Here is a 57501-nt window from a genome sequence, read left to right as displayed (position 1 = left end):
GGTGGCCCGTGCCGTCGCCGAAGAGGCCCGCGAGGAGGACGCGCTGGGCCACGGACGTGTCCTGGTACTCGTCGAGCAGGACCACGCGGAACTCGTCCCGGAGGATGCGGCCCACCTCCGGGAGGCCGGCGAGGCGCGCGGAGAGGGCGATCTGGTCGCCGAAGTCCAGCAGGTCGCGTTCGCGCTTGGCCGCCCTGTACCGGTCGACGAGGGCGGCGAGCTCGCGGCGGGCGACGGCCGTCTCGGGGACCTTGCGCAGGTCGGCGTTGGTGAGCTTGGCGCCCTCCAGGGTGCGCAGCAGTGCGGTGTCGTACGCGCGCAGCTCATGGGGCTGGACGAGGTGTTCGGCGAGCTCGGAGTCGAGGGCGAGGAGGTCGCTGACGAGGTCGGGGAAGGAGCGGGTGAGCGCCGGGTAGGGGCCGGGGGCCTCCCGGAGCACGCGCGCGGCGAGCTGGTAGCGGGTGGCGTCGGCGAGGAGGCGGGAGGTGGGTTCGAGTCCGATGCGCAGGCCGTGGTCGGTCAGCAGGCGGCCCGCGAAGGCGTGGTAGGTGGAGATGACGGGCTCGCCCGGCGGGTTGTCGGGGTCGATGGCGTCCGGGTCGGTGACACCCGCCTTGACGAGGGCCCTGCGGACGCGTTCGGCGAGTTCGCCGGCCGCCTTGTTGGTGAACGTCAGTCCGAGCACCTGTTCGGGGGTGACCTGGCCGGTGCCGACCAGCCACACCACGCGCGCGGCCATCACCGTGGTCTTGCCGGAGCCGGCTCCGGCCACGATCACCTGCGGGGCGGGCGGCGCGATGATGCAGGCCGTCTGCTCCGGTGTGAACGGGATGCCGAGGAGCTCCTTGAGCTGTTCGGGATCGGTGAGGCGAGCGGACACCCCAGGAAGGCTAGCGGCGGTGACTGACAGTGGGTGCCGGATCGTCGTCCGGGCCGGGAGAAGCGCAGGTCAGCACGGGTGGTGTTCTCGGTCACGGAGGTTACGGAGGCCCCGGACCGGTCCCTTGCGGAGGGCGGCGCGACGGTCCGTGACGGGCGTCACTCGACCACGTGGCGGCCCTCGGGGCGGGCGCTGCAGGACGCCCGGAAGGCGCAGTGCGCGCAGTGCTGGCCCGTGGTCGGGGAGAACCGTTCGTCGAGGACCTTGCCGGCGGCGGTGGCCAGCAGTTCCCCGACCCACTCCCCTTCCAGGGGCTCCTGTGCCTGCACCTTGGGCAGGGTGTCCCCGCCGTCCCGCTTGGCGGCTCCCTGCCGCAGCTGGACGAGCTCGGCGCCGCCCGGCTCGGGCCGGGCGCCGTCGAAGGCGTCGTCGACGGCGCCCTCGCGGACGGCGAGCTGGTACACGGCCAGCTGGGGGTGGCGGGTCACCTCGGCGGAGCTGGGCGCCTGCTTGCCCGTCTTGAAGTCGACCACGTAGGCGCGGCCCTCACCGTCCGCCTCGACGCGGTCCATGGAACCGCGGATGCGTACCTCGTACGCGCCCGCCGCCGCCAGCGTCACGTCGAACTCGTGCTCGCTGGCCACCGGCGTGCGCCCGGTGCGGTCCATGACGTGCCACTGCAGGAAGCGCTCGAGCGCCACGCGCGCGTGCTCCTTCTCCTGGTCCGACTTCCAGGGGGCGTCGAAGGCGAGCGCGTTCCACACGGAGTCGAGGCGTTCCATGAGGACGTCGAGGTCGGCGGGGGTGCGGCCGGAGGCGACCTCGTCGGCGAGGACGTGCACGACGTTCCCGAAGCCCTGGGCGGCGGTCGCGGGCGCGTCGGCCTTCACCTCGCGGCCGAGGAACCACTGCAGGGCGCAGGTGTTGGCGAGCTGGTCGAGGGCGCTGCCGGAGAGCACGACGGGCTGGTCGCGGTCCCTCAGGGGCACCTTGCTCTCGGTGGGCTCGAACATGCCCCACCAGCGGTAGGGGTGGGCCGCGGGCACCAGCGGGCGGCCGTCCTCGTCGCCGAGCGCGGCGAGCCGGGCCAGGCGGCGGGCGGCGGCCTGCCGGAGTGCGTCGGAGGCGCGCGGGTCGACGGTCGTGGCGCGCAGTTCGGCGACGAGCGCGGCGACGGCGAGCGGCCTGCGGGGGCGGCCGGTGACGTCCTGGGGCTCGACACCCAGTTCGGTGAGGAAGCGGGAGGGCTGGTCCCCGTCGTCGGCCGCGGCCTTGACCGCGGTGACGACGAGGCGGTCCCGCGCGCGCGTGGCGGCCACGTAGAACAGGCGCCGCTCCTCCGCGAGGAGGGCCTTGGGGGTGAGCGGTTCGGCGAGGCCGTCGCGGCCGATGCGGTCGGCCTCCAGCAGCGAGCCGCGGCGGCGCAGGTCCGGCCATAGGCCTTCCTGGACGCCCGCGACGACGACCAGGCGCCACTCCAGGCCCTTGGAGCGGTGGGCGGTCATGAGGCGGACGGCATCGGGGCGCACGGCGCGCCGGGTGAGCGTGTCGGCGGCGATGTCCTCGGCCTCGATCTCCTCCAGGAAGTTCAGCGCGCCCCGGCCGCCGGTGCGCTCCTCCGCGCGCGCGGCCGTCGCGAAGAGGGCGCACACGGCGTCGAGGTCACGGTCCGCGTTGCGGCCGGCCGCGCCGCCGCGCCGGGCCGCCCACGCCAGCCGCCCGGGCCAGGGCGTGCCGTTCCACAGCTCCCACAGCGCTTCCTCGGCCGTGCCGCCGTCCGCGAGGCGGGTGCGGGTCCTGCGCAGCAGCTCACCGAGGCGCTGGGCGCCGCGCGCGTAGGCCGGGTCGTGCGCGATCAGCCGCTCCGGTTCGGCCAGCGCGCGGGCCAGCAGTTCGTCCGAGGGCGGCGGTACGGGGTTGCCGGCGGCCCGTTCCTCCTCGCGCAGGGCGCGGCCGAGGCGGCGCAGATCGGCGGTGTCCATGCCCGCGAGGGGGGAGACGAGGAGGTCCAGCGCGGTCTCGGTGTCGAGCCACGAGGGCCGTGGCCGGGGTCCGTCCGCGGTGGCGTCCGCCGCCTCGGGCTCGTCCCGGTCGTGGGCGGTGCCGTCCTCCGGGCCGGTGCTCCCGCGGTCCCGGGCCGTGTCGTCCGTTCGGTCCCGGACCGTGTCCTCCGTCTCCTCCAGTTCGGCGCGTGCCACCGCCCGCAGTGCCGTCAGCAGGGGGGCGACCGCGGGTTCGTGCCGCAGTGGGAGGTCGTCGCCGTCGATCTCCAGGGGCACGCCGGCCGCGGTGAGCGTGCGCCGGACCGAGGGGATGGTGCGGGAACCCGCCCGCACCAGGACGGCCATGTCGCGCCACGGGACGCCGTCCTCCAGATGGGCCCGGCGCAGGATGTCGGCGATGTTGTCGAGTTCGGTGCCCGGGGTCGGGTACGTGTAGACCTCCACCTGCCCGCCGTCCCGTGCGGGTGACAGCTCACGGTGGGCCCGCACCTTCTCCGCCGGGAGACGGGTGAGCGGCATGCGCAGCGTCAGCGCGCGGGTGGCGTCGAGCAGGCCGGCGGCGGAGCGGCGGGACGTGCGCAGGACCTCCACGGGGGCCGGACGGCCGTCCGCGCGCGGGAACGCGTCCGGGAAGTCGAGGATGCCGTTCACGTCGGCGCCGCGGAAGGCGTAGATGGACTGGTCGGGGTCGCCGAAGGCGACGAGGGTGCGACCGCCTCCGGCCAGCGCCCGGAGCAGCCGGAGCTGGGCCGGGTCCGTGTCCTGGTACTCGTCCACGTACACCGCGTCGTACTGGGCGGCGAGGCCCTCGGCCACGCGGGGACGGTGGGCGAGGAGGACCGCGCGGTGGACGAGTTCGGCGTAGTCGAGCACGCCTTGCAGGTCGAGGACATCGAGGTACTCGGCGAGGAAGGCGGCGGCCGCCCGCCAGTCCGGGCGGCCGATGCGCCGGGCGAAGGCGTCCAGGGCGCCGGGGCCCAGTCCCAGTTCACGGCTGCGGGCCAGCACCGCGCGGACCTCGTCGGCGAACCCGCGCGTGGTGAGGCAGGCACGCAGTTCGTCGGGCCAGCGGACGTGGGCGAGCCCGAGGTCTTCCAGGCCGGGCTGGCCCGCCAGCAGCTCGCGGACCGCCACGTCCTGCTCGGGGCCGGAGAGCAGCCGCAGGGGCTCGACGAACAGGTCGCTGTCCTGGTGGGCGCGGACCAGGGCGTAGCAGAAGGAGTGGAAGGTGGTCGCCCGCGGAGCGCGTGCGGCGCCCATGCGCAGCGCCATGCGGTCCCTGAGCTCGACGGCCGCCTTGCGGCTGAAGGTGAGTACCAGGACGCGCTCCGGGTCCGCCCCGCGCGCGATGCGGGCCGCCACGGACTCGACGAGCGTGGTCGTCTTCCCGGTGCCGGGACCCGCGAGGACGAGCAACGGGCCGGCGTCGTGGTCAACCACGGCACGCTGCTCTGCGTCCAGACGAGGAGAGGCCGCCCGGGCCGGCGGGGTACGCACCAGTCGATAGGCGCCACGGGGCCCCTGCCGTACCGAGTGGTGCGGCAGGCGTCGGGTGGAGGAAGAGGAGCTCACGTGGTTCGCCGGTCCTGGTGGGTGTGCTGGTCGGCGGCCGGCCGCGGGTGGCGGGCGGTGGCCGCGGGATGAGAGGGACGCGCGCAGTCGACGCTACGCCTGCGGGCGGTACGGAAGCGGAGCTTCCTGTTGTTCCCTCCCGGCACGCGTGCCCCTCGCCCCTCGAACGTACGCCATGTCGCTGGCGTGCCTCGGGTCCCTCGTACGGGGCAGGGGCCGGGTCGGCCGGTTCCGGCACCGCGATCCGGGAGGACGTGCCGCCGTCGCCGCCCGCCCGGCGCGGGACGGGAGCGTCAGGTGGGGCGGCCGCCCCGTCCGGTCCCGTCCCACCGGGCCCGCTTCATGTCCACGCGTGGCAGGTGTCCCTCCGCGGCCCGGCCGGCCTCGCGCAGGGGTGTGCCCTCGGCCCGGTAGTGCCCGAGGAGGTCCTGCTCGTGCCCGGCGAGGAACACGCCGTCCGCGCGGACGACCCGCCACCACGGCACGGCTCCCCCGTAGAGCGCCATGACGCGCCCCACCTGCCGGGGGCCGCCCTCCCCCAGCCACTCGGCGACATCGCCGTACGTCATGACGCGCCCGGGCGGGATCAGCTCGGCGACGTCGAGGACCCGCTCCGCGTACTCCGGCAGGGCGTCCGCCGGAAGGCTTTCCTCGCTCATCCGACCCATCCTGCCCGACGTCACCGACAATGGGTCGTGGCAGCGGCTCCGCGCTTCCCTCGCCCTCCCGCGCCGCTTGGGGCAGACTGTGCGCCCCCGCATTGCACCCTGATGTCCGTGTGTGTCGGCGGGGCATGCCACCATCGTGCGGGCGGTGACTGGTGATACGAGACCACGAAGAGACGATGAGGCGGCAGGGCGTGCACCCGGAAGACAGTGCGGGCACCTCTGAGGCGTCGTCGCGCCCGGACACCGCGGACAAGGACGGGACGAACGGCGACCGGACCGGTCCGGACCCGGACGTCGTGCTCGAGGGACACGTCGGCGAGGTGGAGGGCGACGAACCACTGCTCCCCGCGCGCGTGCACCGACCCTCCGACCTCATGCGGCTCCTGGTGGGCGTGCTCGCGATCGTCGTGCTGCTGGGGATCGCCGCGTTCGCCCATGGCACCACATCCGGACTCGAACAGGACATCAACAAGGGCACCGGCCAGGCGCCCGACCTGCTGATCAAGATCGCCGGACTGGCGTCGAGCATCGCGATCCTGCTGGTCCCGGTCGCCTTCGCGATCGAGCGGCTGATCAAGCGGGACGGACTGCGCATCGCCGACGGGGTACTCGCGGCCGTCCTCGCGCACGGAGTGACGCTCGCCACCGATCTGTGGGTCGCGCGCGCCTCCCCTGACTCCATCCAGGACGCCCTGACCCAGCCCTCCCCCGGCGACATCCACGCCCTCACCGATCCGGTGCACGGCTACCTCGCCCCTGTCATCGCGTACATGACAGCCGTGGGCATGTCCCGCAGGCCGCGCTGGCGCGCGGTGCTGTGGATCGTGCTGCTCCTCGACGCGTTCTCGATGCTGGTCACCGGCTACACGACGCCGTTCTCGATCATCCTCACCGTGCTGATCGGCTGGACCGTCGCCTACGGGACGCTGTACGCGGTCGGCTCGCCCAATGTGCGCCCCACGGGACGGACACTGATGGCGGGCCTGCGCCGTGTCGGCTTCACGCCCGTGAGCGCCTCCCGCGTGGAGGCGCCGGACACCTCCGAGACCGGCGACCGGGGCCGGCGGTACTTCGTGACCCTGGAGGACGGCCCGCCCCTGGACGTCACGGTGGTCGACCGGGAGCAGCAGGCACAGGGCTTCTTCTACCGGGTGTGGCGCAACCTCGCCCTGCGCGGCTTCGCCACGCGCCGCAGCCTGCAGTCGCTGCGCCAGGCGCTGGAGCAGGAGGCGCTGCTGGCGTACGCGGCCATCGCGGCCGGCGCCAACGCGCCCAAGCTGATCGCCACCTCGGAACTGGGCCCGGACGCCGTGATGCTCGTCTACGAGCACGCCGGCGGCCGCACCCTCGACTCCCTGGCGGACGAGGAGATCACCGACGACCTGCTGCGGGAGACCTGGCACCAGGTGAAGGCCCTGCAGTCGCGGCGCATCGCGCACCGCCGGCTGGCCGGGGACGCGATCGTGGTGGATCGTTCCGGCACGGTGGTCCTCACCGATCTGCGCGGTGGTGAGATCGCCGCCGGTGACCTGCTGCTGCGGATGGACATCGCCCAACTGGTGACCACGCTCGGACTGCGCGTCGGTGCCGAACGTGCCGTGGCGTCCGCCGTCGGTGTCCTCGGCCCCGACGCGGTGGCGGACTGTCTGCCGATGCTGCAGCCCATCGCGCTCACCCGCTCCCACCGCGCGACACTGCGCAGACTGGCCCGGGAGCGGGCGGAACGCGAGCGCGAGGCGGTCCTGGAGGCCTCCCAGCTGGCCAAGCAGCTCCGCCTGCAGGAGTCCCAGGGCACCGACGCCGCGACCGACCTCACGAAACCCGGCAAGAAGGCCGTACGCGCCGAGCAGCGGGCCGAGAAGCGGGCGATCGACGAGGCCATAGAAGAGGCGCGTGAGGAGGACCTGCTCACCCAGATCCGCCACCAGGTGCTGCTGATCAGGCCCCAGGCACCGGTCGAACCCGCGCGCCTGGAACGGGTCAGGCCACGCACCCTGATCAGCTTCATCGCCGGCGCCATCGGCGCGTACTTCCTGCTGACGCAGCTCACGCACATCGAGTTCGGGCCGCTCGTCCAGAACGCCGAGTGGGGCTGGGTCGCCGCCGCCGTGCTCTTCGCGGCGCTCAGCTACGTCGCGGCCGCGATGAGCCTGCTGGGCTTCGTCCCGGAGCGGGTCCCCTTCCCCCGGACGGTGGCGGCACAGGTCGCCGGCTCGTTCGTGAAGATCGTGGCGCCCGCCGCAGTGGGCGGTGTCGCCCTCAACACCCGCTTCCTGCAGCGCGCGGGGGTGCGCCCAGGGCTCGCGGTGGCGAGCGTGGGCGCGTCACAGCTGTTCGGTCTCGGCTGCCACATCCTGATGCTGCTGGCGTTCGGCTACCTGACCGGCACCGAGAAGACCCCCTCCCTGTCGCCGTCCCGCACGGTCATCGCGGGCCTGCTGACGGTGGCGGTGCTGGTCCTCGTGGTGACGTCGGTGCCGTTCCTGCGCAAGTTCGTCGTCACGCGCGTGAGGTCACTGTTCGCGGGTGTCGTACCGCGCATGCTGGACGTGCTGCAACGGCCGCAGAAACTGATCACGGGCATCGGTGGCATGCTGCTGCTCACGTTCTGCTTCGTGATGTGCCTGGACGCCTCGATCCGGGCGTTCGGCCCGGAGGACATGCCCGCGCTGAGCCTCGCCAGTGTCGCGGTGGTCTTCCTCGCCGGCAACGCCCTCGGTTCCGCGGCCCCCACCCCCGGCGGCGTCGGCGCAGTCGAGGCCACCCTCACCGTCGGCCTGATCGCCGTCGGCCTCCCCAAGGAGGTCGCCGCCCCCGCGGTACTGCTCTACCGGCTCCTGACCCTGTGGCTGCCCGTCCTGCCGGGCTGGCTGGCGTTCAACCATCTGACACGCAAGGGCGCGTTGTAGGGCGGTGTGCCTCACCCGCACGGCCCACGCCCCGAGCGGGGCCACGGGGCCGGGCCCAGGATGGGGGCATGCCCAAGCCGCCCCGGCCGCGCGCTGCCGCCCTGACCACCACCGTCCTGTTGCTGTGCACACCGCTGGCGGGGTGTGGTGGCGACACCGAGGAGGACGGTGACCTCACGGCCCAGCGACTCGGCTGGAAGGACTGCCCGGCGCCGTCCACGGCCCAGGGCGCCGGCGAGGCACCATCCCCGCTGCCGGACGGCGGCACGTGGCAGTGCGCCACGCTGCGAGCGCCGCTCGACTGGGACGAGCCGGACGGCCGGACGATCGGCATCGCGCTGATCCGGGCCCGGTCGAGCGGTGCCGGCAACGAACGCATCGGTTCGCTCGTGTTCAACTTCGGTGGTCCCGGTGGCTCCGGCGTCACGGCCCTGCCCTCGTTCGCCGAGGACTACGAGAACCTGCGCGCCCGCTACGACCTGGTGAGCTTCGACCCCCGCGGAGTCGGCCGCAGCGCACCGGTGAGGTGCCAGGACGACGCCGCACTCGACACGTACTTCCAGCAGGACACGACGCCCGACAGCACGGCCGAGCAGAAGCGGCTCCTGGACGCCACGAAGGCGTTCAACTCCGCCTGCGAGAAGAACTCCGGCCGGACGTTGCCGCACGTCCGCACCACGGACACGGCCCGCGACATGGAACTGATGCGGCAGGTCCTCGGCGACGACGAGCTGCACTACTTCGGCATCTCCTACGGAACCGAACTGGGCGGCGTCTACGCCCACCTGTTCCCCGGGACGGTGGGCCGAGCCGTGTTCGACGCGGTCGTCGACCCGACGCAGACCGCCGAGCAGGGGTCGCTCGGTCAGGCCGAGGGCTTCCAGCTCGCGCTCGACAACTACGCGGAGGACTGCGTCGCGCAGGCGGACGGCTGCCCGGTGGGCGACGACGTGAAGGACGTCGAGGAGCGGATCGCCCGGCTGCTGAGGGACCTCGACAGCGAGCCGATACCCGGGACCTTCCCGCGTGAGCTCACCCAGACCGCCGCGACCGGCGGGATCGCCCAAGCCCTGTACTCCCAGGACTTCTGGAGCTACCTGACCGAGGGGCTGGAACAGGCCTACGACGGTGACGGCAGCGTGCTGATGCTGCTGTCCGACTCGATGAACGGACGCGACGAGAACGGCGAGTACAGCAACATGACCGCGGCGAACACCGCCGTCAACTGCGCCGACGACAGTGCGCGCTACTCCGTCGCGGACGTCCGGTCCCGGCTCCCCCGGTTCCGGGAAGCGTCTCCCCTTTTCGGCGAGTACCTGGCCTGGGGCATGGTCGGCTGCACCGACTGGGCCGTGCCCGGAGCAGCGGAACACCCCGACGTCAGCGCACCCGGCGCGGCACCGATCCTCGTGATCGGCAACACCGGCGACCCCGCCACGCCGTACGAGGGCGCGCGGAAGATGGCGAGCGCACTGGGCGAAGGAGTCGGAGTCGAGCTCACCTACAAGGGGCAGGGGCACGGCGCGTACGACAGCGGAAACACGTGCGTGCAAGGTGCCGTGAACGGTTATCTGCTGCGGGACGACGTACCCGCAGCAGGCACCGTGTGCTCGTGAAACGGAAGCCATGCGCCCGCAAAAGCACAGGTCAGATAGTTATCCACAGGTCGCATCGGCCCTCGGGACCGTGCGCATACGATGGCATGACCGTCCTCCGCGACCTTCGGTGGACGACGTGGCGAGGGGGGAAGTGCACATGGCGCGATTCGCACGGTGGACGGGACTGGCCGCCGCCGCGGTACTGCTGGTCGGCTGCGGCGGGGGCTCGTCCGCGGACAGCACGGACGACGACAAGGGGGAGGGGACCTCGTCGGCCACGCCCTCGTCCGACGGCACCCCGCTGCCCGCCTCGCTGACCTCGCAGAAGCTCGCGTGGAGCGAGTGCGAGGCCACCTCCGACGCCCCCGCACCCGGCGGCTCCTGGCGGTGCGCGACGCTGAAGGCGCCCCTGGACTGGAACAAGCCGGACGGGGAGACGCTCGACCTCGCGCTGATCCGGTCGAAGGCGAGTGGCAGCGGGGGCGAACGCATCGGCTCGCTGCTGTTCAACTTCGGCGGTCCGGGCGGCTCGGGCGTGTCCATGATGCCCTCGTACGCCGGCATCGCGGGGGACCTGCACGAGCGGTACGACCTGGTGAGCTGGGACCCGCGCGGGGTCGCCGCCAGTGAAGGGGTGCGCTGCCGCAGCGACAAGGACATCCAGGCCGCCGAGACCGTGGACGCCACGCCGGACGACGCGGCCGAGGAGGCGGCGTACCTCAAGGACGCTGCGGACTTCGGGGCGGGCTGCGAGAAGGCCGCGGGCAAACTCCTGGCCCATGTGTCGACGACCGACTCGGCACGCGACATGGACCTGATGCGGCAGGTCCTCGGCGACAACGAGATGCACTACTTCGGCATCTCGTACGGTACGGAACTCGGCGGCGTCTACGCCCACCTGTTCCCCGAGAAGGTGGGCCGGCTGGTATTGGACGCGGTCGTCGATCCGACCGCCGACACCGTGGGCCACGCCAAGAACCAGGCCCGCGGTTTCCAGCGCGCCCTCGACAACTACCTCAAGTCGACCGGACAGGACCCGAAGCAGGGCACGCGGAAGATCGCGAACCTGCTGGAGCGGATCGACGCCGACCCGCTGCCGACCTCGTCCGCGCGCGAGCTCACCCAGACGCTGGCGCTCACCGGGATCGTCCTGCCGCTCTACAGCGAGCAGAGCTGGCCCGTGCTGACCAGCGCGCTCGACGCCGCAGAGGAGGGGGACGGCTCGGAGCTGCTCGCCCTCGCCGACGGGTACAACGAGCGGAACGCCTCGGGACGGTACGGCACGCAGACGCATTCGCAACGGGTCATATCGTGCCTGGACGACAAGCAGCGGCTCACGCTGGAGGACACGAAGAAGGTGCTGCCGGAGTTCCGGAGGATCTCACCGGTGTTCGGGGAGTTCCTGGGCTGGGACACGGCGGGCTGGTGCCACGACTGGCCGGTGCCCGGTCAGTTCGACACGCCGGAGGTGAGCGCGCCGGGAGCGGAACCCGTGCTGGTGGTGGGCAACACCGGGGACCCGGCGACGCCGTACGAGGGCGCGCGGAAGATGGCGGACGAGCTGGGCGAGGGCGTCGGGGTCCTGCTGACCTTCGAGGGCGAGGGCCACGGGGCGTACGGGAGCGGGAGCGACTGCGTGGACTCCACGATCGACACCTACCTGCTGGACGGGAAGGCGCCGCAGGACGGCAAGGTCTGCTCGTAGCGGAGCCGCTGGGCGGACGGACCCTCCGTCGGCCGGCCCCGTCAGAGTCCCGCACGGCCCGGAGCCGCCCCGGCCGGCAGTTGTCCTGGACCGTGCGCACAGCGGGAAGGGGCCCGGCACCCACGGCGCCGAGCCCCTTCACGACCGACGAGCGGGGTCTAGTAGACCGGCTTGTCCGGCTCGATCTGGTTGACCCAGCCGATCACGCCGCCGCCGACGTGGACCGCGTCGGAGAAGCCCGCCGACTTCAGTACGGCGAGGACTTCCGCACTGCGGACACCCGTCTTGCAATGCAAGACGATCTTCTTGTCCTGCGGGAGGGTCTCCAGGGCGGTGCCCATGAGGAACTCGTTCTTCGGGATCAGCTTGGCGCCCGGGATCGAGACGATCTCGTACTCGTTGACCTCGCGGACATCGATGATCTCGATGTTCTCGCCGTCGTCGATCCACTCCTTGAGCTGCTTCGGAGTGATCGTGGAGCCGGCCGCCGCCTCCTGGGCCTCCTCGGAGACGACGCCGCAGAAGGCCTCGTAGTCGATGAGCTCGGTGACGGTCGGGTTCTCGCCGCAGACCGCGCAGTCGGGGTCCTTGCGGACCTTGACCTGGCGGTACTGCATCTCCAGCGCGTCGTAGATCATCAGCCGACCGACCAGCGGCTCACCGATGCCGGCCAGGAGCTTGATGGCCTCGTTGACCTGGATGGAGCCGATGGACGCGCACAGCACGCCCAGGACGCCGCCCTCGGCGCAGGAGGGGACCATGCCGGGCGGCGGGGGCTCCGGGTAGAGGCAGCGGTAGCAGGGACCGTGCTCGGACCAGAACACCGACGCCTGACCGTCGAAGCGGTAGATCGAGCCCCAGATGTAGGGCTTGTTCAGCAGAACACAGGCGTCGTTGACCAGGTAGCGGGTGGCGAAGTTGTCCGTGCCGTCGACGATCAGGTCGTACTGGCTGAAGATGTCCATCACGTTGTCGGCCTCGAGCCGCTCCTCGTGCAGGACCACGTTCACGTACGGGTTGATGCCCTTGACCGAGTCCCGTGCGGACTCGGCCTTGGAACGGCCGATGTCGGACTGACTGTGGATGATCTGGCGCTGCAGGTTCGACTCGTCCACCTCGTCGAACTCCACGATGCCGAGGGTGCCGACACCCGCGGCGGCCAGGTACATCAGAGCGGGCGACCCCAGGCCGCCGGCGCCCACGGCGAGCACCTTGGCGTTCTTCAGCCGCTTCTGCCCGTCCATGCCCACATCGGGAATGATCAGGTGGCGGGAGTACCGGCGGACCTCGTCTACGGTGAGCTCAGCAGCTGGCTCGACCAGGGGTGGCAGCGACACGGGGACTCCGTTGACTCGTCAATCAGTACAGTTGCTCTCCCGGTAACACTGCCACGCCCTTTTTCATTCCGAGACACCCGGTCCAGCAAGCGAGACGAGCCCGTCCCAGTGGCCGGGCAGGGGTGCGCGGGGGGTGGTGCGACCGCCCCGGTCGGGTCAGATACGGCACGCCGCCTCCATCCAGATGTCGGCCAGGGACTCCTCGAGGTTGATGCGGGGTCGCCAGCCGAGACGGTCCCGGGCGGTGCGTACGTCGGCCTGCTGCCAGCTGCCGCAGCCGTCCGGATAGGGATAGGCGAGCGGTGCCGCGTGGTCCGGGTCGTTGCGCGGGTGTCCGACGACGGGCCGGACGTGCCCGGGGGGTCCGTCGAGTTCGTGCAGGGCCCCGCCGTAGCCGGCGACCCGGGCGAGGACGGCGGCGGTGTCGCGCAGGCGCACGGCGCGGCCCGAGCCGATGTTGATCACTCCCTGGGCGGCGGAGAGCGAGGCGGCGTGCACGGCGCGGGCGACGTCGCGGACGTCGATGAAGTCGCGCTGGACGCCGAGGCCGCCGAGCTTGAGTTCGCCGTCGCCGGACTGCATGGCCCGGCGCATGGCCTCGGCGAGCCGGCCGAGGGGCGAGCCGGCCGGGGTGCCGGGACCGGCGGGCGAGAACACGCGCAGCACGACGGCGTCCAGCCCGGAGCCGAGGACCAACTCGGTGCCGGCCAGCTTGCTCACGCCGTACGGGCCGCCGGGGCGCGGCACGGCGTCCTCCGCGGTGGAGGAGCCGGGCTGGCTGGGCCCGTACTCGGCGGCACAGCCGATCTGCACCAGGCGCGCCCCGCAGCCGCTGCGGCGGAGGGCCTCGCAGACGGTGGCGACGGCGACGGTGTTGTGCCGGGTGAGTTCACGCGCGCCGCCCCGGGTGGCTCCGGCGCAGTTGACCACGACTCCGGGGTGGACCGCGTCGAGGAAACGGGTGAGCGCGCCGGGGCTTCCGGTGGCGAGGTCGAACCGTACGTCGGCGTCGTCACCCCGGCCCAGCGCGGTGAGCTGCACGGCCGGATCGGCGAGCAGCCGGTCGGCGACGAAACGGCCGAGATATCCGTTGGCTCCGATCAGCAGGACTCTCATCGGGCGGCTCCCGGGGCGGATTTTCCGGTTCGGGAGGTGATCATCTGGCGTTCTCCTTACAGGTGATGCCGGTGATGCCGTGCATCGGGAAAGGTCCGCGGCGTCGGCCCCGCGGGAGCGGTGCGTCCGGAACCCGTCGTCGGCGCCCGGGCGGTCGTGCCCCGGGTGGTCGAGCGTGACTCGGGTTCCCGAGGGCGTCCTGGGTCCGACCGGTCCAGGACGTGGTGGGGAGGGTGGCGCGCCGGGGGTCAAGGGGATCCGGCGGGCAGGACGTGGGCCGAGGCCCGGGTGAGGGTGCGGGTGGCGTGGACGAGGAGGACCGCAGCGGCCGCTCCGCAGGCGAGTCCCGGTACGGCGCCCGGTCCGTAGGCAGCGACGACGGTCTCCACGGGGACGGACAGGAACGAGCAGCCCGGCAGTCGGCCCGCGAAGACCGTGGCCAGCGCCGTGACCTCGGCCGCCCCCGCCGCACCGAGGAGGGTCGAGGAGAGCCGCGCGCCACCGTGCATCGTGAGGAGACGCGCGAGCAGCAACAGCGCTCCGAGCGGGCCCGCTGCGGCGTACGCGGCGGGCTCGTGCAGCACCGCTCCGCACAGGGCCAGCAACGCGGCCAGGGCACACACCCAGACGGTGATCAGGCCGAGGAGGAGGGGACGTACGGAGTCGGCGAACTCCGCCAGGTTCCGGCTCCCCGCCAGTCCGCGGCGGACGCGTACGGCGAGGAACGCGGCGCACCAGGCCGCGGGGGCGCAGGCCAGCGTGAGGGCCAGCACGGGTGCGGTGGCCAGCGGCCAGGGTTCGTCCGGCCCGCCGGTGAGGGCGGCCGCGAGCAGCCCGTCGCCGCAGAAGGCGTAGGCGAACAGCCAGCAGGTCCACGCGCGTGCGCCGCCCGCGTCCCGGCCGGCCGGGACGTGCAGGGGTCCGCGTCGGAGAGAGGCCCGCAGGCCGAGGAGGACGGCGCCGGCGCCCACCGCGGCGGCCGCGAGGCGTGGCCGGCCCTCGGTGAGATGCGCGCCGGCCACGGCCACCGCGCACAGGGCACCGGGCAGCAGGGCGAAGCCGATCCACCCGGCGCGCGGGTACAGCGGTCCCGCCGGTTCACGCTCCGGGGCCGACGCCCCCTCGGCGCGGGGAACGCGTGCGTACAGCTCCTCGGCGAGCGAGAACACGTCCCGGTGTCGGAAACGGGCGGCGATGCGGTCGGTCATGCCCTGGGCCTCGAGGCGCGCCGCGAGCTCCAGCGGGTCGACGGCCCGCTCGCAGAGCGCGCGATGGCGGTGCATCAGCGCCTTGACGGGGTCGGCGGAGTCCGGCGGTTCGACAGGCGGGGGTGAGGTCTCGGACGGGGACACCGGCCGGCTCGCCTCCCCGGGAGCTCGGCGCGGTGCTGCCATCGGCTGGTCCACGGCATTCTGTTCGGCCGGCTCACCGGACTCCGGCCACGTCCGTGCGGAACCCGCCTCGATCGGGTCCTCCGCATGTCCTCGCTCGTTCATCGCGTCGCCTCCCCCGTCCGCCGGGCAGTCGGCGTCGCCCCGCGATCCGTGGCCGGGGGGAAGGAAGTGGCCAGGAGGGAGGGAGTGGCCGGGAGGGAGGGAGTGGCCGTCGCCACGGCCCAGCGCGGGACCACGGGGGTCGGAGGGCTGGGCCTTCGCGTCCACCGCCAGGGGACGAGTGCCTCGGCCGGGACACCGAACAGCAGCGGCTCTCCCGCCTCGTCCAGGACCTCCCGCCGCGCCGGGGAGCGGGAGATGGTGTCCAGGTAGAGGTCACGGAACGCCGCGGTGTTCCGCTCGACGGTGAACAGCTCGAGGGCTCGTGCGCGGGCTGCCGCACCGAGGCGCGCACGGCGCTCCGGGTCGCGCAACAGGGTCACGCAGGCCCGCGCGAGCGCCCGCGGCTCGCACGGCGGCACGACGAGGCCCGTGTCACCGATGACCTCCGCCACCGCTCCGGTGTCGGTCGAGACCGTCGCCCGGCCGCGGAACATGACCTCCACGAGGTCGGCCGGGAAGCCCTCGGCAGCACTCGGCAGGACGACGACCGCTCCGGCCGCACACGCCCCCGCCAGGCCCGGCACCCCGGGGCCGCCCATCATCTCGAACGACACCGGCTCGTCATCGACCGCGTGCGCGCCCCGTGTCTCGTCGCCGGGGCACAGTTGCCCGGCCAGGGCCTCGCAGCTGCGGAGACCGTCCACGCCGGCCGGCCCTTCGGCGAGTTCCCCGATGATCCGCAGCCGGGCCCTCGGCACACTGCGGCGGATCTCCCCGAAGGCGCGCAGGAGGGAGACCATGTCCTCGGTGGGTGCGATGGGGCCCACCCGGACCAGGGTGTACGGGTCGGCGCGGTCCGCGGAGCCGCCCCCGTCATCGAGGCGGGACACCTCCACGGCGGGGTGAACGGTGCGGATCCGGGCGCGGTCCGCGCCGCAGCGTTCCTGCCAGCGGCGTACGTGTGCGCCGCCGGGTGTGACACAGGCCGCCTGCCGGTACGTCTCGGCTGCCAGCCGCCTGTGGAAGGAGGCGAGCAGTGCCCGGACCGGAGGGGTCCCGCCGGTCCGGAGGTATCGCGCCCGCAGTTCCCCCTCGTACTCCGTGACCAGCAGCGGGACTCCGGAGAAGTGGCGGGCCAGCAGTCCGGGCAGTGCGGCCGCTCCGCCGGCTGTCGCGTGGCACAGGTCGACCGCGCCGAGTCCGTCGGTCCCGTACCAGTCGAGCGAGAGGGGGCGCAGGGCCCGTTCGAGGTGTGCGGTGACGGTGAGCAGATCGGGCACCCGCGCCACTCCCGCGGCGCGCAGTGCGCCCGGCGCGCGACAGGCGTGTTCGAGGGTGCGCACGGCGGCGTCCGAACGCAGCGCGCCGACGAGTCCACCCTCGTCACGGGCGAGCTCGGCGAGCGCGCGGAGCGCATTGCCGAAACGGTCCGCCTCAGTGGCTTCACCTACCTCGTTGATCTCGTCCGTCCCGTCTGCCCCACCTGCCTGCCCACCGGCGCAGAGCGCTGCCGTGAGTTCCCCGTACGCCTCGGTGAACCGCCGTCGCGTCCGGCGGCCGTGGACGACGCCGTCGTCCACGGCCGTCCAGAGCGGGGCGGTCCGTACCCGGTTCACCTGGGGCGGCAGCCGCACCCAGCCCTCGTCCTCCTGCCGCTCGCTGCAGCTGAGCGCGTAGACGTCGAACTCGTGCTGCCCGAGTCCGCGCACGAGGCGGTCGCACCAGAGCCTGGCGTCACCACTCGCATAGGGGTAGCCACCCTCGGTAAGCAGTCCGATGCGCACGTGTGCACCCCCAATCGCCTTCGGGCAGCCACCGTCGGTCCGGCGGCTCGCAGCGGGACGAACGTATGCGGACATGACGGTGGCGCGACGGACGGTTGTCCGTCGCGCCACCGGAAGGGGTGAACGGCCGTAACTTTCCTGCGCGGACGGCGTTTCGCTGCGCCAGAGAATCAACCAGAAGACCAACCAGGAGATCGACCAGTCACGATGCGTCGAAATCCTGGCCGACGCCGACGGGATCCGGTCGGCAGGCCGACAAACCGGTCACCGGACCGTCTTCGTCAGCTGTTGTTGGGGAAGGGCCAGGCGTTCGCTTCGCAGTGGACGCCCCCGTAGTCGAGGAACTTCGTCTGCTGCTGCATGACGGGGGCGAGATCGCCGTCCTTGTCGCAGGTCACGTGGTTGTACCCGAGCCGGTGGCCGATCTCGTGGTTGATCAGCATCTGCCGGTACGCGTGGATCCGGTCGCCGTAGGTCTCCGCGCCCTGGGCCCAGCGGTAGGCGTTGATCATCACGCGGTCGGTGGCGGCGGAGTCGCAGGAAACGTTGTCGATGGTCGTGTCCAGGCCCGACTTGGCGCACCAGTCGGCCGTCGTGCCGGGGCTGGCCAGCGTGATGACGAAGTCCGGCTTGCCGGAGGAGATCCGCTCGAAGGTCCGGCCGCCACTGTGGGCCCAGCTCCGGTCGTCGTTCAGGGTCTGCTGCACGGCCTTCGCGAAGAGCTCCGCGTCCAGCCCGAGCCCCTCCTCGACGTCCACGCGGTACCGGTACTTCTGCCCCGCACCGGGCGCCTCGTCGAAACCGGCGACCGCCTGGAACCTGCCGTTCCCCTCGAGGCCGGCGGCGAGCCGGTACTTCTGCGCCATCTTCTGGTCGTACGACAGGGTGACCGGGCTCGGCTCCCCGGGCGGAGTGGGCCGCTCGTCGCTCCGCGAGGCGGACTCGTCGTGGCTGTCCCGTTCACCGCCCCCGGCCGCCTGCGACTGCACGGCGGCACCGTCGCCCCCGCCGGCGACCTGCCCCGCCACCACGACGGCCAGCACGGTGGTCACCGCGGCGGCCGCGATACCGGTGAAGGTCCGACCCTTGCCGCCCTTGCCCTTCTCGCCGCCGGCCAGGGCCCCGGCCGGCACGTCGCCGCCACCACCGCCGAAGCCACCGGCGACGGCGGCTCCGGCGGCCCGGCCGGTCGCGCCGCCCCCTGCACCGGGACGGGCGGCGGCGGAAGCGACCCGGTGCCTCTGCCCGGGCGCGAAGACGTCGTCGACCTCGTCGAAGGCATCGAGATAGACCTGCCGGGGACCGCCCGGAGGCGTGTCCGGGTGAGCGGGGCGGGACCCGGTGCCGGCGTAGGCGTCGGACACGGCAGCGGGCTGCTCCCGCTGCCGGGGCACACGAGGTCCCGCACGCCCGCCCCTCTCGGCAGCCGCACCGGCTGCCGCACCGGTTCCGGTCCTGCCGACGGCCCGCTCCGCCCTGCCCTCGTGGCGACCCCAGCCGCCGCCGGCCTCATGCTGTTCGGGGTGGCCGCCGCGCACGCGCGGTGTGCCGTACGCGGGCGTGCCGCCATGAGAGGGAGACGTCTCGTGGGCCACTCCCTGACCCGGCACCGGCCTCGATCCCATGACCGGCCCCAGAGGCCTCGAGGGCATGGAGGGCATGGAGGGGGGCGTCGAAGGCAGCGCGCCCTCGGCCGCTCCGTTCTCCCGGCCCGTCCCCGCGGTCGCCGACCCCTCGGCCGCCCCGCTCCTGGGGGCCCTTCCCTTGCGGCTGTGTCGTCCCACGCCGCGCCTCAACTCCCCGTGCCGGAGACATCCGCACCGGACTCGGTACCGGATCCCTTACTGGACTCCGTCCTGGACCCACCGGACCCGTCACCGGCCTCGGTCGTCCCCGCGCTGCCCGCGAGCATGTCCCGGAAGGCCGCGGCCACCGTCTCCGGGTACTCCATCATCGCCACGTGCCCCGCGTCCGGCAGGGTCACGAGCCGGGAGTCGCGGAAGGCGCGGGCGGCCCGCTGGGCCATGCGGTACGACACCAGCTGGTCGCGGCCGCCGTACACGAGGAGCGTGGGCGCGAGGACCCGCTCGGCCTGGCGCCAGAGCCCGTGCTGGCCACCCAGGGTGTACGCGTTCACGATCCCGCGCGCGGACCCTGCCATCGCGTTCCAGAAGTACGGCAACTGGAGCCGCCTCTCCATTTCCTCCACCGCGTTGCGGAACCCTTCCGGCGTCACGCGCCCGGGGTCGCCGTAACAGAGCGCCGTGACTCCTCGTACGCGCTGCTCGGCTGTCCACTGCTTGGTGAGGCGCGTGAACAGCGCCGCCACGCCCGGCAGCGCCAGCAGCCCCGTGGGCACCGCCGATCGCTGCACACGGATCTCGGGCAGTGCAGGCGACACCAGCGTCAGCGTACGGACGAGATCGGGGCGCACGGCGGCGACACGCGTGGCGATCGCGCCCCCCATGGAGTTGCCGAACAGGTGGACGGGCCCGCGTCCGGCTCCGTCCAGGTAACGGATCACCGAGCGCGCGTGCCCCGTGATCGAGTAGTCACCGTCGTCCGGCGGCGGCGAGTCGCCGAAACCGGGCAGGTCGAGCGCCTCGCTGTCGACCAGTTCGTCGAGCAGCGGCATCAGCGCGGACCAGTTCTGCGAGGAACCGCCCAGCCCGTGCACGTACAGGGCGGGCGGCAGCCCCTCCCGCGCCGGCGGTCTCGACCGTACGGTCACGGTGATCCCCCGGCACTCGGCCGACCGGAGCCGCTCGCCCTCCGCGACCCTGACGGGTGTCACCTTGGGCAGCACATTGGCAGGCGGCACGGACGGCAGCTCGGTCGAAGACATGCGGCAATGTTACGAGACGATCACGCAGTGGTTCACGTGTTCGCTGTCACAGGAGCGTTGGTACGAACGGGAGTTCGCCCCGAACACTGCTGAGCCCTCGGACAACCCGGCAGGCATTCCGCGAAGACCCGCCACGGTTGCCGCCATACCCATGGCCCTCACGCCCTCACCGGACGAACGGGGCGCGAGGAGACCGCATAGCGCCGCGATCGGGTGTCTCCTAGGCTCGGAACAGGGCACTCGCAGTGGCGGAAGCCCGGCCCGGGGAAGGACGGGAAGGAGTCCCGAGTCCGGCCCGGGCAGGTCGCAGTGGACTGTGGACTGGAAGGGAGCCCCGCATGACCGTCGACCCCACCGACCCCGAGACGCTCGACGCCGAGGCGGACGCCAATGAGCTCGATGTCGAGGCTCCCGAGGCGGACGCCGCCGAGCAGCACGCGGAGATCGCGCCGAACCGCGACGACCCGCCGACCGGCGTGGAGTCCTTCAGCGCCGACGAGGCCGACCGCGCCGAGCAGGCACGGGTCGTCGCACTGGACGAGGACGACTACCGGTGACACGGTGTCCCGCGCGCGCGGGACACCGTTCCCGATCCACCGGTGACAGGGCGACAGGACCGGAAGGTACTGGTGAGCGAGGCGTCGGACGTACGGACGACGGGTGGGAGGCCCCGTGCGCCCGCCCCGACACCGTTTGGCGCGATCCACACCATTTCCCCGGAGTCCTGTCCGTGAAATTCTGCGCTGGCACCGCGCACACCACGGTTACTCAAAAGTACGATGGCCGCGCGGCGCACACCGCATGTGGACGATTTTGGGAGGCGGCGTGACAGCCATCGAGCAGACAGAGGCGGTACGCCCGCGGGGCACTCGCCTGCCGCGCCGAGCCCGACGGAACCAGCTCCTGGGTGCCGCCCAGGAGGTCTTCGTCGCGCAGGGTTACCACGCGGCCGCGATGGACGACATCGCCGAGCGCGCCGGCGTCAGCAAGCCGGTGCTCTACCAGCACTTCCCGGGGAAGCTGGACCTCTACCTGGCCCTGCTGGACCAGCACTGCGAGTCGCTGATCGACTCGGTCCGCAACGCCCTGGCGTCGACGACCGACAACAAGCAGCGCGTCCGGGCCACCATGGACGCGTACTTCGCGTACGTGGAGGACGACGGCGGGGCCTTCCGCCTGGTCTTCGAGTCGGACCTGACGAACGAGCCCGCGGTGCGCGAGCGCGTCGACAAGGTCACCACCGAGTGCGCCGAGGCGATCTGCGACGTCATCGCCGAGGACACCGGCCTGTCGCGCGCGGAGTCGACGCTGCTCGCCTCGGGACTGGGCGGCCTGGCCCAGGTGGTGGCGCGCTCCTGGCTGCACAGCGACCGCAGTGTGCCGCGCGACCAGGCGGTCCAGCTGCTGGCCTCGCTCGCCTGGCGGGGCATCGCGGGCTTCCCGCTGCACGGGACCGATCAGCCCCACTGACACGGCGCCCCGGCGGGCCGCCCGGGCGCCGTCCCGTCGGCTGTTCGCTCCTGGCGTTCATGGCCGGGCCGTGTTCGTCCCCTCTCCCGGGCTAATGTGTGCTGGGTACGGCGCGGATGGCCGCGCACTTCACTGACCGTCGGAGGGACATAGCCGTGGAGGTCAAGATCGGCGTGCAGCACGCGCCGCGCGAGATTGTTCTGGAGAGCGGTCAGAGTGCCGAGGAAGTCGAGCGCGCGGTGTCCGAGGCGCTGGCCGGGAAGTCCCAGCTGCTGAGCCTCGTGGACGACCACGGACGCAAGGTCCTGGTTCCGGCCGACCGGCTGGCGTACGTGGAGATCGGTGAGCCCTCCGTGCGCAAGGTCGGCTTCAGCGCGCTGTAGGGCGCGGCTCGAACAGACGGGAAGGGGCCGGTGGCGATCGCCCCCGGCCCCTTCCCGTGCGTGTCCCCGAGCCGTGTTCCCGCGCCGTGCGCGCCCCCCGCTCCGCGCATGTCCTGAACTGCGCAGACGGAGCACATGCCGCCCGTGGGGAGGATTGACTCCCGCGCGTGGAGGGTAGTACCGGCTACGACCGATTTGCCCCTGGCCGTGCGGGAGGGAACCCCATGATGTTCTTGGAAGCGCTCGGCTCCGCGGTCCTCGGTCTCGCCCTCGCGTGGGCCGCCGTGTACCGGCTGCCGCACCGCCTCCCGTCCCGCACCCTGGTACTGCCGACCGGCGTCGCCGGCGCCCTCTTCGGCGCGTTCGTCACACACACCGCGCTGGGCGCCGGGCACCTCCTGGTCAACCTCGTCGGCGCGCTGGTCGTCTCGGCGGCCTCCCTGTCGCTGCTGCTCCGGCCCGCGGCGGAAAGATTCCACCGGCAGTCGGCGACGGCTTAGGGCGCTTCCGACGGATCTCCGCGGCGTCGCGACGCCCGGCACTCCCCCACGCCTGAAGGGCGGGGGGGACCCCCATCTCGCCGTACGCGCGGAGCGCTCAGGCGGCCAGCCCGAGCGCCGCCATCCGCTTGGTGTGCGCCTCGGTGATCCGCGAGAACATCCGGCCGACCTCGGCGAGGTCGAAACCGTCCGCGACCCCGCCGACGAGCATCGTCGACAGCGCGTCCCGCTCGGCGACGACCCGCTGGGACTGCGACAGCGCCTCGCCCATCAGCCGCCGCGCCCACAGCGCCAGCCGGCCGCCCACGCGCGGGTCCGCTTCGATGGCCGCGCGCACCTTCTCCACGGCGAAGCTCGCGTGCCCGGTGTCGTCGAGCACGGCGAGCACGAGGTCGCGGGTGTCCGCGTCGAGGCGAGCCGCGACCTCCCGGTAGAAGTCGCTGGCGATCGAGTCGCCGACGTACGCCTTCACGAGCCCCTCAAGCCAGTCGGAGGGGGACGTCTGCCGGTGGAACCCGTCGAGCGCGGCGACGAACGGCTCCATGGCCACCGTCGGCTCCTCGCCGATCTCGGCGAGCCGGTCCCGCAGCCGCGCGAAGTGGTGGAACTCCGCCGACGCCATGCTCGCCAGCTCCGCCTTGTCCGCCAGCGTCGGCGCCAGCTTGGCGTCCTCCGCGAGCCGCTCGAACGCCGCCAGCTCGCCGTACGCGAGCGCGCCGAGGAGGTCCACGACCGCGGCGCGGTACTGCGGGTCGGCGGCGGCCCCGTCCCAGTTGCGGGCGGCCACTCCGGTGGGTTCGGCGGGGGTGTCGGCAGCGAGGTCGGGCTTGTCAGACGTCGTCATGAAGCGCACACTAGCCCGTCCGTCGCGGAGCGGAAGGTCCTGGTCAATCAGTGTGACGCCCACTACGTGACCAAATCGGCCATCGCATGTGCGCGGATCCGGGGTATGGTGGTAATGCGCCCGCCGAGTACTCGACGGGCCGCACGAATGAGGATGCCCGGTCGGTGGCCCGATCGGCTCCGACCCGACAGCCCTCCCTGACCGTACGGCACCATGCGTACGACGATCGGAGGGACCCTCAGCGGTACGAGCGCTAGAGCGTCGGCAGTGGTCCCGTACCCCACGGCCCGCCCGTGAGGCGGCCGACGTCCCCGGCACGGTCCAGACGACCCCCGCGCTCGCCTCGCACCGCGCACACAAGAAGAGGCAGCACCCTGACTACGACGTTTCGTGAACTCGGAATCCTTCCCGAGACCGCCGAGGCCCTGGAAGCCGTCGGCATCACCACTCCCTTCCCCATCCAGGAGATGACGCTCCCGGTAGCCCTCTCAGGCACCGACGTCATCGGCCAGGCCAAGACCGGCACCGGCAAGACGCTGGGCTTCGGCCTCCCACTCCTCGAGCGGGTCACCGTCCCCGCCGACGTGGAGGCGGGCCGCGCCAAGGCCGGCGACCTCACCGACGCCCCGCAGGCGCTCGTCGTCGTCCCGACGCGCGAGCTCTGCACGCAGGTCACGAACGACCTGCTGACCGCGGGCAAGGTACGCAATGTGCGCGTCCTGGCGATCTACGGCGGCCGCGCGTACGAGCCGCAGGTCGAGGCCCTGAAGAAGGGCGTCGACGTGGTCGTCGGCACCCCCGGCCGCCTGCTGGACCTGGCCGGCCAGAAGAAGCTGGACCTGAAGCACATCCGGTCCCTCGTCCTCGACGAGGCCGACGAGATGCTCGACCTGGGCTTCCTGCCCGACGTCGAGAAGATCATCAACATGCTTCCGGCCAAGCGCCAGACCATGCTCTTCTCGGCCACCATGCCGGGCGCGGTGATCGGTCTGGCCCGTCGCTACATGTCGCAGCCGACTCACATCCGGGCCACGGCACCGGACGACGAGGGTGCGACGGTCGCGAACATCTCGCAGCACGTCTACCGCGCGCACTCCATGGACAAGCCGGAGATGGTCGCCCGCATCCTGCAGGCCGAGGGCCGCGGTCTGGCGATGATCTTCTGCCGTACCAAGCGCACGGCCGCGGACATCGCCGAGCAGCTCCAGCGCCGCGGGTTCGCCTCCGGCGCGGTCCACGGCGACCTCGGCCAGGGCGCCCGCGAGCAGGCGCTGCGCGCCTTCCGCAACGGCAAGGTCGACGTGCTGGTCTGCACCGACGTCGCCGCCCGCGGCATCGACGTCGAGGGCGTCACGCACGTGATCAACTACCAGTCGCCGGAGGAGGAGAAGACCTACCTCCACCGCATCGGCCGCACGGGCCGCGCAGGCAACACCGGTACGGCGATCACGCTGGTCGACTGGGACGACATCCCGCGCTGGCAGCTGATCAACAAGGCGCTGGACCTCCCGTTCAACGACCCGCCGGAGACGTACTCCACGTCGCCCCACCTGTTCGCGGACCTGAGCATTCCCGAGGGCACGAAGGGTGTGCTGCCGCGCTCGGAGCGGACCCGCGCGGGTCTGGCCGCCGAAGAGGTGGAGGACCTGGGCGAGACGGGTTCACGCAACCGCGGCGGCCGTCCCGGACAGGACCGCGCGCACAACCGCTCGCAGGGCCGCGAGGACCGCTCACCGGGCCGCGAGGACCGCGGGGAGCGCCCGGCGCGCACCCCGCGCCGCCGTCGGCGCACCCGCAGTGGCGCACCGGTCGAGGGCCAGGCCGCCGGTACGCCGGCCGTCGAGGCCCCGGTGAGCCCCGCCGAGCCGGCCTCGGCGAAGTCCGCCACCGAGCCGCGCCGTCGCCGTCGTACCCGCAGTGGCGGGTCGGCGGACGTGCCGGCCGTCCAGGAGACCTCGCGGGCCACCGAGGTCGTGGACACGGTGGAGGCCACGGAGGAGGCTGCCAAGCCTCGTCGCCGCCGCACCCGCAAGACCGCGGAGCCGACACCGGCCGCCGAGGTCGCCACGGCCGAGAGCCCGGTGGCCGAGAGCCCGGTGACCGAAGGCACCACGGCCGAGAGCACGACGGCCGAGGCCGTGGCTCCGGACCTCACGGAGGCCCCGGCCACCAAGCCGCGCCGACGCACCCGCAAGACCGCGGAGGCGGCTCCGGCCGCAGCGGCCACCGCCCTGGACACGGCCGAGGGCACGGACTCCGAGGCCCCGGCCACCAAGCCGCGCCGACGCACCCGCAAGGCCACGACGGCCGCCACGGAGACCCCGGCCACCGATGTCACGGTTCCCGCCCAGGTGACCGAGGCGATCCAGGCGACCGAGGAAGCCGAGGCCAAGCCCCGCCGCCGCACCCGCAAGACCACGGCAGCCGCCACCACGGCAACGGCCGCTGCGGACGCCGCTCCGGTGGAGGACGCGGCCGAGACTCCGGTCAAGCCGCGCCGTACGCGCAAGTCCGCGGCCCCGGCTGCCGCGGCCGAGTCCGCCGCGGACACCGCCGAGGCGGCGGAGGCCAAGCCGCGCCGCCGCACCCGCAAGACCGCGGCGGCCAAGGAGACCACGGCCACCGAGCCCTCGGTCCCCACCCAGGCGACCGAGGAGGCGGAGACCAAGCCCCGCCGCCGCACCCGTAAGGCCACGACGGCCGCCACGGAGCCCGCGGACGCCTGAACCACCCGCACCGCCGATGGCCCGGCTCCCTCGACCGAGGGAGCCGGGCCATCGGCGTACCGGCACCTCCGCACACACACTCCTTCACGGGCCCGTCACGCGCACGAGCCACGAGCACACCCCCGCGTGCACGCCCCATCGGCCCCGGCCGCGCTCACCACCCCGCGCCCCCGCCCACGCCCCCGCCCGGCCCCCCGATAGCCTCACCCCATGAGCCGTCCTCCCACCTTCACCCCGCCCCCCGGTGCCCGGGCTCATCGTCTGCGTACCGCGCGCGGTGGCTTCGCCGTGATCGAGATGGCGGCGGCCGGCCCGGCCGAGAAGGGGACCGCCCTGCTGCTCCCGGGTTTCACCGGCAGCAAGGAGGACTTCATCGCGCTCCACCGGCCGCTGGCGGACGCCGGCTACCGCACCGTCGCCGTCGACGGCCGCGGCCAGTACGAGACGCCCGGCCCCGCGGACGACGAGTCCGCCTACGCACAGGCCGAGCTGGCGGCGGACGTGCTCGCCCAGGCGCGGGCCGTGCACTCCGGCGCGCCCCTGCACCTCGTCGGCCACTCCCTCGGCGGGCAGATCGCACGCGCCGCGGTCCTCCTCGACCCCGCGCCGTTCGCCTCGCTCACCCTGATGTCATCGGGCCCGGCGCGGATCTCCGCCTCGCAGCGGCAGCGGGTCGAGCTGCTCCGCGACGCCCTCGCGGCGATGGACATGGCCGCGGTGTGGGAGGCCGTCCAGGCGATGGAGTCCCCCGTGCGGCCCCCCGAGGAGATCGCCGCCGCTCCTCTCGACGAGGGCCTGGACGAGCGTGCCGACCTCCGTCGCCGCTGGCTCGCGGGCAGCCCCGCCCAGCTCGTCGCCACGGGCCGCGCGCTGTGCACGGAACCCGACCGGGTGGCCGAACTGGCCGCCCTCCGGCTCCCCGTCCACGTGCTCTCCGGCGAGCGCGACGACACCTGGCCGGTCCCCCTCCTGGACGACATGGCGGTACGCCTCGGTGCCCACCGCACCGTCGTCGACGGCGCCGAGCACTCGCCCAACACGGACCGGCCGGAGGTCACGGCCCGCGCCCTCAGCGGCTTCTGGGACGGCCTCACGGGGTGAAGGCGGAGCCGCGCGCGCGGGTGCCGGTGGCGCGCAGCCGGTGCGGCGCGCCTAGTACTGCGCCTGCAGGTGCTCCCAGAACCCGTCCCGCAGTGCCCGCCGCAGATCGGCCTGCCCGCGCAGCGAGTACTGCAGCAGCCCCTCCGCCTCGACCAGCAGGTCCTGGTCCACCGAACCGGGCAGGTACGGGTGGCCGTGCAGCAGTTCCGCCATCGCCTCCCGCCCCCGCGCCGCGAGCCACTTCGCCGCGATCTGCGCCCCCACGAAGCGCATGGCCTCGCGCGTGGGCCGGGTGACGGCCGCCGTGTCGTACGAGGGCGCGGTCCGCCGCGCGACGTAGGGCTTGAAGAAGTCGAGGTCCAGGGTGCGCTGGCTGTCGACCTCCCACAGCAGCGGCTCGGCCTGGTTGCGCCCCTCGGGCGCCTCGATGCCCCACAGGTGGACGCGTGCCCCGTACCCTTGCGCCGCCTCGACCGCCGACACCAGGTCCTCGTCGCCGCCGAGCAGCGCCGCGTCGCTGATCGCCCGGTGGCGGGCCAGCGACTCCAGGTCGCTGCGGATCAGGGAGTCGACGCCCTTCTGCTGGTTGTTCGCGTTGAGGTTGCCGAGCCGTACCTTCACGTCGGGCAGCTCCGCGATCGACTGCTGCTCCGCGGTGTGAATACGGCGCCGCGCCCCGTCGTACCAGTACACCCGCAGCAGCCGGCTGTCCGCGAAGACGGTGCGCGCCCGGTCGATGAGCGCGTCGATGAGCCCCTCGGCGTCCAGGTCGAAGGACCGGCGGTCCTCCGTGCCGGCCACGAGCCGTCCCGCGGCCGCGTACAGGTACCCGGCATCGACGAAGATCGCGTGTGTCGAGGGCGTCTTGGCCACCTCGGCGAGCACGCGCTGGAGCAGCTCGTTCGTACGGTCGATGCGGGCGCCGAGCACCGTGAGGTCGTCGTTCATATGGAGCCATTGTCCCGACGATCACGCTCCGAACACAACTGGTCCCCGACCGTCCTCCGCTGTCCGGCGGCACCCCCGTCCGGTCTCCCCCGCCACCCTCTTACCGACAGGTCTTTAGCGTCGCGAAAATTTTCCTTAGCGTAGGGAATGTTCGTAACACGCGTCCCGTTGACTTCAGTGGGCACACGAGGGCGACGACCTTCCGTTTCCCCCGCAGCAGTCCTCATCAGTAGTCCTCATCAGGAGGATGACCAGACGAAGGGAGAGGCCATGCGCTTCGAAATCATGCGACTCGACGACGTCGACGGCACGCCCGTGGACACCACCGTCGTGGACGCCGCCTCCGTCAACCGGATCGTGCAGCAGGCCGCCGCCATCGGACAGCGCCTGTGGATCCGTCCCGCCGACTCGACGGCCTCGTAACAGGCCGGCCAGGGCCCCGTACCGCACCGTGACCGGTGCGGTACGGGGCCCTGCGCATGTCCGGAGGGCGCATGTCCGAAGATCCGGAGCCCGGCGTCAGGCGCCCTCGATCACCTGCATGATGCCGTTGATGATCTGCTGCACCGCGATCGCGGAGAGCATCATGCCCGCCAGCCGCGTCACCAGCACGACGCCGCCGTCCTTGATGACGCGGATGATCAGCAGCGAGTACCGCATGGTGAGCCACAGCACCACGTGGATGGCGAGGATCGCGGCCCACACGGACACCTGGGTGGACGCACTGCCCGCCTTCTGGACCGCGAGGATCACCGACACGATCGCGCCCGGTCCGGCGAGCAGCGGCATGCCGAGCGGTACGAGGGCGACGTTCACGTCCTTCGTCTGCTTGGGCTCGTCGGTCTTGCCGGTCAGCAGGTCCAGCGCGATCAGCAGGAGCAGCAGCCCGCCCGCGATCATCAACGCGGGAATGGAGACGTGCAGGTAGTCGAGGATCTGGTGGCCCAGCAGCCCGAAGAGCACGATCACCCCGCCCGCCACGCAGACGGCCTGGAACGCCATCCGCCGCTGCACCTTGGCCGGGCGTCCGGCGGTGAGCGCGAGGAAGATCGGGGTGATCCCGGGCGGATCCATGATCACGAAGAGGGTGAGGAAGAGGGAGCCGAAGACGGCGACGTCGAACACAGTGGTGCCTTGCCGAGGTGGGACGGTGGGACGGGAGTCGGAGGAGCGATCCGCACGACCGCACGCCCGGCCACCGTCCGCCCGCCGTCGCGGCAGCGGCGGGAGCGGATCGTCAGCCCGGGCGGGGGCCCGGTGCGGGTGGTGAGGGGAGGACGGTGCCGGTCGAGGAGGTCGTGGCGCCGCTCACCGAGCGGCGGTCCCCCCGGCCCCCGGCACGGGGAACGCGCCGGCCGCCCGCCGCGTGATCTCCCCGTACACCTCGGGGTCCGTCGTGTGCTCGCCGAGCACACAGGTCTTGCGGCTGCCGTGGTAGTCCGAGGAGCCCGTGGTGAGCAGTCCGAGCTCCTTCGCGAGGCCCCGCAGCCGCGCCCGGGTCGCCGGGTCGTGGTCCATGTGGTCGACCTCGATGCCGTCGAGTCCGGCGGCGGCCAGACCGGCGATGGCGGACTCCGGCACGGTGCGGCCCCGCTTGGACGCGCCCGGGTGCGCGAAGACGGTGACACCCCCCGCGGCCTTGACGAGCCGGATCGCCTCGAAGGGGTCGGTCTCGTGCTTGCCGACGTGGGCCCGGCCGCCGTCGGCCAGCCAGTCGGCGGTGAACGCGTCGCTCACGGTCGGTACGACGCCGAGCTCGACGAGGGCGCTGGCGACGTGCGGGCGGCCCACGGAACCGTCACCGGCGATCCGCGCCACCTGCTCCCAGGTCACCGGGACGCCCAGCTCGTTCAGCTTGGCGATCATGGCCTGCGCGCGCGGCACCCGGTCGTCCCGTACCAGCTCGCGCTCGGCGAGCAGTGCGGGCTCCTCGGGGTCGAAGAGGTAGGCCAGCAGGTGCAGGCCGACGCCGTCGAGGCGGCAGGAGAGCTCGGCGCCGGTGACCAGCGTGAGCCCCTCGGGCAGCGCGGCGACGGCCTCGGCGTGCCCGCGGGTGGTGTCGTGGTCGGTGAGCGCGACGACGTCCAGTCCGGCGGCGGCCGCGTTCCGCACCAGCTCGGTGGGGGTGTCCGTACCGTCGGAGGCCGTGGAGTGGCAGTGCAGGTCGATACGCACGACACGGACTCCAGGCGGCGAGGGAACGGAGGAACGGGAACCGGTCAAGAATAACCGGCGCCCGGCCGCACGCGTCACAGCCGTACCCGGGCCGCGCCCCCTACGGCCGCCCCGCGCTCCCGCGATCGCTCCTCACGGCTCCAGGATCCGCGGGGAGAGCGCCCCGCACGGCAGCAGGTCGACCTCGGCGCCCGCGTCCCGCAGGTCCGTCAGCACCAGTTCGTCGTACATGAGCATGCCGGACTGTTCGGGCCAGACGATCGCCCACAGCCACAGCCCGCACGCCTCACCGGCGAAGACGGCGCGGTCGTCGGGGGTGCCCGAGACGTGCCAGAGCGGGGTGGGACGGCCGGCGGCCAGGACCTTGGCCTGGGGCGGTTTCTCGACGTTCATGAACGGGACGGGATCGGGGCCGTCGATGCCCGCGTACCGTGCGCCGAGGCCCACGCCGAGCTCCTCCGCGATGAGCAGCAGCTCGCCGATGCCGCCGAGCGGTCCGGGCCCCGAGCAGGCCACGGCGGTGGCCCGGCCGCCGCTGCGGTCGTCGCCCGCGAAGGCCGCACCGGTGAACAGCCAGCCGACGGGCAGCGGCCACGGCATCCACACCGGTACCCGGGCGCGGTGCACGACGACGCTGAGCGCCTCCACGCTGGGCGGAATCACGGGCTGCAGCGGATGCACGGTCCCATGCACGTCGCACTGCCAGGAATCGGCGAAGAGGCCGGGAGCCCTGACCCGGCCACCACACTTCGGGCAACTGGGTTCGCCCCTCATAGCGCCCAACGGTCCTACCCGTGCCCCCTCCCGTCAAGGACGATCACCCGTCCGGACGGGACATGTCACCAGTACAAACCAGACTCATCCCACATCAATCAGATAAGTTTACTTATCCTGTGCAGGCACCATCCACCCCGCCGTCCGGGCGACCACCCGGGCGTCCGTCGTCGTCTTCATGGGCGCAGGCCCGTCGCTGCGATCCTGCCGCCCATCGCCGAGGGCGCCGGAGTTCGAGGAGTGGACGGACGTCCACGGCCAGTGCGGCAGGGGTCATTTCCGGCCACCCGCCCGGCCCGCCGGATCAGGCCAGCGACACCGACGCACGGGCCGGATCGCGCAGGTCCGTCCCCTGCGTCAGCCAGCGTTCCTGGAGCGCCTGGGCGCCGTGCACCCGTTTCCAGGCGGCCTCGTTCGGCGTCATGGGCAGCAGGGGCAGGAACCGTACGGGACCGGCGGGCGCGTCCAGTTCCAGGTCCTCCACCAGGCCGCCGGACTCGGCCACCAGGACCGAGCTGAACGGGGCGCCGGGCCACAGCGGCTCCCCCACGTCGAGGGAGGCGCCGGGAGCCACCACCACGCCCTCCACCTGCGGTGACGCGGCGAGTACGGCGAGCGGGCGGAGCACCTTGCCGGTGTCGGCGCCGGTGCCGCGCCGCAGCGACAGGACGAGCTCGGCGCGCGGTCCCTCCACCGGGTCCACGAGCACCGCGGTGGGGTCCGCCATCGGCCGGCCGGACATGCCGAGCGTGGCGTAGCGGACGAGGTCGCCCTCGGTGAAGCGCAGCACCTCGATGCGGTCCGTGCCGAGGAAGGTGACCGCGGCGCGCGCGTCCGGCTCGCCCAGCGCGCCGCACAAACGGGCCTCCACCAAAGGAAGAACATCAGCCATGCGCCGAGCATAGAACTCGTCAGCAACGGGCAAAGCGAGACCTTGACACTTCGGTCGGCTGTTACTCTTGACCGCCGGTCGGGGCAGCACAAGGACGGCCGCCGTCAGGGCCCTTCGGACCCTGCGGAAGCCGCCTCAGCACCCCACCGCGCTGACACTTCCCTGCGGTGGCCCTCGGGTCCCGGGGAACGCAACCGTCCCTCACGGGGGACCGGCCGGAGGAGGTGGGGTCGCCATGGACCGAAGTCGACCGTGCAGTACCACCTGCTCTTCCGGCATCTGAGTCACGTCGCTTTCGTCTCTGAGCTCCGTCACTCCGGCTGTGGCCGCCGCTTCACCGGCCGCCGCCTCCCGCACCCGCGTCACGCCGTCCGCCGACGCCTCGCCGGTGCACCACGGAAGAGCACTTCGTTCCACCTGATCCGACCGATCGTTCCCGCATCGGATCCCGTGACCGGCCCGACTACCCGCCGGGTCCCGCGCCGATCACCGTGGTTCATCCGATGCACCCGTTCGATTCGTCCGATCCGTCTTGATCTGTGTCAAGCGAAGCCGCCACCGCGACGGTGCGGTGCTCCCCGCTTTGTGGACGGGCCAAACCTTTCCCGCCGCCCCGGTCGTGAGGGCGAAGGGATTCCTCGCCAGGACGTCCCCATTCCGGGCAGTTCCAGCCGCCGCCGGAGGCCTTTCGTCGCGAAGGAGCCTGCCATGTCGATGATCCGCGATCTGCGTGCCGCGGTCCGCCCCTCCCGCACGTCGCTGCTGCCGCGCAAGAACGCCGGCGCGTACGACACCGCCCCGCCGGCCGACACCAACTCGGCCGTCGTGGACTGCGCCGTGTACCGGGACGGCGCCCGTGTCACCGTCGAACGCGACCTGTCGCCCGGTGCCGCGATCCGCCAGGTGCGCCGGGACGGGGGGTTCGTGTGGATCGGTCTGCACGAACCGTCGGAGTCCGAGTTCGCGGGCATCGCCGCCGACTTCGGGCTGCACCCGCTCGCCGTGGAGGACGCGGTCCACGCCCACCAGCGGCCCAAGCTGGAGCGGTACGACGACACCCTCTTCACGGTCTTCAAGACCATCCACTACGTCGAGCACGACGAACTGACCGCCACCAGCGAGGTCGTCGAGTCCGGCGAGGTGATGTGCTTCACCGGACGGGACTTCTTCATCACCGTGCGGCACGGCGGACAGGGCTCGCTGCGGGCGCTGCGGCACCGGCTGCAGGACGACCCCGAACTCCTCGCCAAGGGGCCCTCGGCCGTGCTGCACGCGATCGCCGACCATGTCGTGGACGGGTACATGACGGTCGCGGACGCCATGCAGGACGACATCGACGAGGTGGAGACCCAGGTCTTCTCGCCGGGCCGCAAGGGCACGCCGCGCGGCACCGACGCGGGCCGCATCTACCAGCTCAAGCGCGAGGTACTGGAGTTCAAGCGCGCGGTGTCACCGCTCGTACGGCCGCTGCAGCTGCTCAGCGAGCGCCCGATGCGCCTGGTCGACCCGGACATCCAGAACTACTTCCGGGACGTCGCCGACCACCTGGCACGGGTCCAGGAGCAGGTCGTCGCCTTCGACGAGCTGCTCAACTCGATCCTCCAGGCCAACCTGGCGCAGGCGTCCGTGGCGCAGAACGAGGACATGCGGAAGATCACCTCCTGGGCGGCGATCGTCGCCGTGCCGACGATGGTGTGCGGCGTGTACGGCATGAACTTCGACTACATGCCGGAGACCCACTGGAAGTACGGCTACCCGGTGGTCCTGGGCATCACGGTGGCGCTCTGTCTCGGCATCCACCGCACGCTGAAGCGCAACGGCTGGCTCTGAGCGCCGGCGCCGCCCTCACCGGCTTCCGCGCGGCGCGCACGGCGCTCGTTAGGGTGGGCCCATGACCGTGACCGACGCGCTGTTCGAGCGGGCCCTCGTCGAGGAGGCCACGAAGAAGTCCGGGCTCGTCTGGGTCCGGGCCCCGGGCGGGCCCGCGCGCCCCCTGTGGCACGTGTGGCACGAGGGAGCGGCCTGCCTGGTCGGTGACGGTCCCGGCGAGCAGCCGCTGTCCGGTCTGGCCGACGGCGGCGACGCGGTGGTGACGGTCCGCAGCAAGGACAAGGGCGGCCGCGTGGTCACCTGGGAGGCGACGGTGGTGCAGCTGACCCCGGGGTCCCCCGAGTGGGAGGCCGCGGTCGCCGAACTGAAGGGCAAGCGGCTCAACGCCCGCGACGGCGAGGCGATGCCGGAGCGCTGGTCGCGCGAGTGCCGGGTGCTCCGCCTGGAGCCGAACGGCACCACCCGGCCACTGCCCGGCTCCGCCCTGGCCGAGCCGCCCCTGCCGACCCCGGCCACGACCCGCCGCCCGGTCCCGGCGGCCCTCCCCCGGCTGCTGCGGAAGAAGAGGCGCGGACGCCGCTGAGGGCTCCGCCGTGCTCCGGGTGCGGCGATCGCCGCAGGTCCGTGGTGCTACGACGACGGCAACTGCTGTCCGTAGTCCACGACTTCGTCCTCCGCCGGCTCCTCCAGCGCGACGCCCTTCCCCCAGTCGGACAGCCGGATCGTGCCCGCGTCGCCGGCCCGGACGAGCAGCAGCGGGTACGGGGTGCCCTCCAGGGAGACGTCGAGCGTGCCGCCGGAGCCGGCGTCGCCGGTGATGCGGATCGTGCGGACGCCGGACCGCTCACCGCGCTCGCCCTTGGTCAGCTCCCCGTGCAGCGTCAGCAGGCCGTCCAGCAGTACGTCCTTGTCGGTGAACCCGCTGAACCGCTGGTACACCGGGTCCTCCGCCGGCACCTTCACGAACATCCCGCCCAGCTTCTCCGCCGCCTTGGAGTCCCCCGCGCCGTCGCCCCCCTCACCCCCGTCGCCGCCCTCGGCGTGCGCGTGGGACCAGAAGTCCTTGTCGGCCTTGAGGAACAGCTGCTCCCCGACCCGCAGCAGCCGGAAGGTGGAGCCCGTGGACGTCACCGAGCCGGTGCCGCCGTCCTCCGCCAGCTGCATGTCCAGCTTGTACGTACGGCCGTTGCTGACCACCGAGCCCGACAGGTGGACGGTGTCCGCCGCCCGCGCCGCCGCCTGGGTCCTGCTCTGGATCTTGGTCGCGGAGAGCTTCCCGACGCCGTTCGTGCCCGCGTCGGGATCCTCCTTGCTGCAACCCGTCAGCCCGGTCCCGGTCGCCATCAGCGCGCACACGGCGCTCACCATCGCTGCCCTTCGGGTGCGGGGAAGCACAGTCACGGGTGGGACACCTCTCGGACGGGGTACTCAACGGCGTACCGCAGCGTACCGGGGTCCGGAGCGCCCCTCCGAGGCAGTCCGTCCGCTCCGCCCACCAGGGCGTATCCCAGCGGTACGGGCTAGCCTGAAGCCCACTTCGGCCGGCCGTCCCCCCGACGGGACGGACCGTCCGTCCACGGAACACCCACGGAAGGAAGGCGCGACGCGATGGCGGCAGGGACGCCCCGGATCTTCGTCTCCCACCTGGCCGGCATCGCCGTCTTCGACCCGAACGGCGACCAGGTCGGCCGGGTGCGCGACCTCGTCGCCATGCTCCGGGTGGGCCGCAAACCCCCGCGGCTGCTGGGTCTCGTCGTGGAACTGGCCACACGGCGCCTCATCTTCCTGCCCATGACCCGGGTGACCGGCATCGAGTCCGGACAGGTCATCACCACCGGCGTCCTGAACGTCCGGCGCTTCGAGCAGCGGCCCACCGAGCGGCTCGTCCTCGGCGAACTGCTCGACCGGCGGGTGTCGCTCGCGGAGACCGGCGAGGAGGTCACGGTCCTCGACGTCGCGATGCAGCAGCTGCCCGCCCGCAGGGAGTGGGAGATCGACCGGGTGTTCGTACGGAAGGGCGGCAAGAAGAGCGCCTTCCGGCGCAACAAGGGCGAGACGCTGACCGTCGAGTGGTCCGCGGTCACCGGTTTCTCGCTGGAGGAGCACGGGCAGGGCGCCGAGAACCTGCTCGCCACGTTCGAGCAGCTCCGCCCGGCCGACCTCGCCAACGTGCTGCACCACCTGTCCGCCAAGCGCCGCGCCGAGGTCGCCGCCGCCCTCGACGACGACCGCCTCGCCGACGTGCTGGAGGAGCTGCCGGAGGACGACCAGATCGAGATCCTCGGCAAGCTGCAGGAGGAGCGGGCCGCTGACGTCCTGGAGGCCATGGACCCCGACGACGCGGCCGACCTGCTCTCCGAACTCCCCGAGGAGGACAAGGAGCGGCTGCTCAGCCTGATGCAGCCGGGCGACGCGGCCGACATGCGCCGGCTGATGGCGTACGAGGAGCGCACCGCGGGCGGGCTGATGACGACCGAGCCGGTCGTGCTGCGGCCCGACGCCACCGTCGCCGACGCGCTCGCCCGCGTCCGCAACCCCGACCTCTCCCCCGCGCTCGCCGCACAGGTGTACGTGTGCCGGCCGCCGGACGAGACCCCGACCGGCAAGTACCTGGGCACCGTGCACTTCCAGCGGCTGCTGCGCGACCCGCCGTACACGCTGGTCGGCTCGATCCTCGACGACGACCTCCAGCCGCTGGCCCCGGACGCCGCGCTGCCGGTCGTCGCCGGGTTCTTCGCCGCGTACGACATGGTCGCGGCGCCCGTCGTGGACGAGAGCGGTTCGCTGCTCGGCGTGGTCACCGTGGACGACGTGCTGGACCACATGCTTCCCGAGGACTGGCGGGAGACCGAGTTCCACCTGGACGAGGGGGCGAGCGCCGATGACTCCTGAGCGCGAGGGACGCACCGAGACACGCGAGCGCGCCTCGGCCGGGACGCGGGAACGGGCCGGGCAGGGCAACCGGGACCGGATGCCCGCCGGGGCCACGGCCACCTCGCGCTCCCGGACCCGCCTGGACCAGCCGCGCGCGCCCCGCCGCAGGCTGATGCCCGAGTGGGACCCGGAGGCCTTCGGCGCGCTGTCCGAGCGGATCGCGCGGTTCCTGGGCACCGGACGGTTCATCGTCTGGATGACGGTCGTCATCATCTGGTGGGTGGTGTGGAACATCGTCGCCCCCGACGAGCTGCGCTTCGACGAGTACCCGTTCATCTTCCTGACCCTGATGCTGTCGTTGCAGGCCTCGTACGCGGCCCCGCTGATCCTGCTCGCGCAGAACCGGCAGGACGACCGCGACCGGGTCAACCTGGAGCAGGACCGCAAGCAGAACGAGCGGTCGATCGCGGACACGGAGTACCTGACCCGGGAGGTCGCCGCGCTGCGGATGGGCCTCGGTGAGGTGGCCACCCGCGACTGGATCCGCTCCGAACTCCAGGACCTCGTCAAGGAACTGGAGGAGCGGCTGCGCGACGAGCACACGGACGGACACCCGGGCAGGCCCGCGGACGGGGCCCCGAACGGCACTCCGGGCGACGCCCGGGCGGTATTCCCGGACGGGTCCCCGCGCGCGCGTGACATGGACGACCGCTGACGGGACTCCTCGGGGGCGCGCGGAGCGCCGTACCATCGGTGCCATGGCTACGGAAGACGCGGTGCGCGAGGCACTGGCGACGGTGAACGACCCCGAGATCAACCGCCCCATCACCGAACTCGGGATGGTCAAATCGGTGGAGATCGACGCGGACGGCGCGGTCACGGTCGCCGTGTACCTGACGGTCTCCGGCTGCCCCATGCGCGACACGATCACGCAGCGCGTGACCGACGCGGTCTCCCGGGTCGGGGGTGTCACGCGCGTCGCCGTCGAGCTGGACGTCATGAGTGACGAGCAGCGCCGTGAGCTGGCGTCCGCGCTGCGCGGCGGCCAGGCCGAGCGCGAGGTCCCGTTCGCCAAGCCGGGCTCGCTGACCCGGGTGTACGCCGTGGCCTCCGGCAAGGGCGGCGTCGGCAAGTCCTCGGTGACCGTGAACCTGGCGGCGGCGATGGCGGCGGACGGCCTCAAGGTCGGCGTCGTGGACGCGGACATCTACGGCCACTCGGTGCCGCGCATGCTGGGCGCCGACGGGCGTCCCACCCAGGTCGAGAACATGATCATGCCGCCGTCGGCCAACGGCGTGAAGGTCATCTCGATCGGCATGTTCACCCCGGGCAACGCGCCGGTCGTCTGGCGCGGCCCGATGCTGCACCGCGCGCTCCAGCAGTTCCTCGCGGACGTGTACTGGGGCGACCTGGACGTCCTGCTGCTGGACCTGCCGCCCGGCACCGGCGACATCGCCATCTCGGTGGCGCAGCTGGTGCCGAACGCCGAGATCCTGGTGGTCACGACCCCACAGCAGGCGGCGGCCGAGGTTGCCGAGCGGGCCGGCTCCATCGCCGTGCAGACCCACCAGAAGATCGTCGGCGTGGTCGAGAACATGTCCGGCCTGCCGTGCCCGCACTGCGACGAGATGGTCGACATCTTCGGCACCGGCGGCGGCAAGCTCGTCGCCGAGGGGCTGACGCGGACCACGGGCGCGACGGTCCCCGTGCTCGGCTCCATCCCGATCGACGTCCGGCTGCGCGAGGGCGGCGACGAGGGCAAGCCGGTCGTCCTCACCGACCCCGACTCCCCGGCCGGCTCGGCCCTGCGTGCCATCGCGGACAAGCTGGGCGGCCGTCAGAGGGGCCTGTCAGGCATGTCGCTGGGGATCACCCCGCGCAACAAGTTCTAGGCACCTGAAGCTCCCGTACGGCGTCGGGCGCGCCCCTGCTCGAGGGACGCGTCCGGCGCCGTACGGGAGAACCGCCGGCTAGGCGTACGCCCCGATGTCCTTGATCATGGCGAAGCCCAGCCCGTACGCGCTCATGCCCCTGCCGTACGCACCGAGGTGGACGCCCTCCCCGGTGGAACCCGCGAGGACCCAGCCGAACTCGGACTCGCGGTAGTGGAAGGGCGTGGGCTCCCCGTCCACGGGGAGGGAGAGGGTGGACCAGTCGGAGCCGTCGAGGTCGTCGGCGAGCACCCACGCCGTCTCGGTCTGCTGGTCCAGCCAGTCGTCGCGCAGGCTGTGGTCCATCTGGCCGGGCCAGGTGCAGGACAGCAGCCCCACGCCGGCGAGCCAGGCGGCGGAGGAGACCGTGGTGGCCTCCAGGACACCCGTGCCGTCAGGACTGCGCCGCACGGGGTTGGCGGCGACGGTGACCACGACGGCGAAGCGCTCGCGGCCGTCGGTGGGCTCGTTGTGCACCGAGGGCGTGTCACCGTGCCCGATCGAACCGTGCTCCACGGTTCCGTCGGCGCCCATGCCCACCGGCATCAGCCGGCGCGGCCCCGTGAAGGCCTCGTCGAGGCCGTACCACGGGAAGGGCGCCAGCAGGTAGCCGTCGACCGTACGCCGGGCGGAGGGGGCCTGTTGCCCGCCCTCCGCTTCCGGCGCCTGCGCGCCTACCCGACTTGTCGTCTCCATGTGCCCGGACGCCTCCTCGCTCTCGTCGGACCGGAGCGTCCCGCCCCCCTCGGGCGTCCGCGCTCCCACTCTCATGGTCCGCACAACAACTGGGCAGCATAGCCACAGCTCTTCGAGCACCAGGGGACACGCCCGGCACACAAGGCGCGTACGGGGGCGTGTTCGCGCCGTGTGGCGGCTTCCGTGAGTATGACTCGCGTCACGTACCGGAGAGACGTACGACACCGGCGCGTACGACACGGACGCCCGCTTGGGGGCGCACGCCGGTGGGGTGGCGTCCGCCGGTCAGGTGGCGTCCGCGTCGAAGGGCGGGCGCTCGGTGGGGTCCAGCTTCTGCCGCTTCTTGGTCATGTCGATGGTTCCGCCGCTGCCGGCCGGGGCTCCGGACGAGGCCGCGGACGCGGAGGCTCCGGCGGACGACTCCGGCTCACGGCCGTGCACCACGTCGGCGACCTCGGCCATCTCCTTCTTGAGGTCGAAGCCGTTGCGGATCTCCTTGAGGCCCAGCTCGTCGTTCTCCATCTGCTTGCGGAGGTACGTCTTGGGGTTGAGGTCCTCGAACTCGAAGTCCTTGAACTCCGGTCCGAGCTCATGACGGATGTCCTGCTTGGCGCTCTCGGAGAAGTCCCGGATCTTGCGGATCGTCCGCGTGACGTCCTGGATCACCTTCGGCAGCTTCTCGGGACCGAAGACGAGCACGGCGAGGACGATGAGCGTCAGCAGCTCGAGCGGTCCTATGTCATTGAACACCTGAAGCTCCTTGCGATGTCCTCGGCCCTGTGCGGCGGCCCTCGGCAGGTCTTCCAGGTCCGGGCCGGATCCACGGTACCCGGCGATCCCGTGCGTCCGGTACCGTCACGGGCCTCCCAGATCCGTGCATAAGCCCGGTTCCCTGTGGGGTCCACGGTCGCACGTGGGGCGGAGCCGTGTTCACGAGGTCACCGTCGGCCGGTCCCCTCAAGCCCCGTCCGAGGAGCCGAGCACCACGCTGACCTCCCGGTCCTGTCCGTCCCGTCGCACCGTGAGGTGCAGCCGGTCGCCGGGGCGGTGGGCGCGGATCTTGACGATGAGCTCCTCACCGGAGTGGATGCGCTGCCCGTCGACCTCGGTGATGACGTCGCCCGCCTCGACGCCGGCCGCCGCGGCCGGGCCGCCCGCGCCGACCGGTGACCCGCCGTCGGCGCCCTCGGTCCCGACCCGGGCGCCCTCCCCCGAGTAGTCCATGTCGAGCGTGACGCCGATCACCGGATGGCTCGCCCGGCCGGTGTTGATCAGCTCCTCGGCGACGCGCTTGCCCTGGTTGATCGGGATGGCGAAGCCGAGCCCTATGGAACCCGCCTGCCCCTCCGCGTCGGAACCGTCGCCGCCGGACCGGATGGCGCTGTTGATGCCGATGACCCGGGCGTTCGCGTCGACGAGGGGACCGCCGGAGTTGCCCGGGTTGATCGGGGCGTCCGTCTGCAGGGCGTCGACGTAACTGATGTCGCTGCCGTCGCCCTTCTCGCCGCCCGCGGTGATGGGCCGCTCCTTCGCGCTGATGATGCCGGCGGTCACGGTGTTGGCGAGGTCGAAGGGGGCGCCGATGGCGACGACGGGGTCACCGACGCGGACGTCGTCGGAGTTGCCGAGCGGCAGCGGACTGAGGCCCCGCACCCCGCTGACCTTGACCACGGCGAGGTCGTACCCGCTGTCCCCGCCGACGAGCTCGGCCTTCGCGGTCTCGCCGCCACTGAACGTCACCGTGATCCGGCCGTCGTCGCCCGCGGGCTGCACGACGTGGTTGTTGGTGAGGATGTGTCCGCGCTCGTCCAGGACGAACCCGGTACCGGTGCCCTGCTCCTCCGTACCGCTCACGTGCAGGGTCACCACACCGGGCAGCGCGCTGGCGGCGATGCCGGCGACGCTGCCGGGCGCGCGGCCCTCGGCGCCCTGCGCGGCCTGGGGCAGGTGCACCTCGCCGATGCCGCCGTTGCGCTCCAGGTACGCGCCGACGGCGCCGCCGACCCCGCCCGAGACGAGCGCGAGCAGCACGGCGCCGAGCACCAGCCCCCGCCGCGCCCGTGTGCGGCGCTGGTCCGTGCTCGGGACCGCGGCACCGCTCTGCTGGAGGGGGGCCTGGGCGGCGGCCCAGGGGTCGTAGTTCTGCCAGGGGTCGCGGGGCGGGGGCACCGTCGCGGGGGCGGCCGGCTGCGGGGGCTCGGCGGGAGCGGGAGCAGCGGGGTAGGCGGCTGTGGGAACGGAAGCAGGAGCAGGACCCGGAGGGACGGTGGCCTGGGCGGGCATGGTCGCGGGCGGCGCGGGCGGCATGGTCGCCGAGGGCGCGGACGGCACGGTCCGGTCCTCCGGCGGTGCGGTCGCCGGGGCGTCCGTGCCGTGCGCGGAGGTGGCCGCCGGGTGCTGGACCGGGGGCGCGGGTGCCCAGGGGCCGGGTTCGCCGTAGGGCGGGGTGCTGTAGGGATCGGGGTCGTGCAGCGGCCTGGGGCGCTCGCCTGCGGTCGCGGGGACGGTGTCCTCGGCCGCCTCGGCCGTGGCGTCGCCCGTGTCGTCGGCCGTACCGCTCCCGGGCGCGCCCGTCCCCGGCCCGAGGGGGCGTGCCAGCTCGAAGTCGTCGGCGTCGGACGTGCCGGTCCGGCCGGGCGCCTCGTCCGGGCGCCGCAGTTCGAAGTCGCCGCTGTCGCTCCTGTGGCTGCCGCCGTCACTTCTGCGGCTGCCGTTACCGCCTCCCGGGCTGTCCGGCAAGGCCGCCTCGGCCCCGGGGGCTCCCGCCGCCGGACCGGCCCCCGCGCCCTGTGGCCGGGGGCGGCCCCACCACTTCGCCTTCGTGGGCTTCCCCTCAGTCATGCTCTCCCCACACCCGGCCCGCGGCGGGACTCGCCGGCGGTCGCCACAGATAGTCGATTCCGCGTCCGGGGATGCCCCGGCGGACGCGGCCCACCATGGATTCAACCAGGTTCACGGGCCGCGGCGCAGAGGACCGGTCAGGGGAGCGTGGGAGAGGTGAGCGCGGGGGACGGGACGAAGGGCGTGGCCAGCAGACCCGGCGTCATGGGCCCGGGAGCCGTGGCCACGAGGTCCGTGGACCCGGTCACCGTGAGGCCGGTCACCGTGAGACCGGGCGTCGTCAGGCCGGTCGCCGCCTGCCAGACCGGCTCGGCCGGCGGCGGCGTGAACGGACGTATGAGCGGGGACGGCGCGGTGGCACCGGCCGTCACGGGTACCGCCGGCGGGCGCAGGGTCGCAGGGACACGCACCGCCTGGGCGGGTATGCCCGGCAGCAGGGGCGCCGAGACGGCCGTGGGTGCCACGGGACCGCCCAGGAGCTGCTGACCATGTCCGAGCAGCGGTCCGACGGCTCCCCGGCGGCGCTGGGACTCCGAGCCGGTGGCGGCACCCGCGCCGGCCGTGCGCATCGGCGTCACGTTGCTGCCCGAGCCCGATCCGCCCCGCGCCTCCGCGGTGTCCGCCGGTCCCCCGGTGGACACCCCGCCGAGCGCGATCGCGGCCAGGGACACGGCTCCGGCCGCCACGAACGCGAAGCGCAGCCCCCGCGAGGCGGGCCGCTCGTTCTCGGGGCGGCCGACGCGGTGGATGCGGAACCCGCGCCCGCCCTCGAGGTCGAGGTCCAGCCGGTCCCCGGCCGGTTCCCGCAGCGCGGTGGACGCGCCGCCGCCCGCGGGTCCCGGGCTCTCGGCGAGCGCGGGGCCGTCGGCGACGACCGGGCCGCCGGACGGTCCGCGGTGTCCGAAGGGAGCGCGTTCCTCCGACGGTGGCGTGGGGAACACCCCGGCGTGCGGGCCCGAGGGCTCGTAGCCGAAGGGATCACCCGGCACCCCGAAGACCCCGGCGCCGTGGGGGAAGTCCGGTCCCGCGGCCGGGGCCGGCAGTCTTCCGCCGGCGAAGTTCCCCCCGTTCAGCCGTGATCCGCCGGTGCCGCCGTCGCTGCCGCCGGGCAGTCCTTGGAGGCGGGCCAGGAAACTCTCGGAGGGCGGCGGCGGGGCCGCCTCCGCGAACACGTTCTTCAGCCGGCGCTGGGCGTCCGCCTCCGCCTTGCACCTGGGGCAGGTAGCGAGGTGGGCGAGGACGCGCTCACGCGCCTCATGACCGAGCTCTCCGTCCACCAGGGCGGAGAGCCGGTCCCCGAGGTGCTGATCGGCGACGCGCCGCCCGCCGGTGTTCGGCCGTGATCCACTCACGCGGTCGCGCCTCCTCCTCCCAGCGCGGGCATGCCGGTCAGCGCGAAACCACGGCGCTCGGCGCGGGCCTCGGGCGAACGGTGTGCGAGCGCCTTGCGCAGCTGGGAGCGGCCGCGGTGGATCCGGGAGCGGACCGTGCCGAGCTTCACGCCGAGGGTCGCGGCGATCTCCTCGTACGACAGCCCCTCGATGTCGCACAGCACCACGGCGGCGCGGAACTCGGGCGCGAGGGTGTCGAGGGCCTGCTGGACGTCCGCGTCGAAGTGCGAGTCGTTGAAGACCTGCTGCGGGGACGGCTCGCGGCTGGGCAGCCGCTCGGCCGCGTCCTCGCCCAGCGCGTCGAAGCGGATGCGCTGCTTGCGGCGCACCATGTCCAGGAAGAGGTTGGTGGTGATGCGGTGCAGCCAGCCCTCGAAGGTGCCCGGCGTGTACGTCGACAGGGAACGGAAGACCCGGACGAACACTTCCTGGGTCAGGTCCTCGGCGTCGTGCTGGTTGCCCGTCAGACGGTAGGCCAGCCGGTAGACCCGGCCGCTGTGAGTGCTGACGATCTCCTCCCAGGTGGGCGGAGTCCACGCCTGCGCGTCCGCGTCGGTGAAGGTCGCGGTCGATCCGAAATCGGCGGCGTGACGCTGGTCAGCGGTGTCGTTCACGGATTTCGGCCTGCCCGCCGATCCGAGGAAGCGCCTGAGCACTCCCCCACGATCCACAGGCGCGGCCGCACCTCCCCTGTCGGCTCTGGTGGTGTCCAGTGGAGCCCCTACCATAGCCACCTCGCCCGTTAGCTCCGGATAAGCGGTTTTACAAGAACTTTCCGCTTCCATTCACTGCCCCCCGCCTGCGATCCACACCCCTTCAAACGACCGGTCCCATCTGCGGGTTCCCGGCGCCAACGGATACAGTCACGCCCAGGCAACCACGGGACAGGAGAGGGTCATTACCGGCAACCGGCAGACGAGCTGGGCGTTCGCCGACGCCTATGTCGCCGAGGACGAAGCGCTGCTCTGGGCTCGTGACCGGGCTCAGGACGCGGGGCTGCGCTCGGTGACGCCCGGTACGGGCGCCGCGCTGCGCCTGCTGGCCGCCTCCGTGGACGCGAAGGCCGTCGCGGAGATCGGCACGGGCTGCGGTGTCTCCGGTATCCACCTGCTGCACGGCATGCGGACCGACGGGGTGCTCACCACCGTGGACACGGAGCCGGAGCACCAGCAGTTCGCCCGGCAGGCCTTCCGAGCCGCCGGCTTCGCCAGCAACCGGGCCCGCTTCATCCCCGGCCGGGCCCTGGACGTCCTGCCCCGCCTGGCGGACGCCGGCTACGACCTCGTGTTCTGCGACGGCGATCGCCTGGAGTCGCTGGAGTACCTCGCTGAATCGTTGCGCCTGCTCCGCGCCGGGGGCCTGGTCGTCTTCGAGGGCGCCTTCGCGGGCGGCCGCACCGTTGACTCCGGCCCGCAGCCGACGGAGGTCATACGCGTCCGGGAGCTGCTGCGCACGGTCCGCGAGAGTGAGCACCTGGTGCCCACGCTGCTCCCGGTGGGCGACGGACTGCTGTGCGCGGTGAAGCGCTGACACCCCGTCGCGCCGATGCCCTGTGAAAAGTCCGCGCGGCCGGGAAAACAGCTGCCCCGGCACCGCGTGTCGGCGCCGGGGCAGCTGAAAGAGTGTGGTCGCGTCCGCCCGTCAGCCGACGACCTTCTTGAGGGCGTCGCCGAGCGCGTCGGCCTCGTCAGGGGTCAGCTCGACGACGAGCCGACCGCCGCCTTCGAGCGGAACGCGCATGACGATGCCCCGCCCCTCCTTGGTCACCTCGAGCGGGCCATCGCCCGTCCGCGGCTTCATGGCCGCCATGCTCGTTCCCCTTCCTGAAACCAGCTCATCGTCAGCCGACGGCCCCCAGAAGGGCACGCGGGCACCCGAACGGGGCGCGCGACACCGGCATCGAACACATTGCTTCCAAGCCATTATCCCGCATCGCAGGACCCGATGACCAACATCAGTCGGCATCGCTTGGGCAACGCACGCGAGCAAAACCACTCAATTCGGCGATGTGGCTGCCATACTGCGCCTCCGCAACCCGCCTCACCCCTTCTCCACCCGGTGCATTTCTTTGACGCAGGTCACATGTCCGGCCCGCGCCACCGCCGCTGATCTCCGCCATGCTGTGCGGTGACACCGGACGTACCGGCCGGTACGCCGCAGCCGCGACGACGGAGGGGATCCGCCATGGCCGACACCGTGCTCTACGAGGTGAACGACGGGCTCGCGACGATCACGCTGAACCGCCCCGAGGCGATGAACGCGCTGAACGTCGAGGCCAAGGTGGCCCTGCGGGAGGCCGTCCGGTCCGCCGCCGACGACGACGCCGTGCGCGCCGTGCTGCTGACGGCCGCCGGGGACCGGGCGTTCTGCGTGGGACAGGACCTCAAGGAGCACATCGGGCTGCTGGCCGCCGACCGGGAGCACGGGACCCGGCAGACCATGACCACCGTGCGCGAGCACTACAACCCGGTCGTACGGGCGCTGGCGGGGATGGCGAAGCCCGTGGTGGCGGGCGTGAACGGCGCCGCGGCCGGGGCGGGCTTCGGCTTCGCGCTCGCCGCGGACTACCGGGTCGTCGCGGAGACGGCCGTCTTCAACACGTCGTTCGCGGGCGTCGCGCTCACCGCGGACTCGGGGATCTCCTGGACGCTGCCGCGCGTGATCGGCCCCTCCCGCGCGGCCGACCTGCTGCTCTTCCCCCGGTCCATCGGCGCGCAGGACGCGTACGAGCTGGGGATCGCCAACCGTGTCGTACCGGCGGACGAACTCGCCGGGGAGGCCGTGAAGGTGGCCCGTGCGCTGGCCGAGGGGCCGACCGTGGCGTACGCGGCCCTGAAGGAGTCCCTCGCGTACGGGCTGTCCCACTCGCTGGACGAGACCCTCGACAAGGAGGACGAGCTGCAGACGAGGGCGGGCTCCTCCGCGGACCACGCGATCGCGGTGGAGGCCTTCGTGCACAAGGAGAAGCCCCGGTACCTGGGCCGGTAGCGGCCGGCTGCGGGCCGTCATCCGGCCTGCCGGACCCGCCGTGCCACGCAGTCCGCCAGATGGTCGTCGACCAGGCCGCAGGCCTGCATCAGGGCGTACGCCGTCGTCGGGCCCACGAAGCGCAGGCCGCGCTTCTTCAGGGCCTTGGAGAGCGCGGTCGACTCGTCCGTGATGGCCGGGACCTCGGTGAGGGACTTCGGGACGGGGCGCGAATCCGGGTCGGGGGCGTGGGACCAGATGAGCTCGTCCAGCTCGCCCGGGGACCACTCCGCCAGCACGCGCGCGTTGGCGAGCGTCGCGTCGACCTTGGCGCGGTTGCGGATGATGCCCGGGTCGGCGAGCAGGCGGGCGCGGTCCTCGTCGGTGAAGGACGCGACCGCGGCGATCCGGAAGCCGTCGAAGGCCGCCCGGAAGCCGGGCCGGCGGCGCAGGATGGTGATCCAGGACAGCCCGGACTGGAAGGCCTCCAGCGACAGGCGCTCGAACAGCGCGTCGTCGCCGTGGACCGGGCGGCCCCACTCCTCGTCGTGGTACTTCACGTAGTCCTCGGTGGACAGCGCCCAGGGGCAGCGGAGCCCGCCGTCCGGGCCGGCGAGGGCGTCGCTCATCGGTGGTCCTCCTCCGCCGGCTTGTGCAGCGAGGGGGCGGTGGTCGCCGGCGTCGCCGCGCGGGCCCCGTCGAGGGCCGCCTCCAGGTCGGCGATCCGGGCGTCCCGCTCGGCGAGTTCGGCGCCGAGGCGGCCCAGCGCGTCGTCCACGTCCGCCATGCGGTAGCCGCGCACGGCGACCGGGAAGCGGAGCGTCTCCACGTCCGTGCGGTCCACCGGGCGGTCGTACGGCAGGGCGTCCCGGAACCGCTCGGGCGCGGCCTCCGGCAGGGCGCCGCCCTCGCCACCGCCCACCACGGCGAGGGTCACCGCGGCGACCACGACGGCGAGCGCGACGACCAGGAACAAGAACATCAACATCGCTGGGGTCCCCACGCTCTTGGCCGGCGCGCTGCGCGCCGGCGCGGAAGTGCCCGGCCGGCCGTGTCGCGTGCGGCCGGGCCGGAGCCGGATGTGTCAGGGTCCGATCGTGCCATGCGAGTCCGACAGTTAGGGTCGCAGGCGGTCAGGCAGCGGGACGTACTGGGAGAGGTCACAGCGAATGCTCAGGCTGGGCAGGCGGGAATTCGGGGCGCAGGAGCCGGTGATCATGGCGATCGTGAACCGGACGCCGGACTCCTTCTACGACCGGGGGGCCACCTTCCGTGACGAACCCGCCCTCGCGCGCGTGGAGCAGGCGGTGGCGGAGGGGGCCGCGATCATCGACATCGGCGGGGTGAAGGCGGGGCCGGGCGAGGAGGTCACCGCCGAGGAGGAGGCGCGGCGGACGGTCGGCTTCGTGGCGGAGGTGCGGCGGCGCTTCCCCGACGTGGTCATCAGCGTCGACACCTGGCGGCACGACGTCGGCGAGGCGGTCTGCGAGGCGGGCGCGGACCTGCTGAACGACGCGTGGGGCGGCGTCGACCCGAAGCTGGCGGAGGTCGCGGCGCGGTACGGCGTGGGGCTGGTGTGCACGCACGCGGGCGGCGCCGAACCGCGCACCCGGCCGCACCGGGTGACGTACGACGACGTCATGGCCGACATCCTGGAGGTCACCGTGGGGCTCGCCGAGCGGGCGGTGGCCCTCGGGGTGCCGCGGGAGTCGGTGCTCATCGATCCCGGGCACGACTTCGGGAAGAACACGCGGCACAGCCTGGAGGCGACGCGGCGGCTGGACGAGATGGTCGCCACGGGGTGGCCGGTGCTGGTCTCCCTCTCCAACAAGGACTTCGTCGGGGAGACGCTGGACAAGCCGGTCAAGGAGCGGGTGCTCGGGACGCTGGCGACGACCGCGGTGTCGGCGTGGCTGGGTGCGCGGGTGTACCGGGTGCACGAGGTGGCGGAGACGCGGCAGGTGCTGGACATGGTGGCGTCCATCGCGGGGCACCGGCCTCCGGCGGTGGCGCGACGCGGGCTGGCGTGACGGGACCCGTCCCGTCACGCCCCCCCGGGGGGACCTACCGCCCCGCCTCCTTGGACACCAGGGCCACCGCCTCGTCCACGTCGTCCGTCAGGTGGAACAGCAGGAGGTCCTTCTCGGCGGCCTTGCCCTGGGCCACCAGGGTGTTCTTCAGCCAGTCGACCAGGCCGCCCCAGTACTCCGTGCCGAAGAGGACGATCGGGAAGCGGGTGACCTTCCGGGTCTGGACGAGGGTGAGGGCCTCGAAGAGTTCGTCCAGCGTGCCCAGGCCGCCCGGCAGGACCACGAAGCCCTGCGCGTACTTGACGAACATCATCTTCCGGACGAAGAAGTACCGGAAGTTGAGCCCTATGTCGACGTACTGGTTGAGGCCCTGCTCGAAGGGCAGCTCGATGCCGAGGCCGACCGAGACGCCGTTCGCGTCGCAGGCGCCCTTGTTGGCGGCCTCCATGGCGCCCGGACCACCACCGGTGATCACGGCGAAGCCGGCCTCCACGAGCCCGCGCCCGAGGGCGACCCCCGCCTCGTACTCGGGAGAGGTCCGCGGGGTCCGCGCGGAGCCGAACACGCTGATCGCCGGGGGGAGATCGGCGAGTGTGCCGAAGCCCTCGACGAACTCCGACTGGATGCGCAGCACCCGCCACGGGTCCGTGTGCACCCAGTCGGAGTCGCCGCCCGTGTCCAGCAGGCGCTGGTCGGCCGTGCTCTCCTGGACCTGGCCGCGCCTGCGCAGTACCGGGCCCAGCCGCCGCTCCTCGGGTGGCTGCTGCTTCCCCTCGGGGTTTCCGGTCGCCATGTCCGCTCCTCCCACCGTGCTGTCTCTCTCCCCCAGCGTAGATCGACGCGGGTTACGGACGGGGGACCTGGACATGTATGCCGTGAGCCGTGGCACGGCACGCCCGTGGTGTCCGCCTCAGGACGTCAGCCACGCCCTCAGCCGCTCCTCGCCCGCGAGGACCTTCGTCACCTCTACCCGCTCGTCCCGCTTGTGTGCCAGATGCGGGTTGCCCGGACCGTAGTTGACGGCCGGCACACCGAGCGCGCTGAAGCGGGAGACGTCCGTCCAGCCGTACTTGGGCTGCGGGGTGCCGCCGACGGCCTCGATGAAGGCGGCCGCCGCCGGGTGGGACAGACCTGGCAGCGCGGCGCCGCTGTGGTCGTCGACCACGAACTCCTCGACCCCGCACCCCTCGAAGACCTCGCGCACGTGCGCCAGCGCCTCGACCTCGCTGCGGTCCGGCGCGTAACGGAAGTTGACCGTCACCACGCACTCGTCCGGGATGACGTTCCCGGCCACCCCGCCCGAGATGCCCACCGCGTTGAGGCCCTCCCGGTACTCCAGGCCGTCGATCACCGGGTACCGCGGTTCGTACGACGCGAGGCGGGCCAGGATCGGGGCCGCCGCGTGGATCGCGTTGGAGCCCATCCAGCCGCGGGCCGAGTGGGCGCGTTCGCCCGCGGTCCTCAGCAGGACCCGGAGCGTGCCCTGGCAGCCGCCCTCGACCTGGCCGTCGGAGGGCTCGAGGAGGACCGCGAAGTCGCCCTCCAGCCACTCCGGGTGCGCCTCGGCCACGTGCTTCAGCCCGTTGAGGTCGGCGGCGACCTCCTCGTTGTCGTAGAAGACGAAGGTCAGGTCGCGGTTGGGGGCGGGAACGGTGGCGGCGATGCGGAGTTGCACCGCCACGCCCGCCTTCATGTCGCAGGTGCCGCAGCCCCACAGCACGCCCTCGTCGTCGAGGCGCGAGGGCACGTTGTCGGCGATGGGCACGGTGTCGATGTGCCCGGCGAGGATCACGCGCTCGGCGCGGCCGAGGTCGGTGCGGGCGACGACGTTGTTGCCGTACCTCTCGACCGTCAGATGGGGCAGCGCGCGCAGCGCGGCCTCGATCGCGTCCGCGAGGGGCTTCTCGGTGCCGCTCTCGGAGGGGAAGTCGACGAGCCGCGCGGTCAGCCGCGCGGCGTCCAGCGTGAGGTCAAGCGGGGTGTCGGCCATGCCCACGACCCTAACGTCCCGCCCGTGCGGCCCCTCACCCTCCTGAGCCGCCACCGAGTTGTCCACAGGCTCACGCGTCGCCGACGCACCACTCCAGTACGTTGTACGGCGTGTCAGATCCGTCGTCCGCTCGTCGTCGTGGCCGTCTCCTCCGTCGTGGTGCGGCCCTGTGCCTGATCCTCGCGCTCGCGGGGTACCTCGCGGTGCAGTACGTCACCGGAGGCCCGCCGCGCTGCGTGGTGGTGTCCGGGAAGGACGACGGCGCGTCCTACGAGTTCACGCCCGAGCAGGCCGTCAACGCGGCCACGATCGCGGCCGTGGGCACCGCGCGCGGCATGCCCGAGCGGGCGGTGACCATCGCGCTGGCGACCGCGCTCCAGGAGTCGGGCCTGCGCAACATCGACTACGGCGACCGTGACTCGCTGGGCCTGTTCCAGCAGCGTCCGTCGCAGGGCTGGGGCACCGAGCGGCAGATCATGGATCCGGCGTACGCGGCGGGCGAGTTCTACACGCACCTCGCCGAGGTGCCCGGCTACTCGCGGCTGCCGCTGACGGTGGCCGCGCAGCGCGTGCAGCTCAGCGGTTACCCGCAGGCGTACGCGAAGCACGAACCGGACGCCACGCTGCTCGCCGCCGCCCTCACCGGCCGCGCGGCGGCCACGCTGACCTGTGCGGCGAGCCCGGACCCGACCCACGACGGCGGTACGGACGCGGTACGGACCGCGCTGGTGCGGGACTTCGGCCGCGGGGTGCTCCAGCCGGCCGCCGCCGACGTGGACTCCGCGTCCTCTCCCACCCCTTCCCCCTCGCCTTCCCCGTCGTCCGCGGACGACGGCACCGTCACGGTCCCCGTACGGACCGGCACGGCCTCCGAGGAAGCCGTCCACCGGCGCGGCTGGGAGCTCGCCCACTGGGCCGTGGCCAACGCCTCCGCGCTGCACATCGAACGCGTCTCCTACGCGGGCCGGGTGTGGACCGCCGACGGTGACACGGGCACCTGGCGCACGGTGGACGACGGCGGCAGCGAGGACGACGGCGGCGGGGAGTCCGCCGGGGCGGCCGACGCCGCCGCAGCGGTCCGAATCGTCACTGGACACTAGGTATCGGCCCTCACCCGTAGGCGGTACGTCCGTCGCGTCCGGTCGACACCGTGCGCGGCCGCCCCGCGGCGTCGCCCGGACGCGCGGGAACCCTTGTGAGCACTGGGCCGTACGGGCTCGGCGGGTGATCGCCGGAGGGCCCCTTCGCCCCTCTTTGCCCCCATCCGATAATGCGATGCATTGCCAACTCTTTACATAGGATCACCGCAACCTTCGCGGCCCTCGAGCGGTAGTCACTGCGTCCGCGCCGGACGATCGACCCCCCGATGCCGGCCGGGCCTTCCACAGTTCCCTCCCGTCGAAGGAGCATCATGTCCCTCCCCCTGACCCACCGGATCGCCCGTGCCGCGCTGCTCACCGCAGCGGGAGCGGCCTCGGTGGTCGGTGCGGCCGGCTCCGCGAGCGCGGCGCCCGAGCTCCCCGCCGCCCCGAACGTCGGCGGCCTGACCGCCCTGGACGGGTCGCACGTCACCGACACCGCCGGCAGTGTGGCGCAGGAGGTGACCGGCCTCGCGAAGAAGCCCGGCGCCGTGAAGAAGGCGGTCCCGACCGTGCGCAGGACCGTCGGCCAGGCCGGCGCCAAGGCCGTCCGGGCCTCGGCTCCGGTCACCGAGGGGACGGCCGCCCAGGGCGCGACCGGCCACGCGACGGGCCCCGCCGGCAACCTGCTCGGCGGCGCGACCGAGACGGTCGGCAAGGGGCTGCCCACCGAGAGCCTCAACACCAACGGCCTGCCCACCCAGGGCCTGCCGCTGAACGGACTGCCGGCCCTCGGCTGACGGACCGCCGCTCGGCCGGTACGACGACGGCGGGGGCGCGGGAGACGAACGTTTGTCTCCCGCGCCCCCGCCGTCGTGTCGACTCCTGGAGCGGCGCGGTGCCCGGCCGGGGCGGTGACGCGGGTCCTAGAGGCGCTCGACCGCCGCCGCGACGCGCTCGTCCGTCGCCGTGAACGCCACGCGGACGTACCGCTCGCCCGCCGGGCCGTAGAAGTCGCCGGGCGCCACGAGGATGCCGCGCTCCGCCAGGTGCGCCACCGTGTCCCAGCAGGACTCGTCGCGGGTCGCCCACAGGTACAGGCTCGCCTCGCTGTGCTCGATGCGGAAGCCGTGCCCGAGCAGGGCGTCGCGCAGGGCGGTGCGGCGGGCCGCGTACCGTTCCCGCTGCTCGTGGACGTGGCTGTCGTCGCCGAGGGCCGCCACCACGGCCGCCTGGGTCGGCGCGGAGGTCATCATGCCGCCGTGCTTGCGGATCTGCAGCAGCGGGCCGAGCACCTCCGGGTCACCGGCGACGAAGGCCGCCCGGTAGCCCGCCAGGTTGGAGCGCTTGGACAGCGAGTGGACGGCGACGATCCCCTCGTACGAGCCGCCGCAGACGTCCGGGTGCAGGACGGAGACGGGGTCGGCTCCCCAGCCCAGCTCCAGGTAGCACTCGTCGGAGAGGACGAGGATCGCGTGCTCACGGGCCCACGCGACGATCCGGGTGAGCTCCTCCTTGGACAGGACGCGGCCGGTCGGGTTCGACGGCGAGTTCAGCCAGAGGAGCTTCAGGCCCGCGGGGTCCAGCTCCGTCGGGTCGTCGTAGGCCACGTACTCCGCGCGCGCCAGCCGGGCTCCCACCTCGTACGTCGGGTAGGCCAGGCGCGGGAAGGCGACCCGGTCGCCCGGACCGAGGCCCAGCTGGGTCGGGAGCCAGGCCACGAACTCCTTGGAGCCGACGACGGGCAGCACGTGCCGGTGGGTCACGTCACGGGCGCCGAGGCGGCGCGTGAGCCAGCTCGTGATCGCGTCGCGCAGCTCGGAGGTGCCCCAGACGGTCGGATAGCCCGGCGAGTCGGCCGCGGCCGACAGCGCCTTCTGGACCAGCTCGGGAACCGGGTCGACCGGGGTGCCGACGGACAGGTCGACGATGCCGCCCGGATGGGCGGCGGCGGTGGCCTTGTAGGGCTCCAGCCTGTCCCAGGGGAAGGTGGGAAGCCTGTCGCTGACTGCGGACACGATTACTGGCTCACTTTCTCGTACGTACGTTCCTCGGGTGCGGTGACCGGCAGTACGTACCGTTCGTACGGCGAACGCCTCGGCCCCGTACGGCGATCGGATCGATCGGGCCGTACGGGACCGAGGCGGCGCGGGCGCGGACCGCTCGGGGCGGTCCTGCTCCATCGGGCGCTCAGTGCCCCTGGTTCATCGGGGGCAGGCCCGCGACGAACGGGTGGTCGCGCTCGATCAGACCCAGCTTGCTGGCGCCGCCGGGCGAGCCCAGCTCGTCGAAGAACTCGACGTTCGCCTTGTAGTAGTCCTTCCACTCCTCCGGAGTGTCGTCCTCGTAGAAGATCGCCTCGACCGGGCAGACCGGCTCACAGGCACCACAGTCGACGCATTCGTCCGGGTGGATGTAGAGGGACCGCTGGCCCTCATAGATGCAGTCGACCGGGCACTCCTCGATGCACGCCTTGTCCTTGACGTCGACACAAGGCTCTGCGATGACGTAGGTCACGCTGTCGTTCCTCCTCGGTAGGGCGCTGGCGGGCCTCCTCAGGCTCCGCCGCCTGGCGCGCGGGAGCGCGGCGTCGTCGATGCCCGCACCTAGTATCTCCGTTCCTGGGCATGATCCGAACAGGAGGGGTGAACCGACCTGTGGAATTCTCTGTCGGCGGGCGACTCGAGGTCCGTATCAACGCCGCTGACGTGGGCAAACGCGTCTCGGTCCGGCGGATCGACGGGACCGGCGGCGAGAGGGGGAAATTCACCGACACGGTGGGCGTTCTCACATCATGGGACGAAGGTGTGCTGGTGATCACACGGCGTACCGGCGAGCGGGTCCGCATCGCGGAGTCGTCGCTGGTAGCGGCCAAGGTGGTGCCGGCCGCACCGGCCCGCAGACGGGGCCCGGCCGCCTCGTTCCCGGAACTGGCGCGGGTGGCGGCGCGCGGCTGGCAGCCGGTGGAGCGCGAGTTCCTGGGTGAGTGGGAGCTGCGCGCGGCCTCCGGTTTCACCCGGCGCGCCAACTCGCTGCTGCCCGTGGGTGAACCGGACAGACCGCTGGACGAGGCGCTGGCGTACGTTCGGGACTGGTACGCGGCCCGGGGCCTGCCCGCGCTCGCGCAGGTCGCCACCGGTGCCGAGGGCACGCAGGAGTTGCTGGGCGCCGAGCTGGAACGGCGGGGCTGGACGCGCGAGGTGACCGCCGAGCTGTGGACCGGCCCCCTGGCTCCCCTCGCCGACCGGGAGATCACCCGCGGGGTCGTGCTGTCGCGCACCGCGGACGAGGGGTGGCTCGGCCGCTACCAACGCAGGGGGGTGACCGAGGTCGCGCTGAAGGTTCTCACGAGCGGGCCCTCGGTGTGGTTCGCGGCCGTGCCGGGCGCGGCGGGCGAGGCACCGGCGGCGATCGGACGCTGTGTGGTCGACGGCCGCTGGGCCGGGTTCGCGGCGGTCGAGGTGGCCCCGGAGCACCGCAGGCAGGGGCTGGCCTCCGCAGTGCTGGCGGCCCTCGCCCGCCAGGCCCTCGACGAGGGCGCCTCGGCGGCCTGGCTGCAGGTGGAGACGGACAACGCGGGCGCGCAGGCCCTGTACGCGGGCGCGGGCTTCGCGGCGCACCACGTGTACCACCACTACCGCGGCCCGGAGGCGGCCCGTAACGGCGTCCTCGCTGCCGAGACGTACCGATCGCGGTGACCGGGCACGAGGCTGCTATGCGTGCGCCCCAGCCACCGGAGCACGGCCGGGCCGCCGAGGTGCGGCGGCGGTTCGCCGAGGAGGCGCGCTCCGAACGGCCCGACCTGGCGGCGCTGTGCCTGCTCGTGGGGGCCGCGGCCGACGGGACGCTGACCGAGGCCGGGATCGACGCGGCGCAGATCGAGCTCGACCGGCTGGCCGGACAGCTGCCGTTCCGGGCCGGCGGCCCCCGTGCCTGGGCGCAGGCGCTGGCCGACCTCCTCGGCGGGCGCTGCGCGTTCCGCGGCTCGCCCGGCGACTACCAGCGGCTGGAGTCCTCGCTGCTGCACGAGGTGCTGCGGCGGCGGCGCGGGCTGCCGATCCTGCTGTCGGTGGTGTGGATGGAGGTCGCCCGCCGGGCGGGTGCACCGGTGTACGGGGTGGCGCTGCCCGGGCACTTCGTGGTCGGGTTCGGCGGCTCGCAGGAGGAGCAGGTGCTCGCCGACCCCTTCGCCGGGGGCTGCCCGCTGACCGGCGGGGACGCGGAGCTGCTGGTCGCGGGGGCCACCGGGGCGCCGCTCGATCCGTCGATGCTCACCCCCGCGACGCCGCTCGAGGTCGTCCAGCGCGTCCTGAACAACATCCGGGCGTGGGCGGCCGGCCGGCCCGAGCGGTCGGACGTGTCGCTGTGGGCGGTGGAGCTGTCGCTGCTGCTGCCCTCGCACCCGGCGCGGCTGCGCCACGAGCACGCCCAGCTGCTGGTCCAGCGCGGGGACTTCCTGCGGGGCGCCACGGAACTGGACGCGTACGCCGAGGTGGTCGCCCCGGTGGACGGGCCCGCGGCGGAGCGGGTGCGGCGGCAGGCGCGGGCGGCACGGGCGATGCTCAACTAGCCACGGATCCGTCGCGGTCGGCCGCGCCGGCGAGCGCCGAAGGGGCCTCCGGTGGACACCGGAGGCCCCTTCGGACCGCGTACCGACCGGGCCGTCAGCTCGGGTCGGTCTCGATCACGCCCGTGCGTTCGGCCGTGGTCCTGCCGAGCAGGGCCGGGCGGAGGGCGCCGATGACGTCCTCCGGGGTCACCGCGGTCTGCTCGCCGTTGCCCCGGGTGATCAGGACGCCGTCGAAGGCGCCGCCGTACAGCTCCTGAAGGGCGTTCTTGTCGTAGTACTCGACGAGCTTGCCGTCCTGCGCCTTGACGCCGAGGAACTTCCACAGCGAGTTCTCGGGGCTGAACTCGATGAACGCCCCGCCCGCCTCGATCGTGACGTTCCCGGACATCGCGGGCTCTGCGAACTCCTTCATCATGCGGTCGACCTCGGCGTCGGACACCGACGGCTGCCGTTCGGTCGTGGGTACCTGCACGGCGGCGGCCGTGCCGGTCTCGACCTGGGTGCGGTACGCCGCCTGGACGGCCTCGGTGGAGGCGCCGACGTCGATGCCCTGGCCGCCCTTGCCGTACACGGCGACGGCCTTGCCGGACTCGAACTTGATCGTGCCCTCGCCCGCGGACCCGGAGCTGCCCGCGGCGCCCTCCAGAGCGGCCTGCAGCTTCTCCTCGTCGACGGGCATGACGGGGTCGACGACGCGCTGCTGCCCGAAGAGCGAGCCGATCACGGAGACCGGGTTGTAGTCGGCGCCCGCGGCCGCGTCGACCGTGGCGTCGCTGTCGAGCAGCAGACCCGCCTGGTCCGGCCGGAGCGACACCGTCTTGCCGTCGACCGTCAGCTTCAGTTCCTTGCCGGTGCGGTCGCCGAGGCCCTCGTCGAGCTTCTTGACGGCCTCGTCCCGGGTGCCGCCGCCGATGTCGACGCCGAGCACGGTGGTGCCCTTGGGCACGTCGGAGTGGTTCATCAGGAGCCCGGCGCCGTACACCCCGGCCGCGACGAACACCAGGCCGCCGGCGAGGAGCACCAGCTTGCTGCGGCCCTTCTTCTTCGCCGGCTTCGCGGGGGCGGCCGGGGTCTGCGCCGCCTCCGGCTGCCGCGGCGGCGTGGCGGACACCGGACCGCCGCCGGGAACGGGCGGACCGAGCCGGTCGTCCTGGGCGCCGGGCGGGACGACCGGGATGCCACTGGCGGGGGTGTGCCCGGAGACGTCGTCCCGGGGGCCGCCCGGCTGGGGCACCGGACGCTGCGGCGTGAGGACGGCCGTGTCGTCGCTGAGGCCGCCGGGGCCGGGGTAGTCGCTGCCCGGGGCGGAGAAGTCGCTGCCGGGGCCGTCGAAGGGGCTGCCGCCGCGGCGGGCGCCGGGCACGCCTGGGCCGCCCTGCGGCGGGCCGCCCAGGCCCAGGTCGGGCACCGGAGGCGGGTTCAGACGACGGTCACCGGTGGCCGGGCCGCCGGGGCCGTCCGCGCCGTTCACCGGGAAGAACGGCTGGTCGTCGTGGGGCGCCGGGTCGTCGCCCGACGAGCGGGGGCCGGCCGCCAGCGCGGCCGAGACGTCGAAGGAGCCGGTGCCGCCGCCGTG

The 57501-nt window shown here is 73.0% G+C and carries 50 protein-coding genes and 1 pseudogene (1 of these 51 only partly in view); 22 read left to right on the top strand and 29 right to left on the bottom strand.

Annotated features, from left to right (window positions below; translation table 11 throughout):
- The 3 genes from UW392_RS30115 to UW392_RS30105 form a co-directional block, all read right to left on the bottom strand.
- Positions 1-880, bottom strand: the start of a protein-coding gene (locus UW392_RS30115) for a UvrD-helicase domain-containing protein (protein WP_320778304.1). 2684 nt of this gene lie to the left of the window's left edge; only the first 880 of its 3564 coding nucleotides appear in the window; it begins with the start codon at positions 878-880; its stop codon lies beyond the left edge, outside the window.
- Positions 881-1038: 158 nt separating this feature from the next.
- Positions 1039-4455 (bottom strand): ATP-dependent DNA helicase, encoded by a 3417-nt coding sequence (locus UW392_RS30110; RefSeq protein WP_320778303.1) that lies wholly within the window; start codon positions 4453-4455, stop codon positions 1039-1041.
- A gap of 293 nt (positions 4456-4748) precedes the next feature.
- Positions 4749-5114, bottom strand: a complete 366-nt coding sequence (locus tag UW392_RS30105; protein ID WP_320778302.1) for an MGMT family protein — start codon at positions 5112-5114, stop codon at positions 4749-4751.
- 185 nt (positions 5115-5299) lie between these two features.
- Between UW392_RS30105 and UW392_RS30100 the strand changes: the two genes are divergently transcribed.
- The 3 genes from UW392_RS30100 to UW392_RS30090 all read left to right on the top strand — a co-directional run bounded on the left by UW392_RS30100 (position 5300) and on the right by UW392_RS30090 (position 11335).
- Positions 5300-8032, top strand: a complete 2733-nt coding sequence (locus tag UW392_RS30100; RefSeq protein WP_320778301.1) for a lysylphosphatidylglycerol synthase transmembrane domain-containing protein — start codon at positions 5300-5302, stop codon at positions 8030-8032.
- 68 nt (positions 8033-8100) lie between these two features.
- Positions 8101-9648 carry an alpha/beta hydrolase gene (locus tag UW392_RS30095; protein WP_320778300.1) on the top strand — a complete coding sequence of 516 codons (1548 nt, stop codon included), beginning with the start codon at positions 8101-8103 and terminating at the stop codon, positions 9646-9648.
- 139 nt (positions 9649-9787) lie between these two features.
- Positions 9788-11335 (top strand): alpha/beta hydrolase, encoded by a 1548-nt coding sequence (locus tag UW392_RS30090; protein WP_320778299.1) that lies wholly within the window; start codon positions 9788-9790, stop codon positions 11333-11335.
- Positions 11336-11493: 158 nt separating this feature from the next.
- Here the strand turns inward: UW392_RS30090 and moeZ are convergent, their stop codons facing one another.
- The 6 genes from moeZ to UW392_RS30060 form a co-directional block, all read right to left on the bottom strand.
- Positions 11494-12672, bottom strand: coding sequence for an adenylyltransferase/sulfurtransferase MoeZ (gene moeZ, locus UW392_RS30085; protein ID WP_320778298.1), 1179 nt, complete (start codon positions 12670-12672; stop codon positions 11494-11496).
- Between the two features lie 156 nt (positions 12673-12828).
- Positions 12829-13788, bottom strand: coding sequence for an NAD-dependent epimerase/dehydratase family protein (locus UW392_RS30080; RefSeq protein WP_320778297.1), 960 nt, complete (start codon positions 13786-13788; stop codon positions 12829-12831).
- A 248-nt stretch (positions 13789-14036) separates the two neighbouring features.
- The gene (locus UW392_RS30075) at positions 14037-15140 is read right to left on the bottom strand and encodes a hypothetical protein (RefSeq protein WP_320778296.1); all 1104 of its coding nucleotides are present in this window, start codon (positions 15138-15140) and stop codon (positions 14037-14039) included.
- Positions 15141-15280: 140 nt separating this feature from the next.
- Positions 15281-17068, bottom strand: a complete 1788-nt coding sequence (locus tag UW392_RS30070) for a DUF3492 domain-containing protein (RefSeq protein WP_320778295.1) — start codon at positions 17066-17068, stop codon at positions 15281-15283.
- 281 nt (positions 17069-17349) lie between these two features.
- A complete protein-coding gene (locus UW392_RS30065) occupies positions 17350-18432 on the bottom strand; it encodes a DUF3152 domain-containing protein (protein ID WP_414496717.1) in 1083 nt (360 codons plus the stop codon).
- Between the two features lie 428 nt (positions 18433-18860).
- Positions 18861-19913, bottom strand: coding sequence for an alpha/beta hydrolase (locus tag UW392_RS30060; RefSeq protein ID WP_320778293.1), 1053 nt, complete (start codon positions 19911-19913; stop codon positions 18861-18863).
- 338 nt (positions 19914-20251) lie between these two features.
- On the opposite strand from UW392_RS30060, the gene UW392_RS30055 reads away from it, so the two are divergent.
- The 4 genes from UW392_RS30055 (at position 20252) to UW392_RS30040 (ending at position 22266) form a co-directional block, all read left to right on the top strand.
- Positions 20252-20470 carry a hypothetical protein gene (locus UW392_RS30055; protein ID WP_320778292.1) on the top strand — a complete coding sequence of 73 codons (219 nt, stop codon included), beginning with the start codon at positions 20252-20254 and terminating at the stop codon, positions 20468-20470.
- Positions 20471-20738: 268 nt separating this feature from the next.
- Positions 20739-21383, top strand: coding sequence for a TetR/AcrR family transcriptional regulator (locus UW392_RS30050; RefSeq protein WP_320778291.1), 645 nt, complete (start codon positions 20739-20741; stop codon positions 21381-21383).
- 155 nt (positions 21384-21538) lie between these two features.
- A complete protein-coding gene (locus tag UW392_RS30045) occupies positions 21539-21766 on the top strand; it encodes a DUF3107 domain-containing protein (RefSeq protein WP_320778290.1) in 228 nt (75 codons plus the stop codon).
- 227 nt (positions 21767-21993) lie between these two features.
- On the top strand, positions 21994-22266 hold the full coding sequence (locus UW392_RS30040) for a hypothetical protein (protein ID WP_320778318.1): 273 nt from the start codon (positions 21994-21996) through the stop codon (positions 22264-22266).
- Positions 22267-22363: 97 nt separating this feature from the next.
- Here the strand turns inward: UW392_RS30040 and UW392_RS30035 are convergent, their stop codons facing one another.
- Positions 22364-23110, bottom strand: a complete 747-nt coding sequence (locus UW392_RS30035) for a ferritin-like fold-containing protein (protein ID WP_320778289.1) — start codon at positions 23108-23110, stop codon at positions 22364-22366.
- Between the two features lie 467 nt (positions 23111-23577).
- Between UW392_RS30035 and UW392_RS30030 the strand changes: the two genes are divergently transcribed.
- Together UW392_RS30030 and UW392_RS30025 are read left to right on the top strand one after the other, a co-directional pair.
- Complete coding sequence (locus UW392_RS30030) at positions 23578-25836, top strand: DEAD/DEAH box helicase (protein ID WP_320778288.1); 2259 nt, start codon at positions 23578-23580, stop codon at positions 25834-25836.
- 210 nt (positions 25837-26046) lie between these two features.
- Positions 26047-26937: an alpha/beta hydrolase gene (locus tag UW392_RS30025; RefSeq protein WP_320778287.1), complete on the top strand. Its 891-nt coding sequence runs from the start codon at positions 26047-26049 to the stop codon at positions 26935-26937.
- Positions 26938-26988: 51 nt separating this feature from the next.
- On the opposite strand, the gene UW392_RS30020 is transcribed toward UW392_RS30025, so the two are convergent.
- Positions 26989-27885 (bottom strand): NYN domain-containing protein, encoded by an 897-nt coding sequence (locus tag UW392_RS30020; protein ID WP_320778286.1) that lies wholly within the window; start codon positions 27883-27885, stop codon positions 26989-26991.
- Positions 27886-28155: 270 nt separating this feature from the next.
- Here UW392_RS30020 and UW392_RS30015 point away from each other — a divergent pair, with 270 nt between their 5' ends.
- Positions 28156-28308 (top strand): hypothetical protein, encoded by a 153-nt coding sequence (locus tag UW392_RS30015; protein WP_121405831.1) that lies wholly within the window; start codon positions 28156-28158, stop codon positions 28306-28308.
- A gap of 96 nt (positions 28309-28404) precedes the next feature.
- On the opposite strand, the gene UW392_RS30010 is transcribed toward UW392_RS30015, so the two are convergent.
- The 4 genes from UW392_RS30010 to UW392_RS29995 all read right to left on the bottom strand — a co-directional run bounded on the left by UW392_RS30010 (position 28405) and on the right by UW392_RS29995 (position 31726).
- The gene (locus UW392_RS30010) at positions 28405-29010 is read right to left on the bottom strand and encodes a MarC family protein (protein WP_320778285.1); all 606 of its coding nucleotides are present in this window, start codon (positions 29008-29010) and stop codon (positions 28405-28407) included.
- 183 nt (positions 29011-29193) lie between these two features.
- Positions 29194-30060, bottom strand: a complete 867-nt coding sequence (locus UW392_RS30005; protein ID WP_320778284.1) for a PHP domain-containing protein — start codon at positions 30058-30060, stop codon at positions 29194-29196.
- A gap of 132 nt (positions 30061-30192) precedes the next feature.
- Entirely contained in the window at positions 30193-30834 is a 642-nt protein-coding gene (locus tag UW392_RS30000; RefSeq protein ID WP_320778283.1) for a DUF6758 family protein, read from the bottom strand.
- Between the two features lie 304 nt (positions 30835-31138).
- Positions 31139-31726: a suppressor of fused domain protein gene (locus UW392_RS29995; protein WP_320778282.1), complete on the bottom strand. Its 588-nt coding sequence runs from the start codon at positions 31724-31726 to the stop codon at positions 31139-31141.
- Positions 31727-32434: 708 nt separating this feature from the next.
- Here UW392_RS29995 and UW392_RS29990 point away from each other — a divergent pair.
- Both UW392_RS29990 and UW392_RS29985 read left to right on the top strand, forming a co-directional pair.
- The gene (locus UW392_RS29990; protein ID WP_320778281.1) at positions 32435-33556 is read left to right on the top strand and encodes a magnesium and cobalt transport protein CorA; all 1122 of its coding nucleotides are present in this window, start codon (positions 32435-32437) and stop codon (positions 33554-33556) included.
- 61 nt (positions 33557-33617) lie between these two features.
- Positions 33618-34139 (top strand): hypothetical protein, encoded by a 522-nt coding sequence (locus UW392_RS29985; RefSeq protein ID WP_414496716.1) that lies wholly within the window; start codon positions 33618-33620, stop codon positions 34137-34139.
- 47 nt (positions 34140-34186) lie between these two features.
- On the opposite strand, the gene UW392_RS29980 is transcribed toward UW392_RS29985, so the two are convergent.
- The gene (locus UW392_RS29980) at positions 34187-34957 is read right to left on the bottom strand and encodes a hypothetical protein (protein ID WP_320778280.1); all 771 of its coding nucleotides are present in this window, start codon (positions 34955-34957) and stop codon (positions 34187-34189) included.
- A gap of 207 nt (positions 34958-35164) precedes the next feature.
- Here UW392_RS29980 and UW392_RS29975 point away from each other — a divergent pair, with 207 nt between their 5' ends.
- Genes UW392_RS29975 through UW392_RS29965 form a run of 3 tightly spaced genes read left to right on the top strand, consistent with a single transcriptional unit; the run spans position 35165 to position 38322 of the window.
- A complete protein-coding gene (locus UW392_RS29975; RefSeq protein ID WP_320778279.1) occupies positions 35165-36448 on the top strand; it encodes a magnesium transporter MgtE N-terminal domain-containing protein in 1284 nt (427 codons plus the stop codon).
- Positions 36438-37145, top strand: a complete 708-nt coding sequence (locus UW392_RS29970; protein ID WP_414496715.1) for a DUF1003 domain-containing protein — start codon at positions 36438-36440, stop codon at positions 37143-37145. Before UW392_RS29975 ends, UW392_RS29970 begins: the two co-directional genes overlap by 11 nt.
- Positions 37146-37188: 43 nt before the next feature.
- Complete coding sequence (locus tag UW392_RS29965) at positions 37189-38322, top strand: Mrp/NBP35 family ATP-binding protein (RefSeq protein WP_320778278.1); 1134 nt, start codon at positions 37189-37191, stop codon at positions 38320-38322.
- Between the two features lie 78 nt (positions 38323-38400).
- Here UW392_RS29965 and UW392_RS29960 read toward each other — a convergent pair whose 3' ends face one another.
- The 5 genes from UW392_RS29960 to sigE all read right to left on the bottom strand — a co-directional run bounded on the left by UW392_RS29960 (position 38401) and on the right by sigE (position 43945).
- A complete protein-coding gene (locus UW392_RS29960) occupies positions 38401-39057 on the bottom strand; it encodes a hypothetical protein (RefSeq protein WP_320778277.1) in 657 nt (218 codons plus the stop codon).
- Between the two features lie 285 nt (positions 39058-39342).
- The gene (locus UW392_RS29955) at positions 39343-39807 is read right to left on the bottom strand and encodes a sec-independent translocase (protein ID WP_320778276.1); all 465 of its coding nucleotides are present in this window, start codon (positions 39805-39807) and stop codon (positions 39343-39345) included.
- A gap of 207 nt (positions 39808-40014) precedes the next feature.
- Positions 40015-41898 (bottom strand): trypsin-like peptidase domain-containing protein, encoded by a 1884-nt coding sequence (locus tag UW392_RS29950; RefSeq protein WP_320778275.1) that lies wholly within the window; start codon positions 41896-41898, stop codon positions 40015-40017.
- A gap of 137 nt (positions 41899-42035) precedes the next feature.
- The gene (locus UW392_RS29945; protein ID WP_320778274.1) at positions 42036-43250 is read right to left on the bottom strand and encodes an anti-sigma factor family protein; all 1215 of its coding nucleotides are present in this window, start codon (positions 43248-43250) and stop codon (positions 42036-42038) included.
- Positions 43247-43945 (bottom strand): RNA polymerase sigma factor SigE, encoded by a 699-nt coding sequence (gene sigE / locus UW392_RS29940; RefSeq protein ID WP_320778273.1) that lies wholly within the window; start codon positions 43943-43945, stop codon positions 43247-43249. Before sigE ends, UW392_RS29945 begins: the two co-directional genes overlap by 4 nt.
- A gap of 178 nt (positions 43946-44123) precedes the next feature.
- Here sigE and UW392_RS29935 point away from each other — a divergent pair, with 178 nt between their 5' ends.
- A complete protein-coding gene (locus UW392_RS29935) occupies positions 44124-44819 on the top strand; it encodes an O-methyltransferase (protein ID WP_320778315.1) in 696 nt (231 codons plus the stop codon).
- 111 nt (positions 44820-44930) lie between these two features.
- Here UW392_RS29935 and UW392_RS29930 read toward each other — a convergent pair whose 3' ends face one another.
- Positions 44931-45098 carry a DUF3117 domain-containing protein gene (locus UW392_RS29930; RefSeq protein WP_003966491.1) on the bottom strand — a complete coding sequence of 56 codons (168 nt, stop codon included), beginning with the start codon at positions 45096-45098 and terminating at the stop codon, positions 44931-44933.
- Between the two features lie 375 nt (positions 45099-45473).
- On the opposite strand from UW392_RS29930, the gene UW392_RS29925 reads away from it, so the two are divergent.
- Entirely contained in the window at positions 45474-46277 is an 804-nt protein-coding gene (locus tag UW392_RS29925) for an enoyl-CoA hydratase/isomerase family protein (protein WP_320778272.1), read from the top strand.
- A gap of 17 nt (positions 46278-46294) precedes the next feature.
- Here UW392_RS29925 and UW392_RS29920 read toward each other — a convergent pair whose 3' ends face one another.
- Both UW392_RS29920 and UW392_RS29915 read right to left on the bottom strand, forming a co-directional pair.
- Positions 46295-46885 (bottom strand): DNA-3-methyladenine glycosylase I, encoded by a 591-nt coding sequence (locus UW392_RS29920; protein ID WP_320778271.1) that lies wholly within the window; start codon positions 46883-46885, stop codon positions 46295-46297.
- Entirely contained in the window at positions 46882-47244 is a 363-nt protein-coding gene (locus UW392_RS29915; RefSeq protein ID WP_320778270.1) for a DivIVA domain-containing protein, read from the bottom strand. Before UW392_RS29915 ends, UW392_RS29920 begins: the two co-directional genes overlap by 4 nt.
- Before the next feature lie 181 nt (positions 47245-47425).
- Here UW392_RS29915 and folP point away from each other — a divergent pair, with 181 nt between their 5' ends.
- Entirely contained in the window at positions 47426-48286 is an 861-nt protein-coding gene (gene folP / locus UW392_RS29910) for a dihydropteroate synthase (protein ID WP_320778269.1), read from the top strand.
- A gap of 34 nt (positions 48287-48320) precedes the next feature.
- Here folP and UW392_RS29905 read toward each other — a convergent pair whose 3' ends face one another.
- Both UW392_RS29905 and dapE read right to left on the bottom strand, forming a co-directional pair.
- Positions 48321-49079, bottom strand: coding sequence for a TIGR00730 family Rossman fold protein (locus UW392_RS29905; protein ID WP_320778268.1), 759 nt, complete (start codon positions 49077-49079; stop codon positions 48321-48323).
- Between the two features lie 117 nt (positions 49080-49196).
- Positions 49197-50276 carry a succinyl-diaminopimelate desuccinylase gene (gene dapE / locus UW392_RS29900; protein WP_320778267.1) on the bottom strand — a complete coding sequence of 360 codons (1080 nt, stop codon included), beginning with the start codon at positions 50274-50276 and terminating at the stop codon, positions 49197-49199.
- A 110-nt stretch (positions 50277-50386) separates the two neighbouring features.
- Between dapE and UW392_RS29895 the strand changes: the two genes are divergently transcribed.
- Positions 50387-51376, top strand: coding sequence for a heavy metal transporter (locus tag UW392_RS29895; protein WP_320778266.1), 990 nt, complete (start codon positions 50387-50389; stop codon positions 51374-51376).
- A 311-nt stretch (positions 51377-51687) separates the two neighbouring features.
- Positions 51688-52155, top strand: a complete 468-nt coding sequence (locus UW392_RS29890; protein ID WP_320778265.1) for an ATP-binding protein — start codon at positions 51688-51690, stop codon at positions 52153-52155.
- Between the two features lie 126 nt (positions 52156-52281).
- Here the strand turns inward: UW392_RS29890 and UW392_RS29885 are convergent, their stop codons facing one another.
- Positions 52282-53373, bottom strand: coding sequence for a bifunctional succinyldiaminopimelate transaminase/glutamate-prephenate aminotransferase (locus UW392_RS29885; RefSeq protein ID WP_320778264.1), 1092 nt, complete (start codon positions 53371-53373; stop codon positions 52282-52284).
- 172 nt (positions 53374-53545) lie between these two features.
- On the bottom strand, positions 53546-53872 hold the full coding sequence (fdxA, locus tag UW392_RS29880) for a ferredoxin (protein ID WP_030574877.1): 327 nt from the start codon (positions 53870-53872) through the stop codon (positions 53546-53548).
- A gap of 140 nt (positions 53873-54012) precedes the next feature.
- Between fdxA and UW392_RS29875 the strand changes: the two genes are divergently transcribed.
- Complete coding sequence (locus UW392_RS29875; RefSeq protein WP_320778263.1) at positions 54013-55053, top strand: GNAT family N-acetyltransferase; 1041 nt, start codon at positions 54013-54015, stop codon at positions 55051-55053.
- Between the two features lie 17 nt (positions 55054-55070).
- Positions 55071-55925 (top strand): transglutaminase-like domain-containing protein, encoded by an 855-nt coding sequence (locus UW392_RS29870; protein WP_320778262.1) that lies wholly within the window; start codon positions 55071-55073, stop codon positions 55923-55925.
- Between the two features lie 94 nt (positions 55926-56019).
- On the opposite strand, the pseudogene UW392_RS29865 reads toward UW392_RS29870, so the two are convergent.
- Positions 56020-57501, bottom strand: a pseudogene (locus UW392_RS29865) (hypothetical protein); the annotation flags it as partial.

This window comes from Streptomyces sp. CRN 30 (assembly GCF_034105845.1).
This window is presented reverse-complemented; position numbering and strand designations above follow the sequence as displayed.

Coding starts and splice junctions, on each gene's coding strand:
- UW392_RS30105 (WP_320778302.1), bottom strand. CDS start 5,114: ATGAGCGAGGAAAGCCTTCCGGCGGACGCCCTGCCGGAGTACGCGGAG.
- UW392_RS30100 (WP_320778301.1), top strand. CDS start 5,300: ATGAGGCGGCAGGGCGTGCACCCGGAAGACAGTGCGGGCACCTCTGAG.
- UW392_RS30095 (WP_320778300.1), top strand. CDS start 8,101: ATGCCCAAGCCGCCCCGGCCGCGCGCTGCCGCCCTGACCACCACCGTC.
- UW392_RS30090 (WP_320778299.1), top strand. CDS start 9,788: ATGGCGCGATTCGCACGGTGGACGGGACTGGCCGCCGCCGCGGTACTG.
- UW392_RS30080 (WP_320778297.1), bottom strand. CDS start 13,788: ATGAGAGTCCTGCTGATCGGAGCCAACGGATATCTCGGCCGTTTCGTC.
- UW392_RS30060 (WP_320778293.1), bottom strand. CDS start 19,913: ATGTCTTCGACCGAGCTGCCGTCCGTGCCGCCTGCCAATGTGCTGCCC.
- UW392_RS30055 (WP_320778292.1), top strand. CDS start 20,252: ATGACCGTCGACCCCACCGACCCCGAGACGCTCGACGCCGAGGCGGAC.
- UW392_RS30040 (WP_320778318.1), top strand. CDS start 21,994: ATGTTCTTGGAAGCGCTCGGCTCCGCGGTCCTCGGTCTCGCCCTCGCG.
- UW392_RS30035 (WP_320778289.1), bottom strand. CDS start 23,110: ATGACGACGTCTGACAAGCCCGACCTCGCTGCCGACACCCCCGCCGAA.
- UW392_RS30030 (WP_320778288.1), top strand. CDS start 23,578: ATGACGCTCCCGGTAGCCCTCTCAGGCACCGACGTCATCGGCCAGGCC.
- UW392_RS30025 (WP_320778287.1), top strand. CDS start 26,047: ATGAGCCGTCCTCCCACCTTCACCCCGCCCCCCGGTGCCCGGGCTCAT.
- UW392_RS30020 (WP_320778286.1), bottom strand. CDS start 27,885: ATGAACGACGACCTCACGGTGCTCGGCGCCCGCATCGACCGTACGAAC.
- UW392_RS30015 (WP_121405831.1), top strand. CDS start 28,156: ATGCGCTTCGAAATCATGCGACTCGACGACGTCGACGGCACGCCCGTG.
- UW392_RS30000 (WP_320778283.1), bottom strand. CDS start 30,834: ATGAGGGGCGAACCCAGTTGCCCGAAGTGTGGTGGCCGGGTCAGGGCT.
- UW392_RS29995 (WP_320778282.1), bottom strand. CDS start 31,726: ATGGCTGATGTTCTTCCTTTGGTGGAGGCCCGTTTGTGCGGCGCGCTG.
- UW392_RS29990 (WP_320778281.1), top strand. CDS start 32,435: ATGTCGATGATCCGCGATCTGCGTGCCGCGGTCCGCCCCTCCCGCACG.
- UW392_RS29985 (WP_414496716.1), top strand. CDS start 33,618: ATGACCGTGACCGACGCGCTGTTCGAGCGGGCCCTCGTCGAGGAGGCC.
- UW392_RS29975 (WP_320778279.1), top strand. CDS start 35,165: ATGGCGGCAGGGACGCCCCGGATCTTCGTCTCCCACCTGGCCGGCATC.
- UW392_RS29970 (WP_414496715.1), top strand. CDS start 36,438: ATGACTCCTGAGCGCGAGGGACGCACCGAGACACGCGAGCGCGCCTCG.
- UW392_RS29965 (WP_320778278.1), top strand. CDS start 37,189: ATGGCTACGGAAGACGCGGTGCGCGAGGCACTGGCGACGGTGAACGAC.
- UW392_RS29960 (WP_320778277.1), bottom strand. CDS start 39,057: ATGGAGACGACAAGTCGGGTAGGCGCGCAGGCGCCGGAAGCGGAGGGC.
- UW392_RS29950 (WP_320778275.1), bottom strand. CDS start 41,898: ATGACTGAGGGGAAGCCCACGAAGGCGAAGTGGTGGGGCCGCCCCCGG.
- UW392_RS29930 (WP_003966491.1), bottom strand. CDS start 45,098: ATGGCGGCCATGAAGCCGCGGACGGGCGATGGCCCGCTCGAGGTGACC.
- UW392_RS29925 (WP_320778272.1), top strand. CDS start 45,474: ATGGCCGACACCGTGCTCTACGAGGTGAACGACGGGCTCGCGACGATC.
- UW392_RS29920 (WP_320778271.1), bottom strand. CDS start 46,885: ATGAGCGACGCCCTCGCCGGCCCGGACGGCGGGCTCCGCTGCCCCTGG.
- UW392_RS29915 (WP_320778270.1), bottom strand. CDS start 47,244: ATGTTGATGTTCTTGTTCCTGGTCGTCGCGCTCGCCGTCGTGGTCGCC.
- folP (WP_320778269.1), top strand. CDS start 47,426: ATGCTCAGGCTGGGCAGGCGGGAATTCGGGGCGCAGGAGCCGGTGATC.
- UW392_RS29905 (WP_320778268.1), bottom strand. CDS start 49,079: ATGGCGACCGGAAACCCCGAGGGGAAGCAGCAGCCACCCGAGGAGCGG.
- dapE (WP_320778267.1), bottom strand. CDS start 50,276: ATGGCCGACACCCCGCTTGACCTCACGCTGGACGCCGCGCGGCTGACC.
- UW392_RS29890 (WP_320778265.1), top strand. CDS start 51,688: ATGTCCCTCCCCCTGACCCACCGGATCGCCCGTGCCGCGCTGCTCACC.
- UW392_RS29870 (WP_320778262.1), top strand. CDS start 55,071: ATGCGTGCGCCCCAGCCACCGGAGCACGGCCGGGCCGCCGAGGTGCGG.